Below are 57671 nucleotides of genomic sequence, written 5' to 3'. Positions count from 1 at the left end.
AACATATGCTCAATGTGACTATGTACGCCGCCATCGGATACAAGCCCGTACAAATGCAATTTCTTGCCGTTATTCTTCGCTGCGCGAACCGCTTCAACGAGCGTCTCGTTCTCGAAGAACTCACCTTCGCGAATCGACTTCGTGATACGAGTCAAGTCCTGATAGACGATCCGGCCTGCTCCGATGTTCAAATGACCAACTTCGGAATTGCCCATCTGACCTTCCGGCAAACCCACGGCCTCTCCGCATGCAGTGAGGGTCGTGTTCGGATATTGCTTCAAATACCGGTCGTAGTTAGGCTTGTTCGCTTGTGCGACCGCATTGCCTACCTCGGTGTTGCGCAGTCCGAAACCGTCCATAATGATCAATGCAACAGGTTTTGGAGCGGACATCTACTTCGCCCCCTGGGTAAGCGCGATGTACGAAGCCGGCTGAAGACTTGCTCCACCAACGAGCGCGCCGTCGATATCGCTTTGTCCCATATATTCGGTTACATTCTCCGGCTTCACACTGCCGCCATACTGAATGCGCACTTGTGCTGCAACACTTTCGCCGTACAGACCTTTTACGAGTTCACGAATATAAGCAATAACTTCGTTAGCATCCTCTGCTGTCGAAGATTTACCTGTACCGATGGCCCAGATTGGCTCGTAAGCAACTACCACATGAATCGCCTGATCGGCCGGAATACCCGCAAACGCAGCTTCAGTCTGCACTTTGCATACGTCTTTGGTTTGTCCTGCCTCACGCTCTTCCAGCTTCTCACCCACGCATACGATCGGCAGTAAGCATGGCGGAACGCTGCATGGACTTTCTTATTCACAATCTCGTCGGTCTCGGCAAAATATTGACGACGTTCGGAATGTCCAATAATGACATAGTCCACGCCCAGATCCTTCAGCATCAAACCGCTGATTTCACCTGTAAACGCACCGTTATCTTCGAAATGAAGATTCTGTGCGCCAATTTTGATGCCTGTTCCCTTAGCGGCTTCAACCAAAGCAGGAAGGTTTGTAAACGGTGCACAAATCACACTCTCTACGCCTTCTACTTCTGCTTTGCCTTTTACATCCTCGATAAATGCTGTTGCTTCCGGAACGGTTTTGAACATTTTCCAGTTACCGGCTACGATAGGTGTTCTCAAGTTATTCACTCCTTTAAATCCCTCCATTAAGAGGTCCTAGCTTCATCCACTCGCTATCCATTGTATACAATTCTCTATTTATCGTTCAATGCCACAACACCAGGAAGCGCCTTGCCTTCCATAAACTCAAGAGATGCGCCGCCGCCTGTGGAGATATGATTCATCTTGTCAGCGAGACCGAACTTCTCTGCAGCTGCTGCGGAGTCGCCGCCACCGATAATCGTGTAAGCATCCGTATCCGCACATGCCTGTGCCACTTCACGAGTACCGCCCGAGAACGGAGCGATTTCGAATACGCCCATTGGACCGTTCCATACGACCAATTTGGAATTCTTAATCACTTCGGCATACTTCGCACGAGTCTTCGGACCAATGTCCACGCCTTCCCAATCTGCAGGAATGCCGTCGATGCCAACGATCTTCGTATTCGCGTCCGCACTGAATTCGTCAGTCACAACGATGTCCTCAGGCAGATAGAAGTTCTTGCCCAACGCTTTCGCCTTCTCAATGAAACCAAGAGCCGTATCGAGCTTGTCTTTATCCAATAGAGATTGACCGATCTCATGGCCTTGGGCTTTGAAGAACGTATAAGTCAAGCCGCCGCCGATGATGATATTGTCCGCGATCGTGAGCAAATGATTGATCACGTCGATTTTGTCTTTAACCTTGGAACCGCCGACAATAGCTGTAAACGGACGATCCGGATTCGAGAGCGCCTTGCCGAGAACGGAAAGTTCCTTCTCCATCAAGAGACCCGATACTGCCGGAAGGTGATGCGCAATGCCTTCAGTTGAAGCGTGAGCACGGTGAGCAGCACCAAACGCATCATTCACGAACAAGTCCGCCAGTTCAGCGAATTGTTTCGCCAGCTCTGCATCATTTTTTTCCTCGCCCGGATAAAAACGAACGTTTTCCAGCACCAGTACGTCACCGTTCTGCAGCTTCTCCACTTGCGCTTTCACAGTCTCGCCTACCGCTTCGTCAGCCTTCGCTACCGGCTTACCGAGTAACTCGGACAGACGCTCGCTCGCCGGTGTAAGACGCAGGGATTCAACGACTTCTCCTTTAGGGCGGCCCATATGGCTAGCCAGGATGACCTTCGCTCCTTGCTCGATCAAGTAGTTAATCGTCGGCAAAGTTTCGCGAATACGTGTGTCGTCTGTAATCTTACCATCTTCGAGCGGTACATTAAAATCGACGCGAACAAACACCCGTTTGCCGCTTACTTCTACATCACGTACACTTTTCTTGTTCATCTCCACGTTCCTCCTAAGAAAATGTTTCTCCTCACCGGGCAGCTAATCGCTGTTCTCTCTTCTCTTGATCGTTCACCAAATACAGGCTTGTTCGTTATTCTTCCCATTGCTCTAACTTGAAAAAAGCAGGAAAAACCATGAACCAAAAAGGAGAACCGTAGCCGGAACTCCTTTTCGATTGAATGGCTGGATCAATTACAGACCTTTGCTTGCGATGTAAGCAGCGAGGTCAACGACACGGTTGGAGTAACCCCACTCGTTGTCATACCAGGAAACGACTTTCACCATGTTGTCGCCAACTACCATAGTGGAGAGCGCATCAATAGTGGAAGAAGCCGGGTCGCCATTGTAGTCGCTGGATACGAGCGGCTCGTCGGAGTAGTTCAAGATGCCTTTCAGCGGGCCTTCAGCTGCAGCCTTCAGCGCGTTGTTCACTTCATCCAAAGTTACGTTTTGGGACAACTCAACCACCAGGTCCGTTACGGAAACGTTCTTCGTAGGCACACGCATGGACATGCCGTTCAGCTTGCCTTGCAGGTGTGGCAATACGAGGCCAACCGCTTTAGCAGCACCTGTAGTGGATGGAATGATGTTCTCGGCAGCTGCACGAGCACGACGCAGATCTTTGTGTGGAAGATCAAGTACTTGTTGGTCGTTCGTGTAAGAGTGAATAGTATTCATCATACCTTTCACGATGCCGAAGTTCTCGTCAAGCACCTTGCGAATGGCGCCAAGCAGTTCGTTGTACAAGAAGCGTTCGAGATGATGGTGTGGTTAGCAGCGTCGTATTTATCTTCGTTAACGCCCATAACAATTGTGATGTCTTCGTTGGTTGCAGGAGCGGAGATGATAACTTTCTTCGCGCCGCCTTTCAAGTGAGCGGAAGCTTTATCTTTCGCCGTGAAAATACCTGTGGATTCAACTACGATTTCAACGCCATACTCAGCCCAAGGCAATGCTTCCGGGTTACGCTCAGCGAATACTTTCACTTCGCGGCCGTTAACAACAAGTGCGCCTTCTTTAGCTTCGACTTTAGCGTCGAGTCTGCCGTGAGTCGTGTCATATTTCAAAAGGTGTGCCAGCGTGCTAACGTCCGTCAAATCGTTGATTGCCACGATTTCAACTTCGCTGTTGTTCAGCGCAGCGCGGAACACGTTACGTCCAATACGTCCAAAACCGTTAATACCTACTTTAACCATGAGTAGTTCCCTCCATATTGATAAAATTTATATATTCAAGACTGGCCCGAAAGCCAATCAAGACAACGAAAATCAATAGATGCTAGTTCACATCTTCGACAGCGATTTCCTTCTCCAACTCGCGTGCTGCGGCTTCATCCGTCACGAGTATATCCTCGTGGCCGAATTTCAATACGGCATGAATCGCCTTGCCCTTGCCGCAGCCACCTGCAATGCCTATAATCGTCTCGGTCTTCATGATGTCCTCCAGCCGCAGGCCAAGCGTCAGCATTCGATGAACGACGGTACCTTCATCGCTGAAGTAGTAACCGAAGGATTCCGAAATCGCGCCATCTTCCTGCAAGCTGCGAATGGATGCATCGTCCAGCTTACGTCTTCGCGCCATCTCCATCGCGTCGCCGATCCCGTGAACAATGATACGACTGCTGCGAATCACATCCACGATTTCTTGGATATGGTGATCCTGGACCAAGGACTGGTAAGCATCTTCACTCAATAGATCCGGTACATGCAGCAGACGATATTCAGCGCCGACGCGCTTCGCCATATTCGATGCAATCGTGTTCGCTTGAATCTCCACACTCTCGCCAAGCCCGCCGCGTGCAGGTACAAACCATGTACCTCTGAGGGGGCCTGCCGTCAAGGGAGACATCTGCTCTGCGACTTCGGCAAGCGTAGATCCGCCTGTCACAGCGATCGTGTCGCCATTCTCAATAAAACTTAACAGCGTCCTTGCTCCCGCTCGCCCGAGCTCGCGCTTCACTTCCGGCGATGATTCGCTGTCGCCCGGAATAATGACGACTTTGCGGAGTCCATATGCCTGACGAATCTTCTCTTCAAGTTCAACCAGTCCGTACAGTTCATTCATGACCGGCTCAAGCTCCTCCAGCAAGGCTAGGCCAGCATGGCTGATCCGCATCCCGAGTGTCTCGATGTCAATTAAACCTTGTGCTTTCAGGAGATCGGTTTCGGCCCGGAGGACCCGTTCTGTCATCGATAATGTCGATGCCAACGTTCTTCGACCAACCATTCCGGACAATTTGATCTGATGTAGTATTGTATATCTTCGCTTAAGGGTCTCCATCAGATCCGGCAGAAGCTGCTCTTGTATTTCTAATAGGTTACGCATGCATTCCACTCCTGCAAACTTCGTCTCGGCTCTCTCCTTATCCTGGTCACAAAATGTCCCAGCAGAACTTTTTAAGTCCCACCTTTATTCTAACCAATAATGATGTCGGTGGCAAGTGCCGTAACGCATATTTATCATGGTGTGCATCGTTATACATTATGACCAAATTCAGGCATCTCTATCTAGCCTCTATATAATAGGATCAAAGTTTTGTGCACTATTGTATTTTGAATATAGATGCGGTATAATCAACTCCGTTGCTGATTTTTTGGTTATGCGCCCGTGGTCCAATGGATATGACGTAGGCCTCCGGAGCCTGAGATCGAGGTTCGATTCCTCGCGGGCGCGCCATTTTAACTTGTCCCAAGTAACGTTCTATATACTGTTTACCCTAAAGCGCCCATGACGGCTCTTTTTTTTACTCGATAGTTTGACTTTCTTTGACTTTTTGATTTAAATTGTTTATCATGTGGGTAATACGGTAACAGTATTGATATATGAGGTACTTTAGAGGAGGTTTTCCACGTGAGTTTTATCCCTATGGTCGTTGAACAAAGCAACCGCGGTGAGCGGGCGTACGACATCTATTCCAGATTGCTGAAAGACCGCATTATCTTCCTCGGCTCCGACGTAAATGACGTGGTCGCCAATTCCATCATTGCCCAAATGCTGTTCTTGTCGGCTGAGGATCCGGAGAAGGATATTCATCTTTACATCAATAGCCCGGGCGGTTCCATTACCGCAGGATGGCAATTTTTGATACGATGCAGTTCATCAAGCCAGACGTTTCAACGATCTGCGTAGGTATGGCTGCTTCGATGGGTGCTTTCCTGCTGAACGCAGGTGCCAAGGGCAAACGTTACGGCCTGCCGAACAGTGAGATCATGATTCACCAGCCGCTTGGCGGCGCGCAAGGTCAAGCCACGGATATTGAGATCCGCGCTCGACGCATTCTCAAGATGCGCGATAAGCTGAACCGCATCCTGTCTGAACGTACTGGTCAGCCACTGGAGCGCATTGAGAAGGATACCGATCGTGACTACTTCATGACGCTGACGAAGCCAAGGAATACGGACTGATCGATCAAGTACTAGAGAATACTCCGCCGCAAGGCCTATAAGTGAGACCACAGTAAAGGGCAGGCGCCGTTATCCGGCACCTGCCCTTTCTTATTGATTGGGGCGGTTAATGCATAGGTGGATGAGAGTATCCCCTCCGGTCGCTGTTGAAATCGGGAATAGGAATGAATGATGAGCGAGATTTCCCGATTTCAAAGGCGAACGCGTTGCTCCTCAGGTGATACTCTCATCTTTTGGGGTTATCCTGCCGTACCAAAGAGGGGGTACACGTCTAAAAGCCCTGCCTTACCATGAGGAAAGGGGAAGAGGCGAAGGACCACTTGTTCGCGCAGCTTACTCACGATAAGCACAAAAAATCCCTTGACCGTAAAAAGCAGAAGCAAATCTCTCCCTGCCCCTACATCAAGGGATTTCTCGCGATTAGTTCCAGTACACCGTTACATATAGACAACAAATTTATCTCGAGAAGCAATAATATTGTTTTCCTCTTATCTGATTACCTGATGCCTTACTTCCAATCCTTCAGCTTGAGCTCAAACTCAGGGAAGCCGAACGCGTACGCCGTATATTCGTATAACTGGAAGTACAAGACCGCCGCGTTATCCTTCACATAGAACTCCGCATCGCTCGGTACACCTTCAAAACCTCCGAGATAGCCTCCATCTTTCTTCATGGTCGTCAGCACGTGATTGTTCAGCTTCTGTTTGTTCTCGCCCTGCATGTTGATAAAATCACCCAGCTTCATCTGCTTGCCGTCCTTCAAGGAGAACGTATAGCTATTGCGGAAAGTCATACCATGAGCTCCGCCCGTATACGAATAGTTGTATGTCATAATGCTTAGCGTATCATTTTGATTGTATTGAACGACGAAATCTCCACTGAATTCATACGGAATGATTGGATCTTCAGGAAATGCACCTGCGCCTTGTTCAATTATATCCATGGTGCCTTCAGCATTTTCCTTCAGTACTTTGTTGATTTCTGCCTGTGCCGCTGCATGATCAAGGCCGCTGATGACGGGATAATTCACAATGGATTCCACACCCTGAATCTTCTTCTCTAAGGGAACCGACTTGATTGTAATGTTGTTTAGCTTTTTCTCACTTAAGCTTAAGGTCTTGGCAGACCCACTCCATTGCCCCTGAATCCCCAAATATTGGCTAACCGCGGCGTACGGCAGATACAGACGCCCTTTGATGATCTGACCGCCCGGCTCCCCGACATAAGAACCGTTCACGAGAATACCGATTTCGCTAGCATCATAGACGACAGCGCTCAGTTTGTTATACCCGTTGCCGATGTTGTACGTCTTGTTCTTGGCATCATACTTGAGTGGCATGCCGAGATGATCCCGTAAAGCGGTAGCAGGAATATAAGTTATCCCGTGATGCACTAGTCCTTTCTGGGGTAAAGCTTTGCCTTTCCAGTACAATGTCACTTCATTCTTGTTCTTTGCTTGTTGGCTGGTGGAAACGCTAGGCTTGGTTGCACTGGCATCGATGGCCGGCCCGCTCATGCCGAGACTTCCCAGCAGGACCCCTGTCGCAATAACGGTTGCACATACGCGAAATTTAGTATTCATAAGGAATTCCACCTTTTTCATAATTAAGTATTGGTTGGTTCTTACTGACTCTCCATCATTATAAGAGCAGCCCCTTACACTTTGGTAACAATGTCGATGACAATTTTGATAACAGGATAAAGGACCTACTCACACAGCAGACATGACTCAGCAACATAAACGGTGACACAACATGTTCTAATCAATACATCCACATACAGCAAATGCGTGTCTTATATGAACCTTACCAACTTCCGCGCCATCCTAAACACCTTCTATTCCAGCCAAGCGGGCAAGCGTAACCCCCCTCATATCCATGAAAAAAAGCCTTGTTCCGTAGAACAAGACTTTCAAAAAAGGTACTTTAGTACCATTCATCCCTATCGACCGCTCTTCAGTTCGGTCCACAAACGATCATATATTTGCAGCGATTCGCCAACGTTGTCGAGCCACTCCGTACGGCCCAGTTCTTCGTCGGTCAGATTGATCATGGTGTTGTTGCGATATTCTTCTGCATGGAATTCCATTGCTTTCTCGTTCGGATTGCTGTATCCGATGTATTCATAGTTCTTCGCGCTGACTTCCGGCTCTAACATGAAGTTGATAAACTTCTCAGCCAATTCCTTATTCTTCGCGCCTTTCGGAATCGCATAATTGTCCGAGAAGATCGTCGCACCTTCATCAGGTACAACATAAGCCACATCCTCATTCTCTTCTGCAATGAATGCAGCATCGCCAGACCAGACGGTTGCAATCCAGCCTTCCTCCTGAATCATTTTCTGCTTAATGTTATCCGTATCAAAGGCCAATACGCTTGGCAGCAGTGTCTTCAGCTCGTCTACAGCGGCGTTGATCTCCGCTTCATCCGTAGTACTGTTCGACTTGCCTTGCTTCTTCAGCGCCATACCAATCATCTCGCGATTGTCATCAAGCAACAGTAACTTGCCTTGGTATTCTGGATTCCACAGATCATCCCAGCTATTGATTTCATCCTTAACATATTTCGTATTATATGCGATTCCAGTTACGCCCGTGGTGTACACGATAGAGTATTGGTTACCAGGGTCGTAAGACGGATTGGTAAACGTCTCTGTCATATTCGCGAAGTTCGGGATATTGTCCATTTGAAGCGGCTCCAACAAATCCGATTCGATCATCGTCTTCACCATATAGTCCGAAGGCTGAATCAGATCGTATCCACTGCCACCCGCTCTAATCTTAGCGAGCAAGTCTTCGTTGTTCGCATAATTATCATAAGTTACTTTCACATCGAATTTTTCCTCGAAATCCTTTAATACTTCAGGATCGAAGTTATCCGCCCAACTGTAAATGTGAAGTGCTTCTTTGCTGGAGCCGCAAGCCGCCAATAAGCCAGCCGATAGCACCGCAACCATACCCACCGCCAGCAGGCGTGTCCATCTTGATTGTTTCAATTCCATATCTCCTCTCTTAGATCGGCAAGGTTTTGTGTTTCTTCTGACCATTGCCGCGGTTAAGTATATACTGGGCTAACAGGATCAAGGTGATGCTCACCAGGATCAGCAGTGTACATAAAGCGTTGATCTCTGGTGAGATGCCTCGTTTCACCTGAGCGTAAATATATATCGGCAATGTTGTGGAGCTTGGTCCGGCGACGAAAAAGCTGACCATGAAGTCATCGAGCGACAAAGTAAAAGCAATTAATGCACCGGCAATGATGCCCGGGGCAATCTGCGGCAATGTCACATGCCGAAAGGTCTGCCAAGGCGTTGCGCCAAGATCCTGCGCCGCTTCATCCAATTGCTTACCCATCCCCGACAGCCTTGCCGTAACGACTACATACACGAACGACATGCTGAAGGTAATATGCGCAATGATAACGGTCGTCTTGCCGAGCGGCATATTCAGTTGGCTGAATAGCACAAGCAAGGACAATCCCATAATAATGTCTGGAATAATTACCGGCAGGTACAATAGTCCGTTCATACCACCACGTCCCTTGCGACTCAGACCTTTCAACGACAAGGCAGCCGCGGTTCCAAGCAGCGTCGACACGATGGTGGATATAAGAGCTATTGTTAAACTGTTCATCAGCGCTTCCATCACGTGACGGTTCTGGAACAGGGAGGTATACCAACTGAAGGTGAAGCCTTCCCAGTTACCACCAAGTCTCGTGTCATTAAAAGAATAGACGATAATGATGATGATCGGCACATAGATAAAAGCCATCATCAGGAATGAATGAATGCCAAGCAGGGGATGATTCTTCTTCATTTACCGTCCCTCCCCTACACGTTGATGTCGAGCTTGCATCGCCCGGTTGAACAACAGAATCAGCACCAACGAGGTTGCCACGAAGATGACCGAGAGTGCAGCACCAAAGGGCCAATTACGCGCTCCGAGAAACTGTGACTGAATGATGTTACTGATCATTGACGACTTCGCCCCGCCCAGGATATCGGTGACAACAAACATCCCGGAAGTAGAGACATAAACCAAAACCGCACCGGTCATGATGCCGGATTTGCTCTGCGGCAGCGTAATGTGACGGAACGCCTTCCATTTCGAAGCGCCCAGATCACTGGCCGCATCAAGCAGTCGCTTATCCATCTGCTCCAGCGCTACATAAATCGGCAGCACCATAAAAGGAATAAAGTTATAGACCATACCTAGCAGGACGGCTCCATACGTATAGAGCATTTGGATCGGCTCGTCAATCCATCCCATCCAGATCAGCAGACTGTTGACCACGCCTTGCGTCCGAAGCAGCAGCACCCAGGCATACGTCCGGATCAGGAAGTTGATCCAGAATGGCACCGTAATCAGAATTAGTCCCCAGGTCTGAATCCGCGGCGATGCCCCAGCAATATAATAAGCGAGCGGATAACTAACCAATAGACAGATCACGGTAGTTAGCAGGGACAACACCAGGGTATCCCAGTATATCCCGAGATAAAGCGGATCAAAGAACATCTTGTACCCTTCCAGGCTGAAGGAGAAGACAACATTCCCTAGCGCGTCGCGGGAAAGAAATGAGATCCCCACAACGATGAGCATCGGGATGATAAGAAACAGAGATAACCACAGCAGCACAGGCGTCAATAGGAACCGGGATTTTTTCATGACCCGATCATCACCTCATCCTTGCTGTTCCAATCCACCCCGACTCTCTCACCGACCTGCCAAGGCTGATCATCCGTAACGTCCAGTGCGATGGTTACTTTCATCGGTTCACCATCCAGCTGGACCAGTAATTTATGAACACTGCCAAGAAATTGCACATCTTCAATTATGCCGGTCTTCTTGCCACCAGCCTCGCGGAGCGGCACCAACTTCTCAGGCCTCACAGCATAAAGTCCTTCCGCCGAAGAGAATACATTATTCTCCCCAACAAAGGTTGCCGCGAACAACGTCTGAGGCTTCGCATAAATCTCCCGCGGCGTACCGATCTGTTCCACTCGGCCGTGGTTCATAATGACGATCCGGTCGGACATCATCATGGCCTCTTCCTGATCGTGCGTGACATATACAAACGTAATGCCGAGCGTACGCTGCAGATGCTTGAGCTCGGATTGCAGGTTCTTGCGCAGCTGCAAGTCCAGTGCACCGAGCGGCTCGTCCAGCAGCAGCACTTTCGGTTTATTGGCAATCGCTCGCGCTATCGCGACTCGCTGCTGTTGTCCGCCCGACAACTGATGCGGGAACCGTTCACGCAGTGCGGTCAACTGCGTCATTGCCACAGCTTCCTCTATGCGCTCCTGAATGAGCGCACGCGGCATTTTTTTCATTTTCAAGCCAAATGCAATATTATCTTCCACCGTCATATGCGGGAATAAAGCGTAGTGCTGAAATACCAAGTTCAGATCCCGCTGGTTAGCCGGTTTGTCGGTCACATTCTGCCCGGCCAGCCAAACCTGGCCTGCTGTCGGCTGCTCGAACCCTGCTATCATGCGGAGAATCGTCGTCTTGCCGCAGCCACTCGGGCCCAGCAAAGTCAGGAATTCCCCTTCTTTAATGGAGAGCGACAGCGGATGCACGACCGCTTGTCCTTGAAAGTGCTTCTCGATCTGGACAAGTTCAATCACATGCACCACTCCTTCATCAGAATATACGACCTGGTTCCAACTACCGGTATTCGTAGTATGCACCAAAAGCGTATCCGCTAAGAAGAAACGGTCATGTACCATCATTTCTCAGAAGGGGAAGATCCGTTTCTTCTTAGGGGGAAGGCTTCTGGTATTTAAGAGAAAAAAGCCATATCCATGGGTATGGCTTTACCATTTCAAGATTAAGTTCCTTTTTTCGCATATTCACTATACCGTGTTTTCCCCCTACACACAACACTTTTCTGTATTATGGCCCCTTCCAAACACAAGAAAAACAGCCCCTCCGTTCAAACAAGGAGGAGCTGCGAGGATAGAACCTTTAACGATTCTTCCTATTTCAATTCGTATTGAACGTAAAGTTGTGTCGATATTTTGATCTCACCTGGTTTGACGGATGTGCTGCCAGCATCATTCGCCATGGAAGACTCGACTTTCGCGGCCATCTCATTCAGACCATAGATACGATCTGTTCCCACGGCTCCCTCTACCACGCTCACCACAACCCCAAGTTGACGCTTGGACGCTTTGGCAATCGCCTTCGCTTTCAAGTCAGCATTCGCAATGGCTTTATCGATAACCTGCTCTTCGAAGGCATCGCGGTTCTCTACAGAGAAGCGTGCATTACCAATGGAGTTGGCGCCCTCCTCAGCTGCGGCATCCAGCAGATCGCCGACTTTGCTCAAATCACGCAGCGTCACTTCCAAAGAGTGATAAGCGGCATAATTCTGCACTTTGCGCCCTTCTTTGTCGTCATACGTGTAATTCGGCTGTACATAGAACTGCTCAGTCTTAATGTCCTTATCGTTGATCTTCCACGTGTCCTTCAACAACTTCATGACTTTTTCAATCTTCTGTGCATTGCTTTTCTGTGCAGATTTAGCCGTTGCTGCATACGACTCAGCCCCGATCGACAAGTATACGATGTCCGGCTTTACGGAAATCTCACCTTTACCTAATACAGTTATAAGATTTTGTTGCACTCCCTCAGCTGCGTACGCCTTGGACGTACCTCCAAACCCCGTAACTGCTGCCGTACCCGTCAACAATGCCCCTGCAATCATAATCGAACCCAATTGTTTGACCCATCTCTTCATCTTCATATCCTCCTTCGATTGGTGTTACTGTCAAGCCTGCTTTATCTCTCAGACGAGGGAATTTGGTAAATGTTGCATCCGTTTATCGTGTTTCAAAAATATTTTTTTGAACCTCTTCATTTAGGTGATAAAGCCTGAAACAATCTGTTTTTTGGGCAAGATAAGGTACCGGAATTACACACATGACTGTTTAATATGTAACGATTTACGGGTAACTAACTTGGGATGCTTTTTACGAACAAAAGGGAGGACATTATGAAATCGATACGGACCATATTATTTACCTTATCGCTACTGCTCATCACGACAGCTGGCATCCCTTACGGGCATGTCACTGCTTCATCTGCGCCGGCCTCCGGTAAAGTATATCAAATCGGGACGGACGTCACCTTTGCACCATTTGAGTTCCAGGATGCCAGCGGAGAGTTTGTGGGCATTGATATGGATCTGCTGGCAGCGATTGCCGAGGATCAGAACTTCCGCTATGAGATCAAGCCGATGGGCTTCAATGCGGCCGTACAGGCACTGGAAGCCAACCAAGTCGATGGTGTCATCGCAGGTATGAGTATTACGGAGGAACGGAAGCAAAAATTCGACTTTTCGGACCCATACTTTCAATCCGGGGTCGTCATGGCTATTCGTGAAAATGACGATTCGATCCAAGGCTATGAGGATTTGAGGGGAAAGCGGGTTGCCGTCAAGACAGGCACCGAGGGTTATAGCTTCGCTGAGTCCATTGCCGATGAGCATGGCTTTACGATCGTGCCCTTCGATGATTCGGACCAAATGTACAATGACGTCAGAACAGGAAATTCCGTTGCTTGCTTCGATGATTATCCCGTACTGGCATATGGAGTGCAACAGAACAACGGATTACAGATCGTAACGGATATGGAGGCAGGCGGTGAATACGGCTTTGCCGTTGGCAAGGATCGTAATCAGGAGCTACTTGAAATGTTCAACACGGGCCTGACCAACCTTAGAGCAAGTGGAAAATACCAAGAAATTATCGACGTTTATCTTGGCGAGAACGCTTCTGTCGGTCCGGCCAATCAGAGCCGCTGGGAACTCATTGTAGAATCCTCCCCTCGCTCCTGTCGGGACTTGGTAAGACCATTATGTATACACTCGTTTCCTTGGTCTTTGCCTTTATCCTCGGGCTGATCTTCGGTTTCATGAAGGTTGGGCGCAACAAGGTGCTGCGCGGTATTGCCACGGTATTCGTTGATATTTTCCGCGGTATCCCGCTGATCGTACTCGCTTTCTTCATCTATTGGGGCATTCCGCAAGCGTTCGGATTTACGATGCCGCTGTTCGTGGCCGCCGTGCTGACGCTGACGCTGAATGCAGGCGCTTATATCACCGAAATCATCCGCGGCGGGATTCAATCCATTGATCCGGGTCAGATGGAGGCGGCTAGGTCACTTGGTCTTCCTTATCGCAGGGCGATGATCAAGATCATTATTCCACAAGCGATCAAAGTCATGATTCCGTCGTTCATCAATCAGTTTGTTATCACGCTGAAGGATACTTCGATCTTGTCGGCCATCGGGCTGGTGGAACTCACGCAATCAGGAAAAATCATCATAGCAAGAACGTTTGCTTCATTCGATATTTGGCTCGTGGTAGCGATTATGTACCTGATCGTGATTACAGTCCTTACGAAGATCGCAAACCGTTTGGAAGGGAAGGTTCGTCATGGGTAAAATTCGGATAAAGGGCTTAAAGAAGAGCTTTGGCAGCAATCATGTGCTCAAAGGCATTGATGTGGAGGTGCAAGAAGGAGAAGTCGTCTGCGTCATTGGACCTTCCGGTTCAGGTAAAAGTACGTTTCTGCGCTGCATCAACCGACTGGAGGACATTACCGCAGGCAGTGTGATCGTGGCCGAACGCGACATCAACGACCCCAATACCGATATCAATAAAGCACGCGAAAATATCGGCATGGTCTTTCAGCATTTCAACCTGTTCCCGAACTTCAATGTGCTGAAGAACATCATGTTCGCTCCGATGGAGCTTGGCAAGCAGAACACGGAACAGGCGCGGGCTACCGCGCTCCAGTTGCTTGAGCGGGTTGGCCTGTCAGATAAAGCCGACGCGATACCCAGCCAATTATCCGGCGGCCAGAAGCAGCGTGTCGCTATCGCCCGCGCACTGGCCATGAATCCGGACATTATGCTCTTTGACGAGCCGACGTCAGCGCTCGATCCAGAGATGGTCGGCGAAGTGCTCGGCGTTATCAAGGACCTTGCACGCGAAGGCATGACCATGGTCATCGTCACGCATGAGATGGGCTTTGCGCGCGAGGTCGCGGATCGCGTCATCTTCATGGATGAGGGCTATATCGTGGAAGAAGGTCCGCCTGAAGAATTGTTCGGCAGACCGAAGCACGAGCGTACGATTAGCTTCCTGGAGAAGGTACTATAGCGAGGTGAATAACAACAAGCGGCGTCCGAACCATAATTGTTCGAGGCGCCGTTTAAACATTTCTGGTGTATGAATAAGCAGGTCCACAACGGAGAAATTTCGCATGAGATGATAAATTTAGATGCAAATATGCAGTTTTGGGGAGTGAATTCCGTATGCTTGAGCCAAAAGCCTGCAAAAATGCAGTTATTTAAGGAGCATGGCACTGAAATCGAACAACACGAACTAAAAAGATGCAAATATGCAGGTATCGAGAGGAAAGCGATGGTTTTACCTTCTAAAGCCTGCATTTTTGCAACCTTTTGCTGCAATCGCGACTCTACCACCACTCTATCACCTTGCCACCATCTCCAACTCAGCCCCTCAGACTGATGATCTTCACCATTTAATTCTTCTAATTCGCATTTCCTAGTTGCCAGCTTCCAACCTAAGCGCTATTCCCTGCTCGCGCATGGCTTTAGCGGCAAATGTACCGTAAACGTTGACCCCTGCCCTAGCTGCGACTGTACTGACACGCTTCCCTTGTGAATATCCAGAATTCGCTTGACGATCGATAAGCCTAGTCCGCTTCCACCGAGAGCACGGTTACGTGATTTATCGGCCTTATAGAAGCGTTCAAAGATCCGGAGCTGGTCCGTTTCGGATATCCCCACGCCTGTATCGGATATATTCACGGTAGCCTCCTGCTCCGCTGCGTTCAAGGTTATCGTAATAGCACCCGAATCCGGCGTGAATTTGATGCTGTTATGAAGCAAATTGGTCCATACCTGGCTGAGCAGATCCTCGGTTGCCACTATCTCCACAGCTGCCAGTTCCAGGCTGACTTGAATATTCTTCGCCAGCCACTGCGGCTCACATGCCGAGACAATCGTACGCAACTGCCGGTCCAGTCGATACCGATCCGTCACAAACCCTTGCTGCTCTCCTTCCAAGGAGGACAGCTTCAGCAGATTATCGCTGAGCTGAGACAGACGGCGGGCCTCTCCTTCGATGATCTCCAAGTAATGATCCCGCCGCACTTCAGGCAGGTTCGGCTTGCGAAGCGCCCTGGCGAATCCGCGTATCGAGGTCAGCGGCGATTGAATTTCATGAGACACATTGGAGATGAAATCCTGACGCATCGTCTCCATCCGCCCCAGCTCGCCCGCCATGTCGTTAATGCTGCTGGCAATCATCTTGAATTCGCCGCGCCACTCCCGATCGTCCATCTTCACATTGAAATCCCCTTGGGATATCCGGCGCATGGCATCCGTAATGGCAGTCAGCACGGCAATCTGTCTGTGCTTGAAGAGCAGTCCCACCAGCAGTATGCATATAAAGAATATTATAACGCCCGTAAACAGGTTGATCAGTTGGACAACATAATCCCAAGGCGGGGTTCCCGTCCAGGTATATACGAACCTCGTTACATAGGTGCCTGCCGTCCATGATGCACCCAGGACCGCGAAGATCAAGAGGGTCTGAAGGGTTTCCCGGACGATTTTCCACAAAATTTTGAGCGTTTTCCTCATCAGCCCTCACCTACCTCCAGCCGATAGCCAAGCCCGCGGACCGTACGAATCCTGAACCGGTATTTCTCCTCCGGAAACCGCTCCCGCAGCCGGTTCACGTGCACGTCCAGCGTCCGTTCGTTCCCTTCAAAGTCATAGCCCCATATCTCCTCAATCAGCCGGTCCCGCGTCAACGTGCTGCCGGGATAACTTGCCAGCTTGAAGAGCAGTTCGAACTCCTTCAGTGGCAGGGTGAACATGTCATCAGCCGCCTTGACCTCATAGGTTCTGCGGTTCATCTGCAGCTTCCCGATGGTTACCGTCTGGGAGGCTGCGACCTGATAACGCTTGAGCAACGCTCTAACACGTACGACCAGTTCGGCAGGTTCGAAGGGCTTCACCAGATAATCGTCTGTACCCAGCTCAAAGCCCTTCACGATCTGTGTCGTCTCCCCTTTTGCCGTTAACATCAGTACCGGGATTCCGGTACTCCTCCGGATCTCCCGACATAACTCCCATCCATCCATATTCGGCATCATGATATCCATCACGACCAGATCGACGGATGTCTGATCCATCACGGATAGTGCCTCAACACCATCAGAGGCTTCGAGCACCTCTTCCAGCCCCGCTTCCTCCAGAAACACCTTCACGAGCTCGCGGATGTTCGAATCATCATCGACTACCAATATTTTTGCCATGGCCACCCCTTCTTCCCAAGCACCGTCAAGCTAGCTTTAGGCCTCGATCGCATCATTCATCTGTAGCTGCTGAACGGCAAATTCTCTGTACATCGCATGCTCCCTGATCAATTCGTCATGTGTCCCCCGACCGGTGACCGTGCCTTTCTCTATAAAAACAATCTGGTCGGCACCCACAACCGTGGATAACCGGTGTGCAATAATAATCGTGGTTCGTCCAGCCATGAGGTTCTTGAGCGCCTTCTGCACTTCGATCTCCGAACGGCTATCCAGACTGGAGGTGGCTTCGTCCAGCATCAGAATCTTAGGATTCCGAAGCAGTGCTCTGGCAATCGCAATCCGCTGCCGTTGCCCGCCCGAGAGTTTCACGCCGCGTTCGCCCACATCCGTATCAAAGCCGCTCGGCAGCTCGTCGATAAACCTGTCCGCATAAGCCATTTCAGCCGCTCTTCGAATTTCCGCTTCGCTCACTTCCCTGTCCATCCCATAACATATGTTTTCGCGAACCGTGCCCGCGATCATGGGACTTTCCTGCGATACATATCCGATCAATCCGCGCCAGGAACGTAAGGAGAACGTATCAATGACCGCTTTGCCTAGTCGAATCTGACCTTTCTGCGGAAGATAGAAGCGCTCGAGCATGGAGAACAGCGTTGTTTTGCCACCACCACTCGGTCCAACCACGGCCGTGACCGTTCCCGGCTCCATCTGAAAGCTGACATCCTGCAATACCGGCTCATCCGGTTTGTAACCAAACGAAAGATTCTCGATCGACAACCGCTGATTCGCATTCACCACATCAGCACCGGACGAGATGAGTTCTTCCTCTGCATCCAGTGTTTCCAATATTCGCTCGGTTGCTCCTTTTGCCTTCTGAAACTGGGTAAAAACGTCGTTAACTGCGTCATTGGCATCACAATCTGAATCAGGTACAGAATAAACGCAACCAATTCACCCGCTGTAAGTGCTCCCGTTGACACCTGAAGCCCGCCATACCCGATCACAACCACCAGCAGCATCATCAGCACAAAGGACATCAGCGGAGCGATCCAAGCGGATACGAGCCCTTCCTTAATGCCGAAATTCAGCAGGTTGGTAATGCCTTTGTTGCCATTCTTATATTCTCTGCTCTCCGCGTTAGAGGCTTTAACCAAACGGATCTCCGACAGCACCTGACTGATATTTGCCGTAAACGAAGCCGTTTCGTCTTGCATGCCAAGCGATATTTTGTACATCTTCTTGCCCAGCGGCACAAGAATCAGCGCCGCCATCGGGATCACGATGAACATGGTCAGCGTCATCTTCCAGTTCAGATATAGCAGCACGCCGATGGAGCCGACAATCGACACGATCCCGCTGGCAAAACCGGCGGCATGGTCTGAAACCAACCCTTTTATCACGCCGGTATCGTTCGTCATCCGGCTCACCGTTTCCCCCGATCGGTTATGATCGAAATATTGGACCGGCAGCACCAGCAGCTTTTTCCACAACCGATTCCGCAGTGCGGCCACCATCTTCTGTCCTGTGTAACTCAACAAGTAGATCGAGATCCCCGCGGCGATCGTCTGCACCACAAACGCGATCCCAAGCCCGATGATATGCGTGCGGTTCATATCGGTTAAGGAGAAGCCATCCACCAGGCTCTTGGTAAACATCGGAATGACCAGTCCCACCAGGGTTGATACGACATTCAGAAGGATAGCTCCGACCAGCAATAGCATCGGTGGTTTGGTTTCCTTTAATAGGCGGAAGAAGGCATGGGCGCTTGCTTTCTTGTTCTCAGCAGGTTCTTCCTGCGGTATCGATTGTATAGAAGTATTATTCGTTACACTCATCGTTTTTTCTTCCCTTCCCTCCAATTTTATTGTCTGTAAGGAAAGAATAAATCAACAAGTTAAACTGAAGTTAAACGACGGCTTACTTTCATAAAACAATATAAAAAAGAGGCGGATTTCTCCACCCCTTCTCTCATTCTTATGTACGATAAATCCTTCGAGGTTCCAAGAGAAGTCATAGTAAAAAAAGCCTTGCAAATACAAGACTTTTCTTAACCTGAAATCACGGTCATGAATACAATTATTGGTTCTCCAGTTCCTCTTTGCTCACCAAATTAACGAGAGAAGTAACCGCTTGCTCAGCGTCCGCTCCCTCAGCGCTAATGTGAACTTCCGTCCCAGAACTGATGGCAAGGCTCATAATTCCCATGATACTCTTGGCATTCACTTTTTTATCATCTTTTTCAACAAAAATTTCGGATGAGTATTTATTCGCTTCCTGAACGAACAGCGCGGCCGGTCTAGCGTGAAGACCCGTCTTTAACCGAACGACTACCGGGTGCTTTGTCATGAAAATTACCCCCTATCTAATAAATCTGCTGCATTGAAAGCGCGGTGACATTTTATAATATTATACCATTTTACCATACAGGACACTAGAAGAAAAAAAACTTATGCATTGCGAATCTTTTCGGCCAATTCGTCAATTTTACGCAGTCGGTGGTTTACGCCGGATTTGCTGACGGTACCTTTCAGCATCTCTCCAACTTCCTTCAAATTCATATCCGGATGAGCTAGTCTGATTTCTGCGACTTCTCGCAGCTTATCCGGCAGATTGTCCAGCCCCATTTCCTTCTGCAATAGCTTGATGTTCTCAATCTGGCGAACGGCAGCACCGATCGTCTTGTTCAAATTCGCGGTCTCGCAATTCACGATGCGGTTAACCGAATTGCGCATGTCGCGCATAATGCGAACATCCTCGAACTTGAACAACGCCTGATGTGCACCGATCAGATTCAGAAACTCGATAATCTTCTCGCCTTCCTTGATGTAGAAGATGAAGCCTTTCTTCCGCTCAATGCAGCGGGCATTCAGGTGAAATTCATTAGCCAGCTCTACAAGCGATTGGCAATGCTCTTCATACATCGAGGCGATCTCAAGATGATAAGAAGAACTCCGGGTTATTCACGGAACCGCCGGCCATGAAGCTCCGCGCAGATAAGCACGTTTGCAGCAGTTTTTGCTGACGATTCGCTCATCGATCCGAGACTGAAACAAGAACCCTTCAGAGACGATGCACAGCTCTTTTAGAATCTCCTGCACCTGAGCGGGTATGCGAACGATATATACGTTATTCTTCTTCAAACGCATTTTTTTACGCACGAGAAGTTCGGTATGTGCCTGGAAATGCTTCTTAATTAAGGAATAAATACGTCTTGCAATCGCGGCATTTTCCGTCGAAATATCCAGGATCACCTTTTTGTTTGAGAGCGAAACGGAGCCATTCATGCGAATTAAAGCGGATAGTTCGGCTCTCTCACAGCAGCTCTGGCTCTCAACCATCGTCAGTTCTTTCTTCGTCTGTGCCGCAAAGGACAAGGTACTCACCCCTTTCGTGTAATCCAATCCTGCACCAGCTGAAAAATATGATTACTCAACTTATCGGCGTCATGCCGCAAGTATGTTCGAAATAGCACAAGCTTATCCGCAATGAGTTTATATCCTCTGCTGGTAACCTCTTCCCGGTCCAGATGCACGGGCTTCGCGCCCTTCTGCGCATATTTATCCTGAACCTGTGGTGGAATCTCTCCATCATTAACAATAACATAATCGAATAGATGAAGACCAATATGATCATAAACGGCTTGCAAATGGTCACTCACCGTATAATTATCGGTTTCACCCGGCTGGGTCATGACGTTGCACACAAACAGCTTGATCGCTTCGGAGGACACAATCGCTTCGGCAAGCTTGGGGACGAGCAAGTTAGGTAAAATGCTGGTGTACAGACTGCCCGGACCAATCAGGATCGCATCCGCTTCCTGAATAGCCGCCAGTGCTTCAGGCAATGGCTCCACATGCTCCGGCTCCAGGAAGATTCGCTTGATGCGCTGCCCGGCTTCCGGAATCTTGGATTCCCCGGTGACGATGCTGCCGTCTTCCATCTCTGCATGCAGAACTACTGCTTCGCCCGCTGCCGGCAATACTTGGCCGCGAACAACAAAAACTCGGCTCATCTCCTTGACCGCCGTGACAAAATCTCCATGCAGATCCGTCATAGCAGCCAGGATCAAGTTGCCGAGGCTGTGCCCGGCTAGTCCCGAGCCTGATTTGAAGCGGTATTTCAATATATCTGACAATAGCGGCTCGACATCCGCAAGTGCAGTAAGTACATTCCGGATATCTCCCGGAGGCGGCATCTGCAATTCACTGCGCAGAATACCTGAGCTTCCACCGTCATCCGCAACGGTTACGATGGCTGTAATATCGAGAGGCTTCTCCTTGAGGCCCCGCAGCATAACAGATAGCCCGGTTCCTCCACCCATCACCACAATGCGGGGGCGCTTCCTAACTTGCACAGCCACATTTATCACTTCCCTTAGTTAATGCCGATCCCGCTCCGAATCCCGGTGACTCACGGTCACTGCCTCGGTTTCGCTTACACCGAGCATTTTGCCGAGATATTCGGATATTGCGACCGAACGATGCTTGCCGCCGGTACAACCGATTCCGATGATGACTTGGCTCTTTCCTTCCTTGCGATACTGCGGGATCAAGAAATGCAGCATATCCAGCAGCTTAGTTAGGAACGCCTGCGTCTCCGGCCATTTCATCACGTATTCATACACATCGCTATCTTGACCCGTATTAGGCCGTAGATGCTCGATATAATGGGGATTTGGCAAAAAACGCACATCGAATACAAGATCCGCATCGATCGGTATGCCATATTTGAATCCGAACGACGTAATGTTCACCGATAAGGCACTGCTCTCCAGATGCGTAAAGCGAGAGATAATCTTCTCCTTCAAGATCACTGGCTTCATATTACTTGTATCAATTACCTGCGTGGCCGAATTTTTGAGTTCATCCAGCATTTTGCGTTCCAAGCGGATGCCGTCGAGCGGCATGCCTTCCGGAGCGAGCGGATGACGACGTCGGCTCTCCTTATAACGCTGAACGAGTACCGAGTCGGTTGCATCCAGGAATAAAATCTCACAACGAATGGTAAAATGATCTTTAATATAATTCAATGATTCCGATAAAGCAGTGAAAAATTCGCGGCCACGCAGGTCGATGACCAATGCAACCTTGCCGATCTTACCCTTCGACTGATCGATCAGCTCCGCAAATTTGGGGATGAGCACAGGGGGCAGGTTATCTACGCAGAAAAATCCTAGATCCTCCAGACTTTGTACGGCCAAAGTCTTACCCGCTCCCGACATCCCGGTAATGATGATCAGGGTGGCCATGGATGATGTGTTGCTGCCGCGGTCGGCTGCTTCCAGCATCAGCTTTCCCTCCCTATATAAGTTGTGTACGAAATGATTAGGATCGTAAATGAAGTCCAGCGGCCCCAACAACACCGGCATCGTTGCCAAGCTCAGCAGCTACGATGCGAACGCCGCGCTGCAGCGGCTCAGGCGCCAGCTTCGCGAACACGTCGCGAATCTCGTCAAACAGAATATCTCCGGCTTTGGATACGCCGCCGCCGATAATGAAAGATTCCGGATTCAATACGGCTGCTACAGCGGCCATCGATTTACCAAGATAGAACGCGGCACGCTTCACGATCCGAATGGAAACCTCGTCTCCGGCTTTCGCCGCATCGAATACTTCTTTCGCAGCAATATGCTCCACCTGCGCGAGCGAGGTGCGTTCGCCGCGCTCCACGGCATCCTTCGCCATGCGGATAATGCCGGTTGCCGAGGAGACCGATTCCAGGCAGCCCATTTTGCCACAACCGCATTGAATCGCTTCCAGATCAGGCACGACCGAGATATGACCAAGCTCCCCGGCCATACCGCCAAAGCCTTGATAAATTTTACCGTTTACAATAATACCTCCGCCAACGCCCGTTCCAAGCGTATAGCATACGCAATTCTCAACGCCGCGACCTGCGCCGCTCCACGCTTCGCCCAGAGCAGCAACATTGGCGTCATTGTCTATTTTGACGGGCTTGCCGAGACGCTCTTCAAGCAATGCGCGAATCGGTACATCCTTAAATCCTACATTCGGTGCCAGAATGATAATGCCTTCACGAATGTTCGTGAAGCCGGCAAATCCAGCGCCTACACCAGCAAGTTGATCCCAACTGTATGGCGATTCTTCTACAATATGACGCACATATTTCTCAATGTTGTCAATTACCGTGTCAACGCCCTTGGCGGTTTCCGTCGGCCCTTCATACTTCTGCAGAAGATGCCCTTCTTCATTGCATATTCCAACTTTAATCGCTGTTCCGCCCAGATCGACACCGACGTAGATGTTCTCAGACATGTTACAAGCCACCTTTTTCCTTCTATATTATAGATTGCTCCTACTGTACCAACTATAATTGAAGCCTCTGTTCTGGTCAAGAGAAGGGGCGGAGACAAAAAAGTCCTTACTACCGCCGTTTTTTCATCATTTTATTCCCATTAAGTCCGGTTACAACTTGCCTCATAACCTCGTTCCATAAAAAATAACACCGTCTACAGTCGGCTTCGGAAAATGTTGCATGCGTCACTTATTCATTTTGCCCCTCCTCCAACATGACAAAAGTCACCTCGAATCGATGACATCCTTTACTAACGAGCCTCCTCCCCTCCCAGTATGATGAATACATGAGAACAACACTACGGAGGTGCTTACCATGTCGAACGTATCGGGTGAACCGATTGTCGCACTCAAGCAAGTAACCAAGAGATTCGGAAATAAAATAGCCGTTAACCAAGTTTCCTTCACGATTGAAAAAGGTTCTATTACCGCCATTCTCGGACCTAACGGGGCCGGCAAATCAACGGCCATCTCCATGATGCTCGGACTGAAGGATGCGAACGAGGGAGTTGTGGAGCTATTCGGCCAGAACCCGAAGGACTTGAAGGTCCGGGAAAGAATCGGGGCGATGCTGCAGGAAGTGAGCGTCATGGACAGCCTGAAGACGCGGGAAATTATTAATCTGATCCGTGGCTATTATCCGAACCCGCTGACGCTGGATGAAATCGCGAACTTAAGCGGACTCAGCGCAGAAGAACTGAATAAGTGGGCGGTCAAAATGTCCGGTGGCCAGAAGCGCAAACTCAGCTTCGCACTTGCCATTGCGGGCAACCCGGAACTGCTCTTCTTCGACGAGCCCACGGTCGGGCTTGACACGACCGCCAGACGATTGTTCTGGCAGACGGTACGCCAGCTTGCGGATCAGGGCAAGACCATTCTATTCACCACCCACTACCTGCAGGAAGCCGATGACATGGCGGACCGCATCATTCTCTTCCACAACGGGCAAGTTGCCGCGGACGGCACGCCCTATGCCATCAAGTCGAAGCTTACTCGCAGATCCTTATCCTTTATCGTGGACGCGGATCACCATGAAGTACAGCAACTGCTGCTTGAAGTACCCGGCGTTTCCGATGTACACGAGCAAAGCGGACGTCTGTATGCCGTCACCGACGACACAGATACCGCGCTGGCTGCATTGTTCCGTGCGGGCCTGGCGGTTCGGGATATTCGTATCGAACAAGGAAGCCTGGATGAAGCGTTCGATCAGTTGACGATGAATCAAGAGGAGGCTGTCTAATATGTCTACATGGAAACTCATTACGCTGCAATGCCGGATGGAACTGCTTCGCATGGTGCGTAACCCATACTATATCTTCTGGTCGCTGGCCATGCCGATTATGTTCTATTTCATCTTCACTCGCGTTGTGGATACCGGCCAGGCGGATGCAGGACAATGGCAGGCTCACTACTTGATGTCGATGACCTCCTTTAGCGTGATGGGCACCGCCATCATGTCGCTCGGCATTCGCCTCGTTCAAGAACGGGTACAAGGATGGGCCATCTACATGCGGGTCACACCGCTTCCCGGCAGCATTTTTTTCTTCGGTAAAATGTTCGTACAGACCGTCATGCACTTGCTTTGCATCATCGTCATCTTTGTCGCCGGCTACCTGATTAACGGTGTATCTCTCACCTTCTGGCAATGGTTGTTTAGCGGATTATGGATTCTTATCGCTTCCGTTCCTTTCCTGGCGATTGGTACGCTCATTGGTTCCATGAAACGGGTGGACACCGCAAGCGGCGTTAGCAACGGGATATACCTGGCACTGGCCATCACAGGCGGAATGTGGTTCCCGCTCGAGATCATGCCTTCATTTATGCAAGCCATTGGGGAATGGATGCCATCGTACCATTTCGGCGGCGGCGCATGGGCCATCGTGCGCGGCGAAGCGCCGGGCCTGGACAATTTCGTCATTTTGACGACCTATTTGACCGTATTTATGTTAATATCCACCTATATCCGAAAAAAACAACAAGCTGATTAAAGGAATGGGTGATGGGATGAAGCGTCTTCGTGATTTTGAGATTTTCCCACGATATATGGGCTTCTTCCCATATATGTGGCTAATTTACATGTTGATGCCCATCTTCAATATGTTCCGCGCAGACGGCTGGATGCAGTGGGTGGGCTTTTCTTTGCTCGCGCTGTTTCTGGTCACTTATCGACAGCTCTACTTTCTGGAAGGCAAAAAAAATTTCATGTACTGGCTGATCGTGCAATTGGCCATTATCTTCATCCTGTCCGTCTGGTATCACCCGACCTATATGTACATGGGCTTCTTCTCGGCCAACTTTATTGGCTGGTACTCGGACAAACGCCGATTTAGGGCAGCCATGATCATATTCTTCTTCGTCGAGGCCATCCCGCTTGCCTATCATGCCCCATCCTTGGCCTCGATGGATCTCTTGATCATGCTTCCATTCTTCCTGATTATGCTGCTGTCTCCTGCCGGGTTCCGTTCTCTCAGCAGACGACAGCGGCTCGAGCAGGAACTTGCGCAAGCTAACGAGCAGATTCGCAACCTCATTAAAGGCGAGGAGCGAATGCGCATCGCGAGGGATCTGCACGACACACTCGGACATACGCTGTCCCTTATTACGCTCAAGAGCCAGTTGGTAGAGAAGCTGGCGGCCAAAGACCCGCAGAAAGCCCAGATGGAAGCTCGCGAGATCCAGAATACATCCCGTGCCGCGCTGCGTCAGGTACGTGAGCTCGTATCCGATATGCGGACCGCCACGCTACCCCAAGAATTACAGGAAGCCCGGTTAATCTTGGAGAATGCTGATATTGAGTTTCATGGTGACGTTCATGCGAAGCTGGTTGGCATATCGGATCTGGCCCACAACATTCTCAGTCTCTGCCTTCGTGAGGCGGTTACGAATGTGGTGAAGCACAGTCAGGCAACGAAATGCTGGATTTCGATCGAGACCATGGGCAATGAATGGCGGATCATGGTGGCCGACAACGGAATCGGTATCACCGGCAGCAATCCGTCCTGCGATGATGAGCAGGAGACGAACAGTAACGGTCTGCAAGGAATGATTGAGAGACTCTCCTTGATCGGAGGAACCGTGGAAGTGAAAGCAGACCAGGGGACCATCCTTACGATCCGGGTGCCGATCATCATCAAGAATCAGAAGGGGGACGATTCACATGAGCATCAAGGTGCTGATCGCAGAGGATCAGCGAATGCTTCGCGGAGCACTGGCTTCCTTGCTTGATTTCGAAGATGATATCGACGTCATCGGGCAAGCCGGTGATGGGGATGAAGCCCTGACCCTCATTGCACAGCATCAGCCGGACGTATGCCTGCTCGACATCGAAATGCCTGCACGCAGCGGCCTGGATGTCGCTGAGGAAATCAGACGTCGCGGATATCCTTGTCGAGTCATGATCCTCACCACCTTCGCCAGACCCGGATACTTCGAGCGTGCCGTGGAAGCTGGCGTTCAAGGTTACCTCCTGAAGGATGAGCCTAGCGAGCGTCTGGCCGAGGCGATCCGCCGAGTAATGGAGGGGCGGCGAGAGGTCTCGCCCGAGCTTGTCTTCGGTACGGTGCGCAATGCGAATCCACTGACCGAGCGCGAACGGGAAGTACTGCGGTTGGCCGCAGACGGGAACAGCTCTAATGATATTGCAGCGCAGTTGCACTTATCCTACGGCACTGTCCGTAACTACATGTCTGAGATTCTGGGCAAACTGCAGGCCAAGAACCGGATAGAGGCAATCTCCATGGCCGAAGAGAAAGGCTGGATCTAAAGGGAATTTCTCATCAAAATAAGAACTCAAGAATAGAACCCCTGCACTGTGAGAAGTGTCAGGGGTTCTATGCGCTCAATATATTTAATTCGGTTTCTTATGTGCGATGCGACGCTGAAGTACGGTAACGGTCTGTTGAAATCGTTGTGGGTCCACAGGCTTTAATAAATAGACATCACCTTCGTGAACGGATGCCAGGATATGGTCATTATACGCGGTTACATAGACGATATGGACGTCAGGGTCTAGCTGCTGTAGTCTTTTTCCGGCTTCCAGCCCGTTCATGCCAGGCATCTCGATGTCCAAAAACACAATATCTGCTTCACATGATGCCCATTGATCGAGAGCATCCTGTGCTTGCGTATAAGCTCCTGCGATCTCTAGCCGTCCATCCCGATGAATCAGTCGCTGCATCTGCATCAATGCCGGATTCTCATCGTCGATGACAATCGCCTTCATGATTCGTCCCCCTTCTCCTGTACCCTTGCGGCCTCATCACGCGAGATGAACGGTGCCCGAAAACAAACCCGAGTCCCTTGCTCAGGCTCACTCTCAATCCGCAATCCCTTGCCATAGAGCGTCAAGAGCCTGGAGTTAATATTTCTCAGACCGACACCGCTCTCCTGCTGCTTACCGGCAAGCAAGGATTGAATCCGCTCCGAACTCATACCGATCCCATTGTCCGAGATCATGACGCTGAGCTCGCGCTCATCTTCAAGCACATCAATCACCACTTGCACGGTACCGCCGGATATTCGCTTGGTAACGCCATGGCGTACCGCATTCTCCACGATCGGCTGAATGCTAAGGGGTGGCACCGCATAGTGCAAGGGTGCTCTCACATCATATTCTACCTTTAGACGATCCTCAAACCGGGCCTGCTCCAGGAAAATATAAGAGCGAACCAGAGCCAGCTCTTTATCCAATGTAACCAGTTGATCCCGATTCTGGAAGTCGAAGCTGCCACGCAGATAGTGACTGAGTTCGATCAGAAGCTGTGTGGCTTTATCGGGATCCGTGTACAACACCGCAATAATCGTGTTCAGAGCGTTGAACATAAAATGAGGCTTGATTTGCGCTTGCAGGAATGCCATCTCGGAGGATATCGCGAGCCGAACCGATCGGCGGAGCTCCAGTAAATTGCGGACCCTCGCTCGCAGTTCATCTGCTTCCACCGGTTTTCTCAAGAAATCATTCGCTCCAGCCTGCAGCCCCGTGCGTACATCTTCCGGCAAACTGCGGGCTGTCAGCATCAATACCGGCAGCTCAAAGAGCGTATACTGTTCTCTCACCGATCTGCACAATTGCAATCCGGTCATGCCAGGCATCATCCAATCCGTAATGACTAGATCAATCCCTTGTCCTGAACGGATATACTTCAACGCCTCTTGTCCGTTATCTACTGTGATTAAACGATAATTCTCTAGAGCGAGCAAGCTTCGCAGTACATGCAGGTTCACCGGATCATCATCTACCAACAGAACCGTCGCTCCCGTTCCCGTTGGTTCTGTTGCTTCGATCCCTTTCGCCGCTGGTCGCCAATCCTCAGCCGTCACGGCCACGAGGGTTGACCCTTCCTGCTCGTCGAAACCGGATTTCAGGGGAGGAACAGCGGCGCTCTGCGGTAAGGTAAAATGAAAGATGGAGCCTATGCCAAGCGTAGACTCTGCCCAGATTGTACCTCCGCCTAATTCCACCAGCTTCCGTGTAATGCTAAGACCGATACCCATACCACTGTATTCGCGATCTGAGGTATATCCAATCTGATCATACGATTGAAATATGTCCGTGAGTCGCTCCCGGGCTATCCCGATACCCGTATCCTTAACGGATACTTGGACGAACCCATCCGCCGTAGGGGCAGCCTGGACCTCAATGGTCCCTTGTTCGGTAAACTTCACTGAATTACCAAGCAGATTATATAGAATTTGCCTCAATCGATCCTCATCCGTATCCAGCCAAGGCAGACTCTCCGGCCAATTAAGCTTCAGATCAATGGGCTTGCCAACCGTTAGATGCGATACGACCTCCAGCACGGACGTCGTGACTGCCTGAAGATTAACCGGTTGCCTTCTAAGCTCAATCTCCCCGTTCTTCAGCTTGCCAAAATCGAGAATATCATTCACTAGTGTAGATAAGCGCCTGCCCGTTGATACCATGATCGACAATTCTTTTGCCTGCTTACCGTTAAGCTTGCCCGATGCTCCCTCAAGCAGCGATTGGGCCATATTAACGATGCCATGCAGCGGTGTCCGCAGTTCATGGGAGGTGTTCGCCATGAACTCATCCTTCAACCCGTCTAACGTCAGCAGCTTCCTGGATAGCTGATCCACCTCGTCGAACGCCCTGGAGAACCGCTGTGCCAAGAGCAGCGCCTGCGTTACAACGAACATTAACATTTCTAACGGCATGATAATCAGACCGTCATATACTCCCATCAAGCTCAATATCTGAACGACGATGATCATGACAATGCTTAATACGCTGACGAACATGAACGCTTTATCTTCAGACGGCTGCCAGATCGCTTTGACCATGACGGTAATCACGTAAATGACGATGAACAGGGAGAATAAATAGATGATCGGCTCTAATTGCGAGAAGACCACCGTGGGTAGTAATAACGTACATACAACCGCGATTATGGTTGCTGCCAGACTTAGGTTTAGCGCCCACCGATGTACCGCGCCATGTATGGCAGACGTGATGTAACGCAGAAGATAATAATACGTAAAGGCCGAGAAGATCATTTGAATCCGTATAAACCACTCATAAGGCAAATCGGGCCAGACGACGGCCAACAGCTTCTGTCCATGCGTCAGCACATAGACCATCGCAGCCAGACAGAAGAGCCCGAGATACCACAACGAACGCTCATGTCGCTGCATCCGGTACAGTAATAGGAAGTACATCGCCGGAATCAGGAATCCGGCCAATGTCATCGCATCCAAGAATAGAGCAGCCTCCCGGCTCTTCATGATAGCTTGCTTATCCCCGAACAGAATCGGGGTGAAGATCCCTCCGGAAGAGTAGACAAAATTGGATACCTGGACCATAATCTCCACATCGCCGCCCGGTAATTGAACAAAACCGAAATACGGTACGTTATCGGGACGACTGACTTCCGCAGAAACGCCTGGAGAACCGCTTGCCCCAACCTCTTGTCCTTGAATAAACAGTCGATGCGCCGTTCGGATATTCCCCGTATGAACACCATAAACCCCTTCGCCATCTCTTAGCGAGACGACGAGGCGATAGGTACCAATGCCTTGCGCTTTGGATTCACCATTAGCAGCAATATACGAGTTCCATTTGCCTGGAACAGCAACCATGCTCGCAGAGGGCCTCTCATTGGCATTAACATTTTCTTGAAGTTCCTCGCTCGTCAGTAACTGCCCTCGATAAAACTCCCATTCTCCGTTAAGTTCAACGGCACCGTCCTGCGAGAAATCCCATTCCTTCAGATCCAGCCTACCCTGAACAGCTTGCGGCTGTTCGCCGGAGAAGAGAATGGAGCGGAACATAAACCATAAAGGGAGAAGAATAACCAGTGTCAATCCGATGATGATAACACGACGTTTCTTTAACATGACTTACCTACTTATCTACTAGAAGTAATGAATATCTTTATCATCGGATTTTGGTGACCCGTGTTAAAGTTTCATTCTTTAACTATTCGGTTGTGTAGGATATATCCCCTTCTGCCATGACAAGCTAGTTGATTTTTTTATACCCCACGGTTGGTGTACAGATCAGAAGCGTAATGGATTGCATGCAGGAGCGTTTCATTCATACTGGGATGAGCAGCAGGAAAGGAATCAAAATCGACGAGCCGCGACTTCATCTTCACCATAATCGCCAGCGTGGTAATCAGTTCCTTCGCTTGAGCACCAACCACGGTTCCTCCAATAATTACACCCTCATCATTCCACACGATCTTCACAAAACCTGAAGAGTCCTCCCGCACCTCAGCTTTAAAATTGCGCTGGCTAAACTCCCTTACGATACAGTGAATGCCTGGTGCAGCGGCGGCATCCACTATTCCAACAGTGCCGACTTGCGGACTATCGTGAAAAGTAACCGGCAAACAGCTCATATCAAGTGGATCAGGAGTTCTGCCTACGGCATGAAGCGCGGCGACTCGCGCACAACCCGTAGCATAAACGCCGGCCATGGAGCGCTGTGCATCACCGGCAACGTAGATATGCTCCGCCGTCGTTTGACCGAAGGCATTTCCATCAAGCGAGCCATAACAATTAAACGTCAACCCCGCCGTGCCCAGGTTTAGCTGGTCCACATTCGAAGTAAATCCCGCGGTCACAAACGCCAGCGCGGCCTTGTATTCAGCTCCCCCGCCAGATACGATAACGGAGTTTTTCGTTCTATCCATATCACTCCAAACGCCAGGATGGATAGTAACACCATTACTGCGATATAACTCCACTAGATAACGATCAATGGCTGGATCGAACCAGCACTTCGGTCCTTCGGGCTGCACCAGCCATCGAACTTTGGAGCCAAGCCTTGAGAACAAATGGACCGCTTCGAACCCGATAGGACCCTCCCCTATGACCAGTATCGTCTCGGGTAATGTGTTCATCTGATCCAGTGTATGAAAAGAGAATACCGTGCTTCCATCAGGCCGAAGCCGCTCAGGAAACACAGGCCTGGAACCTACGGCGATGATAATCCGATCAGCTTGAATATCAATACCACCGGCTGCCTGATGCTGCTGAACATGTACGGAACAAGGCGAGGTGAAGAATGCTCTGCCCGTAATAACCGTTACATTGGCCGCTGCCAGCTGCTCCGCAGATGCTCTCATCCAGCGACGCTGTACACGTTCAGCACGCTTGATCATATCAAGCAGAGCCGATTGTCCGGGCGGTGGATCTCTAGGCCATTCGGATAGACAACTAAGCCAGGTCGCTGTCGTTGTATGCTTCCAATCCCCAACGGTACCCTCTGTTACCAATGTCACACGGTCATGATAAGAAGCTGCGGTAAGCGCGGCCTCAATCCCAGCCGGCCCGCCACCAAGAACCAGAATAGATGTATGCATGGCATCTTCTCCCAATCAAATTTATTTGTGAATATTATCACATTCATAGGCTGAATTGTAAAGACATACAAAAAAGTCAGGAAGCTCCCGCTCCCTGACTCGACTTATGTCGTATCTTGTCTTCCCATCAGTACTGCCACGACCAGCCCCACAAGGAATGTCACGGCACTGATTGCTGTCATGCCTGATTCCGATGGAAGTCCCGGGTAAACCACCGCTATCGACCCTAGAATTAACCCCGTACTGGCGGCATACGTAATCACAGGGAACCTGTCCAGCAAATAACGGATAAAGCGGCTGCTCACCACGAATCCGATCATGACGCCTGCCCCGATAACCGCAATAATGCCAATGTTCAGATTGGATAGAGCGGCAATCGCCGTCGTATACGCCCCTAGGATCAACAGTACAAACGAACCGCTAATCCCCGGCAATAGCATGGCCATACTCGCCAACCAGCCTGACAGGAATAAACGAATGCCGGAGGCAAGCGTTAGTTCGGTAATCGGCGCGGCCCCTGAGTCCGTTGCCAAAAATGCCGTAGAAGCCAGCAACCCCGCTGCCACGAGCAGCAGCACCACATGGCCCGCTTTGAAGGTCCTTCTTGCCTCAGCCTTACGCAGAATAAACGGCAGCACACCAAGAATCAATCCCGTAAAAAAGAACTGGGTCGGCGCGTAATAGTTCTCCAGCAAGAACTCAATCACACGACTTAACAGCAATAACGCCGATCCAATACCCACTGCAAGCGGTATGAGAAATCCGATATGCTTCTTCCACTCTCGGCTGAAGAAGCCGCTGATGGCTTCTAGCAATCGATCATATATGCCTAGTACAACGGCAATCGTGCCGCCACTAATTCCAGGAATCAAGTCACTGATCCCCATTAATACCCCTCGGTATAAATTTCTCCATTCCATTTTCAATAAAGTCCTCCTGATTTAGCGATGTGGTTTGTCGCAGCCTGCAGCGGCGTTATTTATTTTTTGAATGCAACACTAGATTGCCTACTCCGCCAATTGCGAACAACAGCGCTACGACACTAAATCCCCACTGCCAGGAGCTTCGGTCTGTAATAACGACAACAACCAAAAAGGCGACTGCAGCCAAAAAATTCAACAGTGCAACAATTAGAAATTCTTTTTTTCTCATGGTTTGTCCTCAATCCTCAACATTTCTACCATTATTTCTGTGCATGACTCTGTGAATGATCATACCATATTTCCACACAGCACGCAGATCCCACCCAGGGAACGACACTATGAAACAAAAATGACCGTTTGCTCGGTCCAAGGTGCTGCCGCAAACGCTTGAGCCAGTCCCTCTTGTTGTATCTCCTTCTTAAGCACCTGCTTCCATCTCACCGAAGCAGACCAGGACTGATCAAACAGAACCGGAGACAGGCGAATTTCATCCTCGCTTATCCATTGCGCAACGACCTTCTCACCTTCAATCGACATGGCGAATCCATTCCGAAACCACAGATGCTCCTGCTCTTTGGTCGCGCCTGGTTCATTCATACTAACATAGAGCGAAATGTCGTCGCACAGCTGCAGCAGCCCGAACTGTCTCTGAACGATATCATCCGCAGGGAACTCGTGGGCTCTTCGTAATCGCTCCTGTCGCTGTTGCTCCTCCTGATAAAATGCCACGAATGGCGCTCCCTTCGCATTTTTCATGAACGAGGCGAAGTGAAGGCTGCACAAATAGGCTGCATACGGACTCATCGCCTCGATCTCATCCACGCCCTTGCTGTACATTAGCAGTTTGGGCAGTACGGGATAGTCGATAAAAGTATACGGCGTGCCACTCCGATCATTCCAGATCGGTGTGTCGTCCATACGCAGCCATGCCCGGTCATGCTCGGCAATGGCTAATAGAACCTCATCCAATACCGATTCATCCATAAACAAGGACGGCCTGAATCCCCGAGCGATTTCGCCAGAGAAGCGGCCGTGATCATCTTGAGTAGTCATAATAAAGGCATCTGTCGTTTCTCGAATAATCATGTAACTATCCATCCCTTCTGTATGATACAAGCCCTGATCGGATTACCCAAGATAAGCTCTTCGCTTGAGAACGGCAATGATTTCGCGGGACTGACCTTGAACAGAATTGGTGTCAAAGCAGGAGACGAGCTCCCAACCCTCGATGCCGTAGCTATTTAGCAACTCTTCGAATGCGTGCTCATTTACTTTGCCGCCCAAAAATCCACCCGTTGCATATTTCAGCGTCTTGTATTCCCATTGATCCACGTATGTTCCTCCCCCAAGAATGGATATCTATTTAGACATCAGTTCGTATCTCCCACATAGCAAATCTTCTCTAAGGCATTGCCTTGAGATAGAGGTTTGACTAGTGAATGCGGATAGATCCGAATCTGGTCCAGATCAGATAATGCTATCCACTCCACGCCCGTCTGCATTTCATCGGGATTGTGGCCCTGAAACTGATCGCCCTCGTCCGCGAGGTGACATGCAAAATAAAACTCTACCTGATGTACATCGCCATCTGCTTGCGCAAACTCATGGTTAGCGCCGATATATTCACGGAGATGCAATAAATCGCCGACTTCCACAGCACGCCCGATCTCCTCCTGACATTCTCTGGCCACAGCCTGCGTCAAGGTCTCCCCCTTCTCCTGACCGCCACCAGGAAACAGATAGAACTCACCCAGATGATCGACGTTCTTAGTCAACAAGATCTGTTGATCTTGAATAATGACAGCCTTGGCCGAGTTGCGGATCGGTTTCATGATTGACCACTCCCTTATTCCAGAATAAAAGTTAATAATACTATTGTACCAAAAGGGTAGCGATCACGCTTGCTATGTGCTATCATATCGCTCACGCAATACGTATAACTTTCTAGGAGGTAAACGAATTATGAGATTATTCCGCTTTGACAAGGAAGTCGGCAAATCGATTGCTGCCTATGGCAGTCAACAGTTCATGATGTCCAAATTACTGATGAGCAAAGAGGGCATGAAGATCCACCATATCGGTTGTATGCATATCGGCCCTGACGGGTTGGTCGGGGAGCATCCTGCTACAATAGACCAATTGTTTATCGTGGTTAGTGGGGAAGGATGGGTGACGGCAAATCACGGACCTAGAAGAATCATCAAGACAGGGCAAGCTGCTTTTTGGACAAGCGGCGAGGTGCATGAATCCGGGTCGTCAGAGGGGATGACGGTCATCGTTGTTGAAGGTAATGGGCTGGAGCCGGAGATGCCTGAGGCTGAGGACTAAGATTACCTCTGCCTTTTCTGTCCCAGCCTGTTTATTCCCTTCTATACAATGACGAGTTTCGTTCCACTCTTCTCTTCGTGAAATAAAGGCATATGAAATGGGAAATAAATAGGCGTCCAACATCATTCCTTCGCTCCCTTTGAATCGGTATTGTAAGATCACATGTTTAAATGCCAGACTTCCTTGGTTTAATTGCTATAACGATTTCCGCAAGCGAATGGTTCTTTATTCGTCACGGGTATGCTCGATATTGGCCCCAATCCAGAGAAGCGCCTTTTATACGGAGACAACCAACCTCTCACTCGCCACGCGCAAATTTCGGCAAATGTAGTCCGGATGAATGTGATCAGGCACAGGCTTACCCAAACGATTAAGCCATATCGCATCAATCCCCAACCGCTGGGCTCCGCTCACATCGCTCGACAATGAATCTCCGATATGGATCACCTCATGCGGCTTCAACCCCTCCTCGAATTTCATAACCAATTTCCTGCTGCCTATTTATACATTAACGTACATCCGCAACCATCGTGATGGACGTTCCGAACATACCGACTTCTCGAAATCCAAAGCGCTTATATAATCGCACCGCGGCTGTATTTTCCGGAGCGACGCTTAGGCTAACCTGCTTAATCCCCTTCTCCTTCATCTCTGTAAACAGCGCTTGCATGAGCCGGGTCCCCCATCCCTGCCCGCGACATGCTGGGCGCAATGCCATACCTAGCTCGGGTATATCCTCATGGACGAAACCGAACCCTTTATTGGCCTCGTCAAAAAAACGGATCGTGATCGAACCCACAGGCACCCCTTCCGCATTCATCGCGATATAGCCAAGGTCGCCTGCTCTGCCCCAACCGGCTACATATTTCTGCATGAACGGTTCTTCCAGCACATCTCTACTGAACGGCTCATCCCCATCCTGCACATATAAAGATTCATATAACATATCCCATAAGAAATTCTCGTCCGCAGCTGTTGTCATTCGAATTGATTCCATATATAAACACAACCTTTCCTAACACATCTGCACCTTGTATGAATTAGCTATGGTAGAACCGCTCTCCTGCCACAACCTGCGGAATATTCCGTTATACATATTTATTCCGTGAAATTCAACTGCACAAAAAGCCCAACTGCACATTATCTTGCAGCCAGGCTTATCATTTTCTCACTTATTCTAAATGTTCTAGAAAGGCCCCCCTCAAAATACACGATCTCAGCAAAACGAATATGCAGTGCTTTATTCTCGCCAATCGTCAGTTGGCAGTGGTCCACAACGACGCCTGTCAGGATCCCCTCTAGCTTGCCTGCCGTTGTATCGATCATCACTTTCTGCCCCTTATGTCGCAGCAGATGATCCATAAATACAGGTTCAATTAATGATATACTGCGTCTTTCAAAGTTGAAATATATTATTGCAGCCGACATGTTACAATGAATTTCAGTTTACATGACGATACGAGGGGGCATTCCCGTGATCATTAGAAGATTACAGCCGAGCGAACCACAGCCAACAGAACTTCTGCTTCTGGCAGACCCATCAACTGCACTGGTAAAGGATTATGTAAGCCGAGGCCAATGTTACGTGGCTGAACTGGACGCGCAGATCATTGGAGTGTATGTGCTGTTGCCCACCCGCCCTGGAACCGTGGAACTGGTGAACGTGGCTGTAGCCGAGCATCTGCATGGACGCGGCTATGGCAAGCAGCTCGTGACCCATGCGATCTCTCAAGCCAGAGCATTCGGGTATGCGACGATTGAGATCGGAACCGGCAGCACAGGTGTTGCTCAATTGGCACTATATCAAAAATGTGGATTTCGCATGGTTGGTATCGACCGTGATTTTTTTGTGCGCCATTATGAGGAAGAAATCTATGAGAATGGCATGCGGCTGCGCGATATGGTGCGATTGTCTCTCGACTTATAGGCAACATATGGGAGCTGCTTGCTGTTCATTATGAGAACAGAACATAACAAAAAAACCTCTCGCAAAGCGGCTAACCGAAGGTTTCATGAAGAGGTTGCTTCATGAAACCTTCCGCAGCCGGGCATAGCGTAGAGGTTATTCTTTTTATTGGTCATATTCACATGGAATTACGGATTTAACGTTTCGCTCCAGTCATGAATCATATGACCCTCCAGGTACTTCTCGCAGTCCATAGCAGCCATGCAGCCAGTACCCGCCGCTGTAATCGCCTGACGGTAACGCGTATCCTGGACGTCGCCACAAGCGAATACGCCTGAAATGTTCGTCTCGGTTGTGCCTGGCTTCACCACGATGTACCCGGTTGGATCGGTCGTGATTTGACCGGCCAAGAAGCCGGTATTCGGTGTGTGGCCAATCGCGACGAACACGCCTTCCGCTTCGAGCAGCTCTTCCGCACCAGTCTCATTGTTGCGGACTTTCAAGCCTTTTACGCCGGTCTCGCTCGTAACCACCTCAATTGGTGTGCGGTCCAGAGCCCACTCAATCTTCTCGTTCTCACGGGCGCGATCCTGCATGATCTTCGATGCGCGCAGTTCCGTACGGCGGTTCACCACCGTAACACTGGATGCAAAACGTGTCAGGAAGCTGGCTTCCTCCATCGCGGAGTCGCCGCCGCCGATGACCACAATTTTCTTGCCGCGGAAGAAAAATCCGTCGCAGGTTGCACAAGTGCTGACCCCGCGACCCACATTCTCTTGCTCACCCGGGATGCCAAGGTATTTGGCCGATGCTCCCGTAGAGATAATGACCGACTCGGCAAGAAGCTCTCCCATTCCTTCGACATTCACCTTGAACGGATGCTGGGAGAAGTCAACCGATTCTACCCAAGCGCTCTTGAACTCGGCACCAAAGCGCTCTGCTTGCTGACGCATATTATCCATCAGCTCAGGTCCCATGATTCCCTGCGGGAACCCTGGAAAGTTCTCCACGTCGGTGGTCGTCGTCAGCTGTCCGCCCGGCTGCATCCCCTCGATCACGAGGGGGGTCAGATTCGCCCGTGCCAAGTAGATGGCCGCCGTCAATCCGGCAGGTCCTGTTCCGATTACAATTGATTTGTACATAGATACAGCCTCCTTTTTAGGGTCCATATGCCTTGTAGCATTCTATTCCGAATGTGTACCGAACTCTTCATACATAATGCCCTTACTTAAATGTTTTCCGTAAAGGGGCGAAAATTATCATCTTGCTGAACTTTAATCTCGCACACACTGTCAATCTGACGTGCATAACGACTTACCGTTGATGACGAAATGCCGTAACGAACGGCTACTTGCTCGTACGTCAGGTCCCGCCCGCGCTTCTTGGCTGTTAAGTATTCCAAGGCTGCCGCCCAGCCTTCTGCGTTCCGGATATTCGGTATATCGGGGTAGAGCTTGCTTAGGAAATCAGACCAGAGATTCTCCAGCTCCTTCTTCCAATAAGCGTCAACCCGCATGTCCATCACTTGCTCGGCCTTCTCTAGTACAGCTTTCCAGGATGGAAGCCAATCCGGGAGCACCTCTCTACCCAAACCCGCGTTGGAATCGCGTTCATCGCGCCGCTCTTGCAATCGGTTACTCGCTGCCTCCATCTGCTGCAGTACCAGCCTCGCTGCGTCCTTCAATTCGTCATTCTCGCCCGGTTCCTGCAGGAATGACTGCAAGGCGTGCTGAACCTCTTCATCGGCAATCAATTCCAGCGTTCGAATGACCTGCAATTTGGTCTGCGGGTCCCCATGACGCAGCGCCCAGAAAAAGGATGAGCGGATCAACGGATTCTGTTTCGCTTCCTCCGTTAATTTAGTTCCGTCATGCTCCCAGCGCTTAAATTGTTCTTCAAACGGAAGGTGGTAGTGATAGCTCACCTTCATCTGATTCATGCCAGCCTCTTTGCGCTTCGCCAGCTGTGCCAGATAGAAATCGGGAATGACGGTGTCACCGTCCAGCTTCAGAGCATGTCGCCAATACTTCTCTGCGATGTCATAATAACCACTATTGCAAGCCGCCACGGCCGTATAATGATACAGGCTCGGATCGGAACTGAATTCTTCGTACTTCAACAGCCGCTTGAAGTGGCTGTACGCTATCCCATGCTGCCCCAGAATTCCCATCGTTGTTGCGAGTTTAAACACATGCTCCAGATGAAAAGGTACTGTCACCTTGAGCATGTCCATCAATCGATCACGCGCAGCCTGATCACCTTCATGCTGAAAGAAAATAGCCAGGTTGCACAATCCGTGCAAATTCCCCGGCTCCTGATCCAGAACCTCTCCGATGGTACGTTTTGCCGTATCAAAGCGCCCCATATAATAATATGCCAACGCCAGATTGTTGCGCGCAGCCAGAAAATCCGGATGATTGTGCACAATCTCCTCAAGCAGTTTAACAGCCTGTCCGAACTTGCCTTCCTCCAGCAGAGCGCGAGCATTCTCATGCTCAACTACGCCTTCACGGCTCTTGATTCGATTCAGCTTCGCGGGGCGGTTAAGCTCATAATGGAGCAGCTCCATCATCTCTTCCGCCTCATCCAGAAATTGTCCGTTCGGATCTTCCTCCAGATAAGTAACCAGTGCCTCCTCGGCCTTCTCGAACTGCTCCATATTCGCGTAGTTATTCGCCATATAGAAGTAGCATTCCGTCATCAACGGGTCTACCTGTTCCAGGATATGCATCAAAACCTCGTTCGACGCTTTATAATCACCCGTCTCTGATAATATACCCGCCATATTGGCATGATTCACCGGATTTCCGGGCTCATATTCAACAGCTTTGCGAAAATATTTAAGTGCTCTGTCGTATTGGTAACGATCCAGCGCGCGAACCGCTCGATCGAAAAAGAAATTGGCATTCATTTCGATAGATATAACATTGTGAGGGTCAATCGACCCGTATGGATTACCATTCACGAAAAGCAAGACACCTCCTTTAACTTGCTCCTCTATCCAGAACAGTATAACATAACTTACACCTATCTTTGCAGAAAAAAGACACCAGTTTACACACCGGCGTCCTTGAACAAAGTGGCGATAGATCCGCCCTCCATAATAATCTGCGTTGCTTGTGCCAGCATAGGGGCGACCGACAGCACGTTCAGCTTGGTCTTGCTACCGTGCTCCGGAAGCACGATGGAATCTGTCACGACAATCTCTTCAATGTGAGCATGGTCTAGTCGATCCAGCGCTTCACCCGAGAACAAGCCGTGCGTCGCGCACACAATTGCGTTATTCGCCCCCCGCTCCTTGAGGCTCTCGACCACTTGGACAATCGTTGAGCCCGTATCGATCAAATCCTCGATAATGATCGGTGTACGGCCGGTTACGTCACCAATCACGTGCGTTATGACCGATTCGTTATGGGCGGGACGCTGCTTGATCATAATCGCAAAAGGGGAGTCAAGTCGACTTGCAAGCTTCTCCGCCGTCTTGGCGCGTCCCGCATCCGGGGATACAATGACGGGGCATACGATTCGCTTGCTTTTCAAGTAATCCGTGATCAGATCAAGCGCGGTCATATGATCGACCGGGATGTTGAAGAAGCCCTGTATCGCCGGAGCATGGAGATCAATCGTGATGACTCGGGAAGCGCCGGCCGTGGTCAAAACATCCGCTACCATTTTGGCAGAAATGGGCTCCCGCGGCGCAGCCTTGCGCTCCTGCCTCGCATAACCATAGTAGGGCACGATAATATTGATCGTTCGGGCTGAAGCCCGCTTGGCCGCATCAATCATGACCAGCAGTTCCACGAACATTTCGTTAATCGGATGAGAGAAGGATTGTACCAGAAACACATCGCAATTACGGATGCTTTCTTCATAGTGCACATAGATTTCGCCACTCTGAAAGCGCGAGATTTTGATTGCTCCCAGGTCTACCCCCAACTGCTGGCTAATATCGCTGGCCAGCTTCGGATTGGAAGTTCCCGCGAACAAACGAAGTTGACGATACATGAAAACCTCCTGTTAAAGACGTGGTTATCTTTCTGAAAGCGTTATCGTTAAATCAGGCCGCTTCCTCCCCGATTGCTCTGTAAGGAAGAACTCTCCGGAGTGGAAACAGCCGTCTTATCTGTAAATCTTATCAGTTGCTTTGCTTGTCTTCTCTATTATACCTCTTTGTCATTCAAAAGCACCATCGTACGCTTCCGCTTCTCAAACGTGGCAACTTCCTTTACCCCAATCTCAGTCAACAGCCTGCGCGCCTGATCCAGATGCTCACCCAGCTTGCCCGGCTGATGGGCATCGGACCCAAGGGTCAGCGGTATGCCAAGCCTTACGGCTTCCACCAGCATACGGCGACTCGGGAACATCTCCTCGCACGGCTTCGATAAGCCTGAGGCGTTCAGTTCCATCGCCTTCCCGCTGCGGGCTACCGCGGCAAGCGCTGCCTTTTCCAGCTCGATTACCTCTTGCTCCTGCTCGGGTCCAGGACCAAATTTAAATCGCTTAATCGCATCCAGATGGCCCATGAAATCATACAGCCCCGTAGCAGCAGCCTTCTGAACAGCATCATAATACTGCGTGTACACCGCAAGCGGGTCCTTGCCTTCCCAGCCGTGTATCTGGCGATGGTCCGTAATATCCCACTCCCCAAGGAAATGGACCGATCCAATAACATAGTCCCACGGATAATCCGTAATGATTCGCTCGATCTGCTCTTCATATCCCTCGATATAATCGCCTTCCAGGCCAACCCGGATATCCAATTGCCCCTTGTATCGCTCCTTTAGCATCAGACACTCTTCTACGTAGCGAGGTAGTTCCTCCATCGGCATTGCATCTCAGGATAATATTCCTCAGCCCTTACATGGATCAACGGCATATGGTCAGACAAACCGAGCTGATCCATGCCAAGTTCAATCGCTCGCTTAACGTATTCTTCCAGCCCGCCTACCGCATGCCCACAGCGTACATGATGTGTATGGTAATCAATCTGCATCAATTGACCTCCTAATCGCGACGGGGCCGCTCATGACGGCGGCCAAGCTCGTCCAAGATCTCATCTAACGGCAGTTTCCGTTCTTGAAGCAATACCATAAGGTGATAGATCAGATCGCTGACTTCCAACCTTAACTCAGCGTTATCTTTATTTTTGGCCGCGATAATCGTCTCCGACGCTTCCTCGCCAACCTTCTTCAGGATCTTGTCTACCCCTTTATCGAACAAGTAGGTCGTATAGGCACCTTCCGGCCGCTCTACCTCTCGCTGGGCAATAACCTCTTCAAGATCTGCCAGAACCGCGAATCGATCGGAAACCGTGGCACGGTCAGCTTGTTCTACCGGCGTATGATCCTTACTAGACATAGCAATAGGATTATGAAAGCACGTGGTTTGCCCCGTATGACATGCTGGTCCCTTCGGGTTCACCTGGACGAGCAGCGTATCTCCGTCGCAATCATAAGATATGGATACAACCGACTGGACGTTTCCTGATGTTCCACCCTTATGCCACAGCTCTTCGCGTGAGCGGCTCCAGAACCAAGTCTCTTTAGTCTCCAGCGTCAATCGCAAGGACTCGCGATTCATGTAAGCCATCATCAGCACCTGCTTGCTCGCGGCATCCTGGACGATGGCTGGCACCAAGCCCGATGCATCCCAGCGAATCGACTCGCTGATGTGCTCCAGGGATAGGTCATTCAACACCTCTTCACTCATCGAATCTCCACTCCTTTCTGACTTAGATGTAGCTTCAATTGAGGGATTGCAATCTCTTTATAATGAAATATGGTAGCAGCAAGACCCGCATCTGCTTGCCCTTCCGTGAATACGTCGTAGAAATGATCCTCTTTCCCAGCGCCGCCAGAAGCAATAACCGGGATGCGGACTGTTGAAGAGACTGCCGAGGTTAAAGCTAGGTCGAAGCCGTCCTTGGTCCCGTCGGCATCCATGCTTGTCAGCAGAAGCTCTCCTGCCCCCAAGCTTTCTGCTCGCTTCACCCATTCCAGTGCTTTGATCCCAGAGGCTGTGCGACCGCCATGGGTATATACTTCCCACTCACCCCATGCTTCATTGTATTTCGCGTCTACGGCAACCACGATACATTGGGATCCGAATCGGCGAGCCCCGGCCGAGATTAGCTCCGGCTGCTGGACTGCCGCCGTATTGATCCCAATCTTGTCTGCACCCGCTCGCAGAATTCGCTTCATATCATCGACGGAGGAGATCCCTCCTCCAACCGTAAACGGAATCGCGATCTCACCGGCTGTTCTTCGAACAACCTCTTCCATGGTTGCCCGTCCCTCTACCGATGCCGATATATCCAGAAAGACAAGCTCATCCGCGCCTTCCTGGTCATAGAGCGCCGCTAATTCCACAGGATCCCCCGCATCGCGGAGATTCACGAAATTCACACCTTTTACTACCCGGCCGTCCTTCACGTCCAGGCAAGGAATGATCCGTTTTGCCAGCATGTCTTCCCCTCATTTCTTATAAACTTGTCGTTGATTATGAACCGATTCTGGTCACGGCCTCCTGAAGATCGATATTTCCGGTATAAAGCGCCTTGCCTACGATAGCACCGCCTACCCCGTTGCCGCGATGAGCACTAAGTGCCAGCAAATCCTCCAGTTTAGTCACACCGCCTGAAGCAATAACCGATCGACGACTCGCTTTAGCAAGTGAAACAATGGCCTCAACGTTAGGCCCTTGCATCATGCCATCACGGGAAATATCCGTGAAGATGAAGGTCTCCGCACCTTTCGCTGCCAATTCTTGAGCCAGAATCTCCGCCTGGACTTCAGACGTCTCGAGCCAGCCCCGCGTAGCGACGTAGCCGTTGCGCGCATCAATGCCGATGGCAACCTTGTCTCCGTACTTGCCCAGCACCTCTTCCGTGAAGGCACGGTCTTCAATCGCTGCCGTTCCGATAATAACCCGGCTCACACCAAGTGTTAGCAGTCGCTCTACATCCGCCAGCGTCCGCAGACCGCCTCCGACCTGAACAGGCACGTTCGCGCTGGCAGCAATCCGCCCGATGAGTTCGTCATTCACGGGATGACCCGCCTTGGCACCGTCCAGATCCACCAAGTGGATGAACTGACCTCCTTGCTCTTCCCATGATTTAGCCACTTCTACCGGATTGTCATTATAGACCGTCTCTTGATTATAATCGCCTTGTATAAGCCGTACGCACTTACCGCCACGAATATCGATGGCCGGGTATATGATAAAAGAGGACATCCCCATTCCCACTTTCCTTCTTATAATATGATCGTTCCCTCATCAAACTCACGCACTTAAGTCAAAGATAGAAAATTGTTCAGCAGGCTCATGCCCATCTCCCCGCTCTTCTCCGGATGGAACTGCATCCCATATACCGAACCACGGCCGACGATAGCTGTTACTGGCTGGCCATAGTCCGTTACCGCCAGCAAGTCAGCCTTAGCCTCAGGAAGAACATGATACGAATGGACAAAATACACATGGCCTTCCTCAAGCCCCGCAAACAACGGATGCTCCCGCTTCGCAAACTGCAGCGAATTCCAGCCCATATGCGGCACCTTATAGTCACCTTCCTTGAACCGTACCACCGATCCTGGTAGGATATTCAGCCCCTCATGGTTGCCATGCTCCTCACTTCGGCTAAACAAGAGCTGCATACCAAGACAAATTCCCAGCAGGGGTTTGCCCGCATCCGCAGCTTCCTGCATGACCGAATCAAGAGAAGTCTCACGCAGTTGTTCCATGGCATCCCCAAATGCGCCCACACCAGGGAGAATGATTCCGTCTGCAGACAGAATCTCCTCCCGCTCCCCCGTGACAAGCGCTTCATGGCCAAGTCGTTGCACCGCCTTGGTTACGCTGTGCAGATTGCCCATACCGTAATCCACGATTGAAATCGCCATGAACTAGAGCACTCCCTTCGTGGACGGCACGCCGGTCACACGCGGATCGATGCTTGTTGCTTCATCCAATGCACGACCAAGCGCTTTGAATACCGCTTCGATCATATGGTGCGTATTGTGGCCATAATGAACAATGACGTGCAGTGTAATCCGTGCCTCCAAGGCAAGCTTCCATAGAAATTCATGAACGAGCTCTGTCTGAAAAGAACCCACTTGCTGTGAAGGATATTCAGCCCGGTATTCGAAGTGCGGCCGGTTGCTGATATCCACCACTACCTGAGCAAGCGCCTCATCCATCGGTATGAATACGCTGGCGTAACGCTTGATCCCCTTCTTGTCGCCAAGCGCCTCGCGAAACGTCTGACCGAGGCAAATCCCGATATCTTCGACCGTATGATGGTCGTCAATCTCGATATCGCCTTTGGCTTTTACGCTGAGATCGAAATGGCCATGCTTCGTGAACAAATCCAGCATATGATTAAGGAAAGGCACGTCGGTCTCCAGTTCGGAAACCCCTGTTCCATCCACATTGAAATTCAGCGTAATATCTGTCTCATTCGTTCTACGGCTTACACCCGCGGTGCGCCCTGTCAATTCCGTGCTACTCACAAAATTACCCCCTATACATGTTCTTTCCTTCCGAAGCGTAACATCGAGAACTCGTGTGACTTTAGCTCTCTTGCTCCAGTCGAATCGCGATTGCCCTGGCATGACCCTCCAGACCCTCGCGGCGGGCCAGCTCCATAATCTGCTCGCCGTCACGCATTAACGCCTCTTTACTATAATAAATCAGGCTCGATTTCTTAATGAAATCGTCCACATCCACAGGCGAACCAAATCTTGCCGTGCCGTTGGTCGGAATAATATGATTCGGACCTGCAAAATAATCACCAACCGGCTCTGAGCTGTAAGGACCCAGGAAGATCGCTCCAGCGTTCTCGATGCTGCCTACGATGGCCATCGGCTCTTCGGTCATAATCTCCAGATGTTCCGGCGCCAAGCGGTTAATGACATCGATCCCTTCACGGAGGGATTCTGTAATGATGACCGCACCATAACTGTCGATGGATGCACGTGCGATATCTCGGCGAGGAAGCTGCTCAAGCTGGCGCTCCACCTCGGCAGCTACCGCTTCTCCCAGCTTGCGCGAGGAGGTTACCAAAATCGCTGACGCTAATTCGTCATGCTCTGCTTGGGACAGCAAATCAGACGCAATGTAGGACGCCTCTGCGCTGTCATCGGCCAGCACGGCAATTTCGCTTGGCCCTGCCAGGCTGTCGATATTGACCGTCCCGTATACTTCCCGTTTGGCTAGTGCAACGTAGATATTACCCGGTCCGCAGATTTTATCGACAGGTGCGATCGTGTCCGTACCGTAGGCCAGTGCCGCGATCGCTTGAGCCCCGCCTACCCTATACATCTCCGTAACGCCAGCCTCGGCGGCAGCCACCAATATGTACGGGTTTATTCCTTGCTCTCCGCCCGTGGAAGGAGGCGTCACCATCACAATCTCTGGCACGCCTGCAACCTGAGCCGGGATCACATTCATCAAGACAGAGGAAGGATACGCCGCTTTGCCTCCTGGGACATAGACACCGACCCGCTTTAAAGGGCGGATGATTTGTCCCAAGATGCTGCCGTCCGGCTGAAGATCCATCCATGAATTCCGTACCTGCTTCAAGTGAAAGGAACGGACATTCTCCGCTGCAGCCCGAATCGCCTTCACGAAGGAAGGCTCGACATGATCGTAAGCCGCCTTAAGCTCAGCTTGCGTCACACGAAGCAGATCAGAAGTCAACGTCACACGATCAAGCTGCTCCGTATAATGAAGCAAGGCGACATCCCCTTCGGTTCGTACTCGATGCACGATGTCCTTGACCACTTGAATTTGCTCCTGCGTGCCGTAATCACTCTCCCGATTCAACTGAAAATCATTAGCCGATACTACCTTCACGGACAACTCCCCCTTATCCCTGTACTCTTATATGTGTATCTGGTCAGACGTAATGACCTTCTGCAGCCGATCGCATAGCGCCTGAATTTCATCATTCTTCATCCGGTAACTTACCCGATTAGCGATCAGCCGGCTCGTAATCTCGAAGATGCTGGTCATCTCAACCAAGCCATTCTCCCTCAATGTCTGCCCGGTCTCCACCATATCCACGATCCGATCCGCTAATCCAATCAACGGTGCTAACTCGATCGATCCATTCAGCTTCACCACTTCCACCTGCTGCCCCTGTTCACGGAAGTATTGCGAAGCTACATTCGGATATTTCGTAGCCACCCGCTGCCGAATACCCGGTTTCCAGTCCGGTAATCCGATCACGGACATACGACAACGCGCAATGCCAAGGTCGAGCAGCTCATAAACATCCTTGGTGTCCTCCATCAAGACATCCTTACCAACGATTCCAATGTCCGCGACACCGTATTCCACGTAAGTCGGCACATCCACCGGTTTGGCGAGTATGAATTCCATGCCTGCTTCTGGCAATGGAATCACCAACTTACGCGTCTCATCCACATCGAACGGAATGGGAAGCCCGGCTGAACGGAACAGTGCAGATGCTTTTTTATAGATACGTCCTTTGGGCATGGCAACTTTCAACGTTTCCGCCACTTGCATAACCTCCTGACTTAGCCCCTTCGGGAATTTATTTCAATGTAATAACCTCGCGATAGCCTTTGTTTAACAGACTGCCGGATACGGCTTCCCCATCCTGAACTGAATCAGTCGATGAATCGCGTAGAATGGACGTGATTACCTTATTTCCTTGAGCTCGCAATTCCGCAGCCTTCGCCAACCCAGCTTTTCGGAAGGAAGAAGTATATCGGATTAATATCGGCAAATCTTCCGCGATCTCTTCACCCTTCACACCATCCAAGATGCGATTCGTCTTGAGCGCAAATCCGGTGGCAGGTACAGCCCGCCCGAACTGTTGGAGCAGCTTATCATATCGTCCACCGCTTGCCACTGGCGAACCCAACTCCGCTGCATACCCTTCAAACGTCATCCCTGTGTAATAGGAGAAGTCGCCCAGCATCGTGAGATCGAGCAATACATGCTCCGATACATCGTATGCCTCCAGGACCTCCCATACTTTACGAAGATGCTCGATCGATGCTCGAGCTAACTCGTTGGAGGTGATCTCCAGCGCCTGCTCGGCGATCTCGCTCCCACCGCGCAGGCGCAATATGCCCTCTAATTGATCTTGTTGCTCCTGGTTCAGACTGAGGCTGGCTATCGTGTTACGATAACCAACATAGTCGCGATTCAGCAGATCCTGCTTGAGATTCTCCTGATCTAAGGTGCGGTCAGGCAATACCTCTTGGAGCAGACCATTAAGATATCCCATATGTCCCATGGCGATCTTGAATCGCTCCACGCCAGCCGCCTGCAAAGACTCGATCGCTAACGCAATGACCTCGGCATCTGCTTCCGTCGAGTCATCGCCAATGAGCTCCACGCCGGTCTGGAAGAACTCGGCCTCTCTGCCGGCCTCCTCCTCGATGGCCCGAAATACATTGGCATGATAAGATAAACGCACAGGCAGTGGTTCGTCCTTCAATAGAGAGGACATTACACGTGCGATCGGTGCAGTCAGATCGGAGCGCAATACCATCGTCGTACCGCGTTTATTGAGTAATTTAAACAACTTTTGGTCTGATGTTGAACTTGCTACGCCAACCGTATCATAATATTCCATTGTCGGTGTCATGATCTGTCGGTATCCCCATCGATCCATACATGCCAGCACTTCACGCTCGATTCGGCGCAGCTTGGTCACGGCATGCGGGAGATAATCACGTACACCTGCCGGTTTTTCAAAGCCCTTCGGTTTAGACATGACGTTACACCTCATATTTGTATAATAATACTTTACTAAGTTAAAGTGTTAACTTGCTAATAAATTAAAGGATATTGGCTATATTACCATGAAAATAACCTTATCGTCAATGGTCGCAACTGTGAATAAAAGCCGTCCTGTCGGACGGCTTTATCGATTTATATTAAATGGTAACAAGGTTATGACGGAGTTACAAGTCTACCGACTTTTTGCTGTCTCCCGCCACCGTATCCTTCTGATCGGATGATGTCTTCTTAGGCGCAGGCTTCAGAGAACGCGGAACACTGCCCAGCAGCATCCATGATCCTGGAATCCAGCGGAAGAGGAACTGAACCACCAACGCGCTGACGATTAAGGCTGATACCATGCCGCCGTAGATCCAGATCAAGTAATCATCCGTGACAGGATTCAATTTCGGATCTAGCTCCCGGTAGAGGAATAACCACAATGGGTGAACCAGGTATATCGCGAAAGACAGTTCACCGATACGGGTCAGCGGTTTTACAATGACCTTCCAGTTCTTCTGGTACAGCCAGCTAGCCAGCTGCATCAGTACGAGAGCCGAGAAGATCGTGTGCATATTCCACAGCAGCTCATACAACAAGGAATTATAACTTGTTCCGTGCAGTCGTTGATTGTACCAAATCTGAACATGGGAGAGGGCCATCGCAAGCCAGCCCACCCACAGGACGACTGTGCCCACTCTTTGACGCGACGTTTGCTTCTTCCAGTTATTGCTTAGCCAAGCTTTAAACTTATCGTAATGCATAGCCAAATAGGCGCCGAGGAAATAATAAGCGATATAGGAGATCGCCAAACTCCCCTTATATTGGTACTGCAACTCGAATTTGTTATATAAAATGAATCCCCACTGGAGCAGGAATCCAATCGGTACGGCCCACCGCACCAGAAATCGCGAGGATTTGAATAGCTTCAAGAAGATCGGAAACAGAATATAGAACTGTAAGCTGATGAATACAAAGTATAAGTGCGTATAATTCTGTCCCACCCATAAACGTTCAAAGAATATAGGAAGCTTCTCCCACAGATTAAACGAGCTGTTAAGCAGACCGTTCTGATACATGCGTACAAAGAAATAGATGATGGAGAACAGCAGATAAGGTAGCAAAATGTACAAAAGTCGGCGTTTGTAGAAGTTCTTGATCAGATCCTTAGTCAATGGCCGATCATAATAATTATAGAACAACACGAAACTGCTCAGAAAGATGAAAGACGGCGTTCCGTATTTAAAGAAAATATTCAAAAAGTTAATAATATAGTAGAATCTCGAATCAACGGCCGCTACGGTTGCGAATGAAGTGGCATGCACATGAAGCACACCGAGAATAGCCATCGCACGGAATATATCGAGATGCGGTAGCCGTTCCTTCTTGTTCAACGTTGTACTCATCGCGGGCGTCGCCTCCTTTGGTTACGTTACGATCTTTACAGTCGGTTTAAACCTAAACCCAAATGGGCAAAAAAAATCCCTCAAGGCGGATCAAACCCGGGGGACTGTTTTTCCTTGGTAACTGTCTGTACTACTCATTTTACATGAAATCATGTAGATTGAGAACCGATTATGTCATATTGCCTCAATTTGACTCACTTTCCGCCTTAGCCCTGCCGAGTTCTCTTAGTGGATTTCCGCCCACAAAGACGCCCGGCGCCACATCCTTATGTACAACAGACCCCGCAGCAACAACAGCCCCGTCTCCTATCGTTACACCTGGCAAAATGGTGGAATTTGCGCCAATCAGCACGTTCTCGCCAATGATGACCTCCCCAAGACGATATTCCTTGATCAGATATTCATGAGCGAGAATCGTGGTGTTATATCCGATCACGGAATTTTCCCCAACCGTAATCTTCTCCGGAAAAAAAACATCAACCATAACCATCAATCCAAACGCCGAATGGCGCCCCACCTTCATCCCAAGCATACGGCGATAGATCCAGTTCTTCATCGGCAGGATCGGACAATAACGCGCAAGCTGGATAAAGATGAAGTTCTTAACGCCTTTAAACGGACTTACCGTTTGATAGATTTGCCACAGTGCGTTGGGCCCTTCTACAGGGTAACGGTCTAACTTTCTGGCCATCCTGCCAAAACTCCTATTCCTCTGGAAGTCCTACGATTGCGTAGAGATCTCTCATATCGTGCAAAATATAGTCCGGTTCATACTCCCTGAGTTTCTGCTCGCCCTTCAGCGACCAAGCGACCGCAGCCGCTTGAACACCTGCTGCTTTAGCAGACTGGACATCGACCGGACTGTCGCCAATCATCAATGTCGTTTCAAGGTTGGCGCCGAGCCGCTCCACGGCCGAAAGTACAGGCTCGGGATGCGGTTTCGGATGCTCAACATCGCTCACTGTAATCACCGTAGACATATAACGCTCCAGATCGTACTTCTCGAGTGTCATCATCGTGGACGGGCGTATTTTCGTGGTTACAATCCCCATTACAAGTCCGTGATCATGCAGACGTTTCACTACCTCATGGACATGCGGAAATGTCCGAACCATCTCATCATGATGAGATGAATTGAAGGAGCGATACGCCCGAACGAAATCACTTACATCCTGCGCTCCTGAGAAAGCCTGCAATTGCTGCTCCAGCGTGGTTCCCATATGCGGATGATTTGCTCTCTCGTCAATGACCCTGATGTATGCTGCTCAAATACATGTAGGAATGAAGAAATAATCAGCTCATTCGTATCAATAATCGTTCCGTCCAAATCGAACAATACGGTTTCTATCATGCTGCACTACTCCTTTTTGTCCTCCGTATCCGCTGGGGTTCCTGTCGCTTGATCCGACTGGGAAGATACCGACTCTTGCTTATTATCCTTATTCGGAGTCTTGGTGCTTGGTTCTTCCACCTTGTCTGCTTGAGACTTTCGCTCCTTCTTAATCACGGGTGCCGCTTTTGTGTGCAAATCTGCCTCAGGCGTTGGCTCTGATCCGGTCTTGGTGGACACGATCGGATCCAGATAACGAACGTTTGCGCGGCCAGTTACTCTACGTACAATGATCAACACGATGCCCGCAATGACGAACAATACCGATAATAACTGCGATATTCGAATATTACCATAGGCCGGATCGAGATGACCCAATTCGAAGCCCATCCAGGACATTGGCGCCCATAACGTATTATTAATGAAATCGGCTAGACCGGCAGAGCCTTGGAATGCCAAACTATCTGTCCGTACGGCTTCGATGAAGAAACGGCCAATCGAGTACCAGATGAAATAGCCGATAAACAGTTCGCCTGCCCGCAAGAATTTCTGTCTGCGGATAACAAACAGCAGAATGATGCCGACTAAGTTCCATAGCGATTCATATAAGAACGTTGGGTGATGAAGCACACCCTGCACATTCATTTGATTAATAATGAAATCAGGTAAATGCATACCGCGTAAGAACGATTCTTCAACCGGACCACCGTATGCCTCCTGGTTGACGAAGTTGCCCCAGCGACCGATAATCTGTCCAGCCAACAAGGATGGTGCGCAAATATCGGCAATACGCCAGAAGTTGTACCCTTTTCTGCGTACATAGATTAATGCACAGATGATGGCACCAATCAGGGCACCAAAGATGGCGATGCCACCCTCCCATATTTTGAATACATCCCAGAAATTATCCTTGTAGTCTTCCCATTTAAAGGCTACATAATAAATACGCGCCCCGATGATGGCCGAAGGTACACCAAGCAGAAGCAAATCCATGAAGAACTCCTGTGGTATGCCGAAGCGTTTCCCCTCGCGAATAGCCAGCAGAAGACCTGCTAGGGCACCAAGACCCAGAATCAAGCCGTACCAATGAACACGCAGCGAGCCGATGGAGAATGCCACCGGATCGATGAGCAATGTCTGTATCACTTATAAGCCCCCCTCATTAATCCAGATCGTCCATATCTTCATTAATCGTTGCCGTTAATTTATTCGTGAATTGTAATGCAGCATTCAGCCCCATCTGCTTCAGCCGGTAATTCATCGCTGCGACCTCAATAATAACGGCAAGGTTACGTCCTGGGCGAACCGGAATCGTTACCAGAGGAATATCGGTCTCAATGATGCGTGTTCGTTCCTCATCCAATCCCAGACGATCATATTGTTTGTCCTGCTGCCAAGCTTCCAGTCGGACCACAAGCGTGATTCGTTTATTATTCCGCACGGCACCCGCGCCAAATAACGTCATGACATTGATAATGCCTACCCCGCGAATCTCAAGCAAGTGGCGGATCAGCTCTGGCGCTGTGCCATGAAGCTGAAAATCAGACGTTTGACGAATCTCAACCGCATCATCTGCAATCAGACGATGGCCACGCTTCACAAGTTCTAAAGCGGTCTCGCTCTTGCCTATACCACTTGTGCCCGTAATCAGCATACCTACACCATAAACGTCACACAGAACCCCATGTATGGTCGTTGTAGGCGCTAATTTACGTTCCAGATAACTCGTAAACCGGCTTGTAAGAATGGTCGTCGCCATGCTGCTGCGAAGCACGGGCAGCCCCTTCTCATTGCTGACTTCGATTAACTCTTCCGGCACTTCCAAAGAGCGTGTAACGACGATACACGGTGTCTCTTCCGTACATAAACTGTTCATTCGCTCTTTACGTTCTTCTGGCTTCAGCATTCCGAAAAAGGCAAGCTCCGTACGTCCCAGAAGCTGAACACGTTCACGGGGATGGTATTCAAAATAACCGGCCATTTCCAATCCCGGACGATTCAGATCATCCGTTGTAATCTGGCGCTTCAAGCCTTCCCCGCCCGAAATGACCTCCAATTGGAAGTGTTGGACCAGTTCGGACACTCTCACTTTCTTGGCCATGGTCTTACCTCTCTTCTTCTGTTGTATGTTGACATCACAACAGAGCCGCTTACGGCTCATCTTTGATGATTTATTGCTTGTCTGCTCATCGCGAGCCCTGAATTATGTATGCCTTGCTTTGTGCTTATCTTATCGAAAATCCCTAATGAATGCAATTCTGAACCACCAATTCTTTCCTTCCAACTTCAGCCGCGCCATGTCACAGCCATCCCTTCTCCTACAAAAAACCGCCCTTGACGGGGCGGTTTTCAAGAGAAAGCCGAGGCTTTATAGGTTTTAGTCTTCGATCAATACGTTCAACTCGGACTCTTTGTCAAAGATATGAACTTTGTTCATGTCGAGCGCCAACTTCACGTTGTCGCCTTCACGTGTAGTAGAACGTCCATCTACACGACCGATAACCGTATCTGTGCCAAGACCACTCAGGTACAAGAGCATTTCGTGACCGAGGTTCTCAGTTACGTCAACTTTAGCGTTGAAGATCGTGTTCGGGGAAGCTTCCAGGAATACTGGCTCTTCGTGAATGTCCTCTGGACGAACACCCATAATTACTTCCTTACCGATCAAGGACTTGTTCTTCAACAGTTGTGCTTTACCGCCTGGAACTTGAACGTTCAAGCCTTCGGAAGTGAAGTACACGCCGCCATTTTGCTCAGACAATGTGCCGTTGATGAAGTTCATGGTTGGGGAACCAATAAAACCAGCAACGAACAAGTTGTTTGGACTATTGTAGAGCTGTTCTGGGGAATCGGCTTGTTGAATGATACCGTCTTGCATAACAACGATACGGTCACCCATCGTCATTGCCTCTGTCTGGTCATGTGTTACGTAGATACAAGTGGTTTCAAGACGTTTAACCAGCTTGGTAATCTCAGCACGCATCTGACCGCGAAGTTTCGCATCCAAGTTGGAGAGCGGCTCATCCATCAAGAAGACTTGTGGATCACGGACAATCGCACGACCCAAGGCAACACGCTGACGCTGACCACCGGAAAGAGCTTTCGGCTTACGCTCAAGCAAATGCTCGATATCCAGAATTCTAGCTGCTTCACGTACACGTTTATCGATTTCGTCTTTTTTCACTTTACGGAGTTTCAAACCAAATGCCATGTTCTGATATACGTTCATATGTGGATACAAAGCGTAAGATTGGAATACCATCGCGATGTCACGGTCTTTAGGAGCTACATCGTTAACTACGCGGTCACCAATGTAAAGCTTACCTTCGGAAATTTCCTCAAGACCTGCGATCATACGAAGTGTTGTAGACTTACCGCAACCGGAAGGACCTACCAATACCAGAAACTCTTTATCTTTGATATCCAGATTAACGTCAATTACAGTTGCTTTATCCGCACCTGCATACTTCTTGTAAATATGCTCTAAGCGTACACCAGCCATGTGCATTTGCCCCCTCATAGGTATGTTATGAAATCGAATACAAATTATAGTCTTATCTTACCCTATGGGCATCTGACTTGCTATACACAATCTGCACAAAAAACCTACTTCCTTTTCGTCACTTTATACAATAGAAGTGTTATTTTCACTAATACCGCATCACTGAAGCTTCGAACATCAAGCCCCGTCTCTTGTTTGATCTTATCCAGACGGTATAGCAAAGTGTTGCGGTGAATATATAAATGTTTGGCCGTCTCACTCACATTACAATCTAGTTCAAAGAAGGACTCCAGTGTGGACAAGGTTTCACTATCCTCAAACAGATCGGTATGCCCTGCCGCATATTCTCTTAAAAATTGATTACGCTGATACTCAGGTATACTAAACACCAGTCGCTCCAGGTGCAGCCCGGTCGATAAATGAATATGCTCCTTCATCTGAAACGTACGGCCGATGGTCATCGTCTCTTGCAGCATACTTACCGTTTGGGGTAAGGTGTGTAACGCATTGACAGCCGGAATCGCTGATATATGGAAATCCCCTACCCACTCGGTAGAGATAAGCTCGTATAATCCCATACAGAACAGAGATAACAAATCTTGCTCTCCTTCTGCCGGAGTATCATCTTTATCATCCGTTGTAATACCATCCAGAAGCTCTTGCTTTGCAAGCACAAGCCATTCCTTCTCCATTAAAGGGACCAGAACGATCTCCCCGTCAAAGTAACTGTCCAATAATCGATGCAGCGCCTTATAACTCGGAGTGGGTGCATGCTCGCTCTCATTAATTAATAGAAACGGAATCATCGTCTCAGTCAGGCTAGATCTTAGCAACAGCTCTTCTGGCAGTTCAGCAAGCACTTCTCCAGCCTGCAGGCGCTCTTTGATCCAAGTGCCTAATGCTTGCGCTCTCCGTTCCTCATCGCCTTTACCGGTGCTTCTGAACATCGTACTTGGGGTAGAGCCTTGAATGCTCGACAACCATAAATCAATTAATTTGATTTCCGAATCGGTTAGCTGATTACGATCAGCGACAATCACCTTCTGGGGCCGATCACTACTAATCGGAATCCAAATTTCATCTAATGGCACTTCATTATAGGTCGCTCCAGGAGCTATCATGGGTAGCTGATGTCCTGACATCTCTAGGGCAGCTCGTTCCTGCTCATTCAATGTTTTTAACGCGAGTGTTATGCCAAGGGTGCTCTCCAACTTCTGAACGATCTGCTCCATTTCCACCATTGATGACTCCACCACTTTATCGTTTTTTCTTATTTTAGCATAACAATCCTTGTAATCGATAATTCATCACGAATGTAAAAAAACAAAAAAGCCGTCAACATCGTTGACGACTTTATCGGATGAGCCATGAAGGACTCGAACCTTCGACACCCTGATTAAAAGTCAGGTGCTCTACCAACTGAGCTAATGGCTCTTACAACTGGTGGAGGATGATGGATTCGAACCACCGAACTCGGACGAGAACAGATTTACAGTCTGCTGCGTTTGGCCACTTCGCTAATCCTCCAGAATATAAAGGTGGCTCGGGACGGAATCGAACCGCCGACACGAGGATTTTCAGTCCTCTGCTCTACCGACTGAGCTACCGAGCCTTATGTAATTAACATAAAAATAAAGTGCGGAGTGTAACACTTCCCACTTTAATCTGTGGAAAACCAATCACTTTTATTCCAATAAGAAATAATGGCGGAACTGACGGGATTCGAACCCGCGATCTCCTGCGTGACAGGCAGGCATGTTAGGCCTCTACACCACAGTTCCGCATTATTAAGTAAAAATGGTGCCGGCGAGAGGACTTGAACCCCCAACCTACTGATTACAAGTCAGTTGCTCTACCAGTTGAGCTACACCGGCGCGTGTAAGGTAAGAAAATGAATATGGTGGAGGCTGAGGGGTTCGAACCCCGACCCTCTGCTTGTAAGGCAGATGCTCTCCCAGCTGAGCTAAGCTCCAGGTATGTATGGTAGCGGCGGAGGGGATCGAACCCCCGACCTCACGGGTATGAACCGTACGCTCTAGCCAGCTGAGCTACACCGCCATATAAACCTATTGCATTCAAGTTAATATAAATGGCGGAGAGAGAGGGATTCGAACCCTCGCACCGCTTACGCAGTCTAACCCCTTAGCAGAGGGTCCCCTTATAGCCACTTGGGTATCTCTCCATCATAACTTGTATGCAGTTACAGAGATTGATTCCC

The 57671-nt window shown here is 49.8% G+C and carries 50 protein-coding genes, 9 tRNA genes and 8 pseudogenes (1 of these 67 running past the window's edge); 10 read left to right on the top strand and 57 right to left on the bottom strand.

Annotation, left to right across the window (positions count from 1 at the left end):
* From gpmI to JCM10914_RS21540, 5 genes and pseudogenes are all read right to left on the bottom strand, one after another.
* Positions 1 to 392: the 5' portion of a 2,3-bisphosphoglycerate-independent phosphoglycerate mutase gene (gene gpmI, locus JCM10914_RS21560; RefSeq protein ID WP_023964629.1), read on the bottom strand. 1153 nt of this gene lie to the left of the window's left edge; only the first 392 of its 1545 coding nucleotides appear in the window; the start codon lies at positions 390 to 392; its stop codon lies beyond the left edge, outside the window.
* A pseudogene (tpiA, locus tag JCM10914_RS21555) lies at positions 393 to 1144 on the bottom strand (triose-phosphate isomerase).
* A gap of 74 nt (positions 1145 to 1218) precedes the next feature.
* On the bottom strand, positions 1219 to 2400 hold the full coding sequence (pgk, locus tag JCM10914_RS21550) for a phosphoglycerate kinase (protein WP_023964624.1): 1182 nt from the start codon (positions 2398 to 2400) through the stop codon (positions 1219 to 1221).
* A 195-nt stretch (positions 2401 to 2595) separates the two neighbouring features.
* Positions 2596 to 3599, bottom strand: a pseudogene (gene gap, locus JCM10914_RS21545) (type I glyceraldehyde-3-phosphate dehydrogenase).
* Positions 3600 to 3681: 82 nt separating this feature from the next.
* A complete protein-coding gene (locus JCM10914_RS21540) occupies positions 3682 to 4728 on the bottom strand; it encodes a sugar-binding transcriptional regulator (protein WP_023964618.1) in 1047 nt (348 codons plus the stop codon).
* Between the two features lie 276 nt (positions 4729 to 5004).
* Here JCM10914_RS21540 and JCM10914_RS21535 point away from each other — a divergent pair.
* Both JCM10914_RS21535 and clpP read left to right on the top strand, forming a co-directional pair.
* Positions 5005 to 5079: transfer RNA gene (locus JCM10914_RS21535), tRNA-Arg, on the top strand.
* A gap of 174 nt (positions 5080 to 5253) precedes the next feature.
* Positions 5254 to 5848 (top strand): annotated as a pseudogene (clpP, locus tag JCM10914_RS21530) (ATP-dependent Clp endopeptidase proteolytic subunit ClpP).
* Between the two features lie 467 nt (positions 5849 to 6315).
* Here clpP and JCM10914_RS21525 read toward each other — a convergent pair.
* From JCM10914_RS21525 to JCM10914_RS21500, 6 genes are all read right to left on the bottom strand, one after another.
* Positions 6316 to 7389, bottom strand: coding sequence for a PdaC/SigV domain-containing protein (locus JCM10914_RS21525; protein ID WP_023964612.1), 1074 nt, complete (start codon positions 7387 to 7389; stop codon positions 6316 to 6318).
* Positions 7390 to 7748: 359 nt separating this feature from the next.
* The gene (locus JCM10914_RS21520) at positions 7749 to 8801 is read right to left on the bottom strand and encodes a PotD/PotF family extracellular solute-binding protein (RefSeq protein WP_036719460.1); all 1053 of its coding nucleotides are present in this window, start codon (positions 8799 to 8801) and stop codon (positions 7749 to 7751) included.
* Positions 8802 to 8817: 16 nt separating this feature from the next.
* Positions 8818 to 9621, bottom strand: coding sequence for an ABC transporter permease (locus tag JCM10914_RS21515; RefSeq protein ID WP_023964608.1), 804 nt, complete (start codon positions 9619 to 9621; stop codon positions 8818 to 8820).
* Positions 9622 to 10470 (bottom strand): ABC transporter permease, encoded by an 849-nt coding sequence (locus JCM10914_RS21510; protein WP_023964606.1) that lies wholly within the window; start codon positions 10468 to 10470, stop codon positions 9622 to 9624.
* Positions 10467 to 11438 (bottom strand): ABC transporter ATP-binding protein, encoded by a 972-nt coding sequence (locus JCM10914_RS21505; protein ID WP_081739868.1) that lies wholly within the window; start codon positions 11436 to 11438, stop codon positions 10467 to 10469. The genes JCM10914_RS21510 and JCM10914_RS21505 overlap by 4 nt, the downstream gene beginning before the upstream one ends.
* Before the next feature lie 347 nt (positions 11439 to 11785).
* Positions 11786 to 12547, bottom strand: coding sequence for an SIMPL domain-containing protein (locus JCM10914_RS21500; protein WP_023964602.1), 762 nt, complete (start codon positions 12545 to 12547; stop codon positions 11786 to 11788).
* A 255-nt stretch (positions 12548 to 12802) separates the two neighbouring features.
* Here JCM10914_RS21500 and JCM10914_RS21495 point away from each other — a divergent pair.
* Together JCM10914_RS21495 and JCM10914_RS21490 are read left to right on the top strand one after the other, a co-directional pair.
* Positions 12803 to 14253, top strand: a pseudogene (locus JCM10914_RS21495) (amino acid ABC transporter substrate-binding protein/permease).
* Positions 14246 to 14974 carry an amino acid ABC transporter ATP-binding protein gene (locus JCM10914_RS21490; protein ID WP_023964596.1) on the top strand — a complete coding sequence of 243 codons (729 nt, stop codon included), beginning with the start codon at positions 14246 to 14248 and terminating at the stop codon, positions 14972 to 14974. Before JCM10914_RS21495 ends, JCM10914_RS21490 begins: the two are co-directional and overlap by 8 nt.
* A gap of 434 nt (positions 14975 to 15408) precedes the next feature.
* Here the strand turns inward: JCM10914_RS21490 and JCM10914_RS21485 are convergent, their stop codons facing one another.
* From JCM10914_RS21485 to JCM10914_RS21450, 8 genes and pseudogenes are all read right to left on the bottom strand, one after another.
* Entirely contained in the window at positions 15409 to 16485 is a 1077-nt protein-coding gene (locus tag JCM10914_RS21485) for a cell wall metabolism sensor histidine kinase WalK (RefSeq protein ID WP_023964594.1), read from the bottom strand.
* Positions 16485 to 17165 (bottom strand): response regulator transcription factor, encoded by a 681-nt coding sequence (locus JCM10914_RS21480; RefSeq protein ID WP_023964592.1) that lies wholly within the window; start codon positions 17163 to 17165, stop codon positions 16485 to 16487. Before JCM10914_RS21480 ends, JCM10914_RS21485 begins: the two co-directional genes overlap by 1 nt.
* Positions 17166 to 17201: 36 nt before the next feature.
* Positions 17202 to 19000, bottom strand: a pseudogene (locus JCM10914_RS21475) (ABC transporter ATP-binding protein).
* Between the two features lie 241 nt (positions 19001 to 19241).
* Positions 19242 to 19511 (bottom strand): HPr family phosphocarrier protein, encoded by a 270-nt coding sequence (locus tag JCM10914_RS21470; protein ID WP_007133000.1) that lies wholly within the window; start codon positions 19509 to 19511, stop codon positions 19242 to 19244.
* A gap of 101 nt (positions 19512 to 19612) precedes the next feature.
* Positions 19613 to 20548 (bottom strand): annotated as a pseudogene (gene whiA / locus JCM10914_RS21465) (DNA-binding protein WhiA).
* Complete coding sequence (yvcK, locus tag JCM10914_RS21460) at positions 20545 to 21486, bottom strand: YvcK family protein (protein ID WP_197286866.1); 942 nt, start codon at positions 21484 to 21486, stop codon at positions 20545 to 20547. The pseudogene whiA and the gene yvcK overlap by 4 nt, the downstream one beginning before the upstream one ends.
* A 57-nt stretch (positions 21487 to 21543) precedes the next feature.
* Positions 21544 to 22452 (bottom strand): RNase adapter RapZ, encoded by a 909-nt coding sequence (gene rapZ / locus JCM10914_RS21455; protein ID WP_023964579.1) that lies wholly within the window; start codon positions 22450 to 22452, stop codon positions 21544 to 21546.
* 37 nt (positions 22453 to 22489) lie between these two features.
* Positions 22490 to 23440 carry an ROK family glucokinase gene (locus JCM10914_RS21450; RefSeq protein WP_023964577.1) on the bottom strand — a complete coding sequence of 317 codons (951 nt, stop codon included), beginning with the start codon at positions 23438 to 23440 and terminating at the stop codon, positions 22490 to 22492.
* A gap of 355 nt (positions 23441 to 23795) precedes the next feature.
* Here JCM10914_RS21450 and JCM10914_RS21445 point away from each other — a divergent pair, with 355 nt between their 5' ends.
* From JCM10914_RS21445 to JCM10914_RS21430, 4 genes are read left to right on the top strand one after another with little or no spacing between them, the layout of a single operon-like run.
* Positions 23796 to 24719 (top strand): ABC transporter ATP-binding protein, encoded by a 924-nt coding sequence (locus JCM10914_RS21445; RefSeq protein WP_023964575.1) that lies wholly within the window; start codon positions 23796 to 23798, stop codon positions 24717 to 24719.
* A 1-nt stretch (position 24720) separates the two neighbouring features.
* Entirely contained in the window at positions 24721 to 25467 is a 747-nt protein-coding gene (locus JCM10914_RS21440; RefSeq protein WP_023964571.1) for an ABC transporter permease, read from the top strand.
* A gap of 16 nt (positions 25468 to 25483) precedes the next feature.
* Positions 25484 to 26704 carry a sensor histidine kinase gene (locus JCM10914_RS21435; RefSeq protein WP_036719447.1) on the top strand — a complete coding sequence of 407 codons (1221 nt, stop codon included), beginning with the start codon at positions 25484 to 25486 and terminating at the stop codon, positions 26702 to 26704.
* Positions 26637 to 27242 (top strand): response regulator transcription factor, encoded by a 606-nt coding sequence (locus JCM10914_RS21430; protein WP_036719445.1) that lies wholly within the window; start codon positions 26637 to 26639, stop codon positions 27240 to 27242. The genes JCM10914_RS21435 and JCM10914_RS21430 overlap by 68 nt, the downstream gene beginning before the upstream one ends.
* Before the next feature lie 84 nt (positions 27243 to 27326).
* Here JCM10914_RS21430 and JCM10914_RS21425 read toward each other — a convergent pair whose 3' ends face one another.
* The 8 genes from JCM10914_RS21425 to JCM10914_RS21395 all read right to left on the bottom strand — a co-directional run bounded on the left by JCM10914_RS21425 (position 27327) and on the right by JCM10914_RS21395 (position 35059).
* A complete protein-coding gene (locus JCM10914_RS21425; protein ID WP_023964565.1) occupies positions 27327 to 27701 on the bottom strand; it encodes a LytTR family DNA-binding domain-containing protein in 375 nt (124 codons plus the stop codon).
* Positions 27698 to 30832, bottom strand: coding sequence for an ATP-binding protein (locus JCM10914_RS21420; RefSeq protein ID WP_023964563.1), 3135 nt, complete (start codon positions 30830 to 30832; stop codon positions 27698 to 27700). Before JCM10914_RS21420 ends, JCM10914_RS21425 begins: the two co-directional genes overlap by 4 nt.
* 137 nt (positions 30833 to 30969) lie before the next feature.
* The gene (locus JCM10914_RS21415) at positions 30970 to 32304 is read right to left on the bottom strand and encodes an FAD-dependent oxidoreductase (RefSeq protein WP_023964561.1); all 1335 of its coding nucleotides are present in this window, start codon (positions 32302 to 32304) and stop codon (positions 30970 to 30972) included.
* 104 nt (positions 32305 to 32408) lie between these two features.
* Positions 32409 to 33224 (bottom strand): DUF368 domain-containing protein, encoded by an 816-nt coding sequence (locus tag JCM10914_RS21410; protein WP_036719443.1) that lies wholly within the window; start codon positions 33222 to 33224, stop codon positions 32409 to 32411.
* 55 nt (positions 33225 to 33279) lie between these two features.
* On the bottom strand, positions 33280 to 33456 hold the full coding sequence (locus tag JCM10914_RS29365) for a hypothetical protein (protein ID WP_023964558.1): 177 nt from the start codon (positions 33454 to 33456) through the stop codon (positions 33280 to 33282).
* Positions 33457 to 33563: 107 nt separating this feature from the next.
* Complete coding sequence (locus JCM10914_RS21405) at positions 33564 to 34313, bottom strand: DUF3891 family protein (protein WP_023964557.1); 750 nt, start codon at positions 34311 to 34313, stop codon at positions 33564 to 33566.
* Positions 34314 to 34355: 42 nt separating this feature from the next.
* Positions 34356 to 34559 (bottom strand): DUF4177 domain-containing protein, encoded by a 204-nt coding sequence (locus tag JCM10914_RS21400; RefSeq protein WP_023964555.1) that lies wholly within the window; start codon positions 34557 to 34559, stop codon positions 34356 to 34358.
* Positions 34560 to 34597: 38 nt separating this feature from the next.
* A complete protein-coding gene (locus tag JCM10914_RS21395) occupies positions 34598 to 35059 on the bottom strand; it encodes an NUDIX domain-containing protein (RefSeq protein ID WP_023964553.1) in 462 nt (153 codons plus the stop codon).
* Between the two features lie 130 nt (positions 35060 to 35189).
* Here JCM10914_RS21395 and JCM10914_RS21390 point away from each other — a divergent pair, with 130 nt between their 5' ends.
* Positions 35190 to 35555, top strand: a complete 366-nt coding sequence (locus tag JCM10914_RS21390) for a cupin domain-containing protein (protein WP_023964551.1) — start codon at positions 35190 to 35192, stop codon at positions 35553 to 35555.
* Between the two features lie 276 nt (positions 35556 to 35831).
* Here the strand turns inward: JCM10914_RS21390 and JCM10914_RS21385 are convergent, their stop codons facing one another.
* The 3 genes from JCM10914_RS21385 to JCM10914_RS31505 form a co-directional block, all read right to left on the bottom strand.
* On the bottom strand, positions 35832 to 36035 hold the full coding sequence (locus JCM10914_RS21385; protein WP_023964549.1) for an HAD family hydrolase: 204 nt from the start codon (positions 36033 to 36035) through the stop codon (positions 35832 to 35834).
* Positions 36036 to 36063: 28 nt separating this feature from the next.
* On the bottom strand, positions 36064 to 36552 hold the full coding sequence (locus tag JCM10914_RS21380; RefSeq protein WP_023964547.1) for a GNAT family N-acetyltransferase: 489 nt from the start codon (positions 36550 to 36552) through the stop codon (positions 36064 to 36066).
* Between the two features lie 143 nt (positions 36553 to 36695).
* A complete protein-coding gene (locus JCM10914_RS31505; RefSeq protein ID WP_081739866.1) occupies positions 36696 to 36983 on the bottom strand; it encodes a DUF2642 domain-containing protein in 288 nt (95 codons plus the stop codon).
* A 46-nt stretch (positions 36984 to 37029) separates the two neighbouring features.
* Here JCM10914_RS31505 and JCM10914_RS21370 point away from each other — a divergent pair, with 46 nt between their 5' ends.
* Entirely contained in the window at positions 37030 to 37482 is a 453-nt protein-coding gene (locus tag JCM10914_RS21370) for a GNAT family N-acetyltransferase (protein WP_023964543.1), read from the top strand.
* 167 nt (positions 37483 to 37649) lie between these two features.
* Here JCM10914_RS21370 and trxB read toward each other — a convergent pair whose 3' ends face one another.
* The 27 genes and pseudogenes from trxB to JCM10914_RS21235 form a co-directional block, all read right to left on the bottom strand.
* The gene (gene trxB / locus JCM10914_RS21365; protein WP_023964541.1) at positions 37650 to 38603 is read right to left on the bottom strand and encodes a thioredoxin-disulfide reductase; all 954 of its coding nucleotides are present in this window, start codon (positions 38601 to 38603) and stop codon (positions 37650 to 37652) included.
* Positions 38604 to 38689: 86 nt separating this feature from the next.
* Positions 38690 to 40435 (bottom strand): lipopolysaccharide assembly protein LapB, encoded by a 1746-nt coding sequence (locus JCM10914_RS21360; protein WP_023964539.1) that lies wholly within the window; start codon positions 40433 to 40435, stop codon positions 38690 to 38692.
* 80 nt (positions 40436 to 40515) lie between these two features.
* On the bottom strand, positions 40516 to 41466 hold the full coding sequence (locus JCM10914_RS21355; RefSeq protein ID WP_023964537.1) for a ribose-phosphate pyrophosphokinase: 951 nt from the start codon (positions 41464 to 41466) through the stop codon (positions 40516 to 40518).
* Positions 41467 to 41621: 155 nt separating this feature from the next.
* Positions 41622 to 42454, bottom strand: a pseudogene (hisJ, locus tag JCM10914_RS21350) (histidinol-phosphatase HisJ).
* A gap of 11 nt (positions 42455 to 42465) precedes the next feature.
* Positions 42466 to 43170, bottom strand: a complete 705-nt coding sequence (gene hisIE / locus JCM10914_RS21345) for a bifunctional phosphoribosyl-AMP cyclohydrolase/phosphoribosyl-ATP diphosphatase HisIE (protein WP_023964531.1) — start codon at positions 43168 to 43170, stop codon at positions 42466 to 42468.
* Entirely contained in the window at positions 43167 to 43925 is a 759-nt protein-coding gene (gene hisF, locus JCM10914_RS21340; protein WP_023964529.1) for an imidazole glycerol phosphate synthase subunit HisF, read from the bottom strand. Before hisF ends, hisIE begins: the two co-directional genes overlap by 4 nt.
* A 34-nt stretch (positions 43926 to 43959) precedes the next feature.
* Positions 43960 to 44694: a 1-(5-phosphoribosyl)-5-[(5-phosphoribosylamino)methylideneamino]imidazole-4-carboxamide isomerase gene (gene hisA, locus JCM10914_RS21335; RefSeq protein WP_197286865.1), complete on the bottom strand. Its 735-nt coding sequence runs from the start codon at positions 44692 to 44694 to the stop codon at positions 43960 to 43962.
* A 56-nt stretch (positions 44695 to 44750) separates the two neighbouring features.
* Entirely contained in the window at positions 44751 to 45359 is a 609-nt protein-coding gene (gene hisH / locus JCM10914_RS21330) for an imidazole glycerol phosphate synthase subunit HisH (RefSeq protein WP_023964525.1), read from the bottom strand.
* Between the two features lie 3 nt (positions 45360 to 45362).
* A complete protein-coding gene (hisB, locus tag JCM10914_RS21325) occupies positions 45363 to 45968 on the bottom strand; it encodes an imidazoleglycerol-phosphate dehydratase HisB (RefSeq protein ID WP_023964523.1) in 606 nt (201 codons plus the stop codon).
* Positions 45969 to 46029: 61 nt separating this feature from the next.
* A complete protein-coding gene (gene hisD, locus JCM10914_RS21320) occupies positions 46030 to 47313 on the bottom strand; it encodes a histidinol dehydrogenase (RefSeq protein ID WP_023964521.1) in 1284 nt (427 codons plus the stop codon).
* Between the two features lie 27 nt (positions 47314 to 47340).
* Positions 47341 to 47982, bottom strand: coding sequence for an ATP phosphoribosyltransferase (gene hisG / locus JCM10914_RS21315; RefSeq protein WP_023964519.1), 642 nt, complete (start codon positions 47980 to 47982; stop codon positions 47341 to 47343).
* A gap of 34 nt (positions 47983 to 48016) precedes the next feature.
* Positions 48017 to 49210 carry an ATP phosphoribosyltransferase regulatory subunit gene (locus tag JCM10914_RS21310; RefSeq protein ID WP_023964517.1) on the bottom strand — a complete coding sequence of 398 codons (1194 nt, stop codon included), beginning with the start codon at positions 49208 to 49210 and terminating at the stop codon, positions 48017 to 48019.
* A gap of 190 nt (positions 49211 to 49400) precedes the next feature.
* On the bottom strand, positions 49401 to 50621 hold the full coding sequence (locus JCM10914_RS21305) for an acyltransferase (RefSeq protein ID WP_023964516.1): 1221 nt from the start codon (positions 50619 to 50621) through the stop codon (positions 49401 to 49403).
* A 184-nt stretch (positions 50622 to 50805) separates the two neighbouring features.
* Positions 50806 to 51312: a DapH/DapD/GlmU-related protein gene (locus tag JCM10914_RS21300; protein WP_023964514.1), complete on the bottom strand. Its 507-nt coding sequence runs from the start codon at positions 51310 to 51312 to the stop codon at positions 50806 to 50808.
* A 13-nt stretch (positions 51313 to 51325) separates the two neighbouring features.
* A pseudogene (gene ppaX / locus JCM10914_RS21295) lies at positions 51326 to 51972 on the bottom strand (pyrophosphatase PpaX).
* A gap of 6 nt (positions 51973 to 51978) precedes the next feature.
* Positions 51979 to 53094, bottom strand: coding sequence for a prolipoprotein diacylglyceryl transferase (gene lgt / locus JCM10914_RS21290; RefSeq protein ID WP_036719455.1), 1116 nt, complete (start codon positions 53092 to 53094; stop codon positions 51979 to 51981).
* A gap of 19 nt (positions 53095 to 53113) precedes the next feature.
* On the bottom strand, positions 53114 to 54052 hold the full coding sequence (hprK, locus tag JCM10914_RS21285) for an HPr(Ser) kinase/phosphatase (RefSeq protein WP_023964506.1): 939 nt from the start codon (positions 54050 to 54052) through the stop codon (positions 53114 to 53116).
* 276 nt (positions 54053 to 54328) lie between these two features.
* Positions 54329 to 55453 carry an ABC transporter ATP-binding protein gene (locus tag JCM10914_RS21280; protein WP_023964504.1) on the bottom strand — a complete coding sequence of 375 codons (1125 nt, stop codon included), beginning with the start codon at positions 55451 to 55453 and terminating at the stop codon, positions 54329 to 54331.
* Positions 55454 to 55557: 104 nt separating this feature from the next.
* Positions 55558 to 56694, bottom strand: coding sequence for a CdaR family transcriptional regulator (locus JCM10914_RS21275; RefSeq protein ID WP_023964502.1), 1137 nt, complete (start codon positions 56692 to 56694; stop codon positions 55558 to 55560).
* Between the two features lie 120 nt (positions 56695 to 56814).
* A tRNA-Lys gene (locus JCM10914_RS21270) sits at positions 56815 to 56887 on the bottom strand.
* A 7-nt stretch (positions 56888 to 56894) separates the two neighbouring features.
* Positions 56895 to 56980: transfer RNA gene (locus JCM10914_RS21265), tRNA-Tyr, on the bottom strand.
* Positions 56981 to 56992: 12 nt separating this feature from the next.
* Positions 56993 to 57065, bottom strand: a tRNA-Phe gene (locus JCM10914_RS21260).
* 92 nt (positions 57066 to 57157) lie between these two features.
* A tRNA-Asp gene (locus JCM10914_RS21255) sits at positions 57158 to 57234 on the bottom strand.
* A gap of 17 nt (positions 57235 to 57251) precedes the next feature.
* A tRNA-Thr gene (locus tag JCM10914_RS21250) sits at positions 57252 to 57327 on the bottom strand.
* A 24-nt stretch (positions 57328 to 57351) separates the two neighbouring features.
* Positions 57352 to 57425, bottom strand: a tRNA-Val gene (locus JCM10914_RS21245).
* Positions 57426 to 57434: 9 nt separating this feature from the next.
* Positions 57435 to 57511, bottom strand: a tRNA-Met gene (locus JCM10914_RS21240).
* Between the two features lie 32 nt (positions 57512 to 57543).
* A tRNA-Ser gene (locus tag JCM10914_RS21235) sits at positions 57544 to 57635 on the bottom strand.
* Between the last annotated feature and the right edge of the window lie 36 nt (positions 57636 to 57671).

The organism is Paenibacillus sp. JCM 10914, assembly GCF_001315105.1.
Taxonomy (GTDB): domain Bacteria; phylum Bacillota; class Bacilli; order Paenibacillales; family Paenibacillaceae; genus Paenibacillus_AQ.
This window is presented reverse-complemented; position numbering and strand designations above follow the sequence as displayed.

Coding starts and splice junctions, on each gene's coding strand:
- pgk (WP_023964624.1), bottom strand. CDS start 2,400: ATGAACAAGAAAAGTGTACGTGATGTAGAAGTAAGCGGCAAACGGGTG.
- rapZ (WP_023964579.1), bottom strand. CDS start 22,452: ATGCTGGAAGCAGCCGACCGCGGCAGCAACACATCATCCATGGCCACC.
- JCM10914_RS21515 (WP_023964608.1), bottom strand. CDS start 9,621: ATGAAGAAGAATCATCCCCTGCTTGGCATTCATTCATTCCTGATGATG.
- JCM10914_RS21450 (WP_023964577.1), bottom strand. CDS start 23,440: ATGTCTGAGAACATCTACGTCGGTGTCGATCTGGGCGGAACAGCGATT.
- JCM10914_RS21490 (WP_023964596.1), top strand. CDS start 14,246: ATGGGTAAAATTCGGATAAAGGGCTTAAAGAAGAGCTTTGGCAGCAAT.
- JCM10914_RS21440 (WP_023964571.1), top strand. CDS start 24,721: ATGTCTACATGGAAACTCATTACGCTGCAATGCCGGATGGAACTGCTT.
- hprK (WP_023964506.1), bottom strand. CDS start 54,052: ATGGCCAAGAAAGTGAGAGTGTCCGAACTGGTCCAACACTTCCAATTG.
- trxB (WP_023964541.1), bottom strand. CDS start 38,603: ATGTACAAATCAATTGTAATCGGAACAGGACCTGCCGGATTGACGGCG.
- JCM10914_RS21435 (WP_036719447.1), top strand. CDS start 25,484: ATGAAGCGTCTTCGTGATTTTGAGATTTTCCCACGATATATGGGCTTC.
- JCM10914_RS21410 (WP_036719443.1), bottom strand. CDS start 33,224: ATGGAATGGAGAAATTTATACCGAGGGGTATTAATGGGGATCAGTGAC.
- JCM10914_RS21405 (WP_023964557.1), bottom strand. CDS start 34,313: ATGATTATTCGAGAAACGACAGATGCCTTTATTATGACTACTCAAGAT.
- yvcK (WP_197286866.1), bottom strand. CDS start 21,486: ATGGGTGGAGGAACCGGGCTATCTGTTATGCTGCGGGGCCTCAAGGAG.
- JCM10914_RS21390 (WP_023964551.1), top strand. CDS start 35,190: ATGAGATTATTCCGCTTTGACAAGGAAGTCGGCAAATCGATTGCTGCC.
- JCM10914_RS21445 (WP_023964575.1), top strand. CDS start 23,796: ATGTCGAACGTATCGGGTGAACCGATTGTCGCACTCAAGCAAGTAACC.
- JCM10914_RS21355 (WP_023964537.1), bottom strand. CDS start 41,466: ATGTATCGTCAACTTCGTTTGTTCGCGGGAACTTCCAATCCGAAGCTG.
- JCM10914_RS21525 (WP_023964612.1), bottom strand. CDS start 7,389: ATGAATACTAAATTTCGCGTATGTGCAACCGTTATTGCGACAGGGGTC.
- JCM10914_RS21300 (WP_023964514.1), bottom strand. CDS start 51,312: ATGGCCAGAAAGTTAGACCGTTACCCTGTAGAAGGGCCCAACGCACTG.
- JCM10914_RS21310 (WP_023964517.1), bottom strand. CDS start 49,210: ATGTCTAAACCGAAGGGCTTTGAAAAACCGGCAGGTGTACGTGATTAT.
- JCM10914_RS21500 (WP_023964602.1), bottom strand. CDS start 12,547: ATGAAGAGATGGGTCAAACAATTGGGTTCGATTATGATTGCAGGGGCA.
- hisIE (WP_023964531.1), bottom strand. CDS start 43,170: ATGAGTGAAGAGGTGTTGAATGACCTATCCCTGGAGCACATCAGCGAG.
- JCM10914_RS21280 (WP_023964504.1), bottom strand. CDS start 55,453: ATGGCTGGTGTACGCTTAGAGCATATTTACAAGAAGTATGCAGGTGCG.
- hisF (WP_023964529.1), bottom strand. CDS start 43,925: ATGCTGGCAAAACGGATCATTCCTTGCCTGGACGTGAAGGACGGCCGG.
- JCM10914_RS21415 (WP_023964561.1), bottom strand. CDS start 32,304: ATGCATACATCTATTCTGGTTCTTGGTGGCGGGCCGGCTGGGATTGAG.
- JCM10914_RS21395 (WP_023964553.1), bottom strand. CDS start 35,059: ATGAAACCGATCCGCAACTCGGCCAAGGCTGTCATTATTCAAGATCAA.
- JCM10914_RS21540 (WP_023964618.1), bottom strand. CDS start 4,728: ATGCGTAACCTATTAGAAATACAAGAGCAGCTTCTGCCGGATCTGATG.
- JCM10914_RS21380 (WP_023964547.1), bottom strand. CDS start 36,552: ATGGAATCAATTCGAATGACAACAGCTGCGGACGAGAATTTCTTATGG.
- JCM10914_RS21470 (WP_007133000.1), bottom strand. CDS start 19,511: ATGACAAAGCACCCGGTAGTCGTTCGGTTAAAGACGGGTCTTCACGCT.
- JCM10914_RS21275 (WP_023964502.1), bottom strand. CDS start 56,694: ATGGTGGAAATGGAGCAGATCGTTCAGAAGTTGGAGAGCACCCTTGGC.
- JCM10914_RS21480 (WP_023964592.1), bottom strand. CDS start 17,165: ATGGCAAAAATATTGGTAGTCGATGATGATTCGAACATCCGCGAGCTC.
- JCM10914_RS21485 (WP_023964594.1), bottom strand. CDS start 16,485: ATGAGGAAAACGCTCAAAATTTTGTGGAAAATCGTCCGGGAAACCCTT.
- JCM10914_RS21420 (WP_023964563.1), bottom strand. CDS start 30,832: ATGTTAAAGAAACGTCGTGTTATCATCATCGGATTGACACTGGTTATT.
- JCM10914_RS21385 (WP_023964549.1), bottom strand. CDS start 36,035: ATGAAATTCGAGGAGGGGTTGAAGCCGCATGAGGTGATCCATATCGGA.
- JCM10914_RS31505 (WP_081739866.1), bottom strand. CDS start 36,983: ATGTCGGCTGCAATAATATATTTCAACTTTGAAAGACGCAGTATATCA.
- JCM10914_RS21425 (WP_023964565.1), bottom strand. CDS start 27,701: ATGAAGGCGATTGTCATCGACGATGAGAATCCGGCATTGATGCAGATG.
- JCM10914_RS21430 (WP_036719445.1), top strand. CDS start 26,637: ATGAGCATCAAGGTGCTGATCGCAGAGGATCAGCGAATGCTTCGCGGA.
- hisA (WP_197286865.1), bottom strand. CDS start 44,694: ATGTCCTCTTTTATCATATACCCGGCCATCGATATTCGTGGCGGTAAG.
- JCM10914_RS29365 (WP_023964558.1), bottom strand. CDS start 33,456: ATGAGAAAAAAAGAATTTCTAATTGTTGCACTGTTGAATTTTTTGGCT.
- JCM10914_RS21510 (WP_023964606.1), bottom strand. CDS start 10,470: ATGAAAAAATCCCGGTTCCTATTGACGCCTGTGCTGCTGTGGTTATCT.
- hisH (WP_023964525.1), bottom strand. CDS start 45,359: ATGGCGATTTCAATCGTGGATTACGGTATGGGCAATCTGCACAGCGTA.
- JCM10914_RS21305 (WP_023964516.1), bottom strand. CDS start 50,621: ATGAGTACAACGTTGAACAAGAAGGAACGGCTACCGCATCTCGATATA.